A 45,940-nucleotide genomic window follows, 5' to 3' on the forward strand; every position below is an offset into this window, starting at 1 on the left:
TCTGGGAACAATACGATCCCAAGCAGAAGGGCGTGGAGCGCTACGCGATGTATGGCAAAGCCTTCGGCATGAGCTTGTGCCATGCGTGGGGCGCCAGCCCGGTCTACCTGCTGGGAAAATACTATCTGGGCGTGAGGCCGACCGGCCCGGGGTACGCCACCTACGTCGTCGAGCCCAAGCTTGGCGGCCTCAAATGGATCGAAGGCAAGGTGCCGACGCCGCAGGGCGATATCGCGGTGTTCGCCAGCGACACGCAGATCAGAGTGACGACCGTCGGCGGCCAGGGCGTACTGCGCTTCAACAGCGGCAAGACGCCGCATAGCCGGCAGGGCGCCATCCGCAGCCTTGGCAAAGGGACGTATGAGCTGACCCTGGAGGGCGGCAAGGAGTACGTGGTGAGCTACGCGCGCTAGCGCCGGCTTGGGCTTGCCGCCATGGCAGCAACACGAAATGCATAGGACCGCCCCGATCCGATGGGAGGTCAAATCCACACGCGCCTTGCGTATAGTGAATCGGCAGTAGTCGCGCCAGCGCGCCACTGCCGATACCTGAATTCCGGCCCGGTCGATGCCGACAGCGCCGCTTTTCCCGTGGTCGGACCGCCCCGGTCCGTCGCTATTTCTCGGAGCTTCACATGACTACGCATTTCATCCGCACCCGTATCGCCGCTTACGCCATGGCCTTCTCACTGGCGTTGCCGGCGCTGGCCATGGCCGCGCCGGACGTCGCCGTCGCGCCGCAGTACGACACCACCCACGTGTACGTGCAAAACGCCGACATCGACGCCTTCGTCAACAGCTTCGTCGGCACTTTCGGCGGCAAGGCTTCGCCGCGCGCGGTTTTCACCGTCACGCCGACGCCGAGCAAGACCGCGTCGCAATACGTGCAAACACCGGTGGGCATGCTGTCGGTGTTCGCCTTCCAGACGCCGATCCCTTACGGCTTCGGCACCGAACGCACGGGCTATCTGGTCACCGACATCAACGACGCCACCAAGGCGGCGGTGGAGGCGGGCGCCGACGTCACCGTCGAACCGTTCGACGACCCTATCGGCAAGGATGTGCTGATCCAGTGGGCCGGCGGCGTCAACATGCAGCTGTATTGGCACACCAAGGCGCCGTCGTACGCGCCGCTGCATTCGGTGCCGGACAACCGTGTGTATGTCTCGCGCGTCTCGGCCGACAAATTCATCGGCCAGTTCAAGCAGTTCGCACATGCAAAGGTGGCCAGCGACGAGCAGGTCGACGGCGGCGAGATCGGCCGCGCGGGCGAGCGGATTCGCCGCGTGCACCTGACCTCGAAATTCGGCAAGATGACGGTGTTCGTCAGTGACGGCAAATTGCCATTCCCATTCGGCCGGGAGACCACCGGCTATCAAGTCGACGACATGGCGGCCACCCTGAACAAGGCGGCCGCCAATGGCGTGACTGTTTTGTCGCCGCCGTACAAGACCAGCAAGGGCAATGTCAGCGCCATGCTGCAGTTCCCCGGCGGGTATATCAGCGAGATCCACGATGCCGCGCCCTAGCATGGCGTTGCGCCGCTGTGGCGGCGTGCTGGCGCTGGTCGTCGGCGGCGCCGCCGGCGCGCAGACGTTGGCGCCGGGGGCAGATGCCTCCGCGCCGGCGGCATGCGACGTCAAACGCCCGTCGGTCAGCTTCAACCGCTGGATGGAGAACTGGGACGTGCTGGCCGACCCATGCCTGCCGCGTCAGCCGCTCGACGGCTTGAAATACCTCCCGCTCGGCGCGGACGGCCTGTCCTATCTGTCGCTCGGTGGCGGCCTGCGCGAACGCTATGAGCATATAGACACGCCGCTGTTCGGCGCCGGCAGCGCGCCATCGGACGGCTACGTGATCCAGCGCGCCAATGTGCACGCGGACCTGAGGCTTGGCAGTTACGTGCAGGTGTTCGGCCAACTGGTCGACGCGCGCGCCTTTCAGAAGCAATCGATCGCGCCGCCGGACAAGGACAAGCTCGATGTCGAGCAGCTGTTCGTGGCCGTGGTGGTGCCCACCGCCGATGGTGCCATCAAGGTGCGCGCGGGACGGCAGGAAATGGCCTTCGACCTGCAGCGCTTCATCGCCGTGCGCGACGGCCCGAATATGCGTCAGGCGTTCGATGGCCTCTGGGCCAACTGGGAGCATGGTCCATGGCGGTTGATCGGTTACGTCACGCAGCCGGTGCAGAACCGCAGCGTCGACAACTTCGACGACTATTCCAACGGCCATCTCACATTGAACGGCATACGTCTGGAGCGGCAGGGACTGGGGCCGGGCGACCTGTCCGGCTACTACTCGCGCTACCGGCGCGACGGCGCCCGTTTCCTCGACGCGCAGGGCGACGAGCGCCGGGATGTTTACGACGTGCGCTACAACGGCAAGACCGGCAACGCCGACTGGGACGTGGAGGGCATGCTGCAAAACGGCCAGGTGGGCGCCAAGCGGGTGTCGTCATGGGCGATCGGCTCGATCGCCGGCTACACCTTCGCAGCGTCGCCCTGGACGCCGCGCGTGGGCGTGCAGTTCGACATGGCCTCCGGCGACAAGCACGCCGGCGATGGCAAGCTGGGCACCTTCAATCCATTGTTCGCCAACGGCTACTACTTCTCGCTGGCCGGGCTGACCGGCTACAGCAACCTGATTCACCTGAAACCGTCGGTCACGCTCAAGCCGGTGAAAGCGCTCAGCGTCACGACGGCCGTCGGCCTGCAATGGCGCCAGACCACGGGCGACGCGGTCTACGTGCAAAGCATGGCGGGCGTGCCGCGCACGGCGGGGCAGGGAAGCCGCTGGACCGGCGCCTACGCGCAGCTGCGCACAGACTGGGTCGTCAGTCCCAACGTCACGGCGTCGCTCGAAGCGGTGCATTTCCAGGCCGGCGACAGCCTACGTGCCGCCGGTGGCGGCAGCGCCAACTACCTGGGCATGGAGCTCAAGTTCGGCTGGTGAAAGTGATGACTCCGGGGATCACGTAGGGCGGATTAGGCGGAACGCCGTAATCCGCCAATGCGTGAGCCGTCGAAACGCAAGCATTGGCGGATTACGCTTCGCTAATCCGCCCTACGTGTTTTAGATGTACGCGTCGTCTGGCGTGCAATATGCCTGTCATATTTGGTGGCTATGATCTTTCGATCCGCACGTCCTTGTCGTGCACCAGAAAGTCTTCGATGTCTATCAGCCGCCGCAAATTCCTCCGCCTCGCCGCCGCCGGCGCGGGCTTGACCGCCGCCTCCACATTTCCCGACCTGATCCGCCAGGCGCTTGCGGTCCCCGCCAACAACGCCACCGGTACCCTGGCCGATGTCGAGCACGTGGTCATCTTCATGCAGGAGAACCGCTCCTTCGACCATTACTTCGGCACCTTGTCGGGCGTGCGCGGGTTTAACGATCCGCGCGCCATCGCGCTGCCCGACGGCCGGCCGGTATGGTATCAGCCCGACGGCAAGGGCGGCCACGTGCTGCCCTTCCATTTCGACGCCAACAACACCAGCGCGCTGTCGCTCGGCACCGACCATTCGTGGAAGGGATCGCAAAGCAGCTGGCAAGGCTGGGACGCGTGGGTCCAGAAAAAGACGCCGCAGGCCATGGGCTATTTCGACCGGGCCGACCTGCCGTTCTACTACGCGCTGGCCGACGCCTTCACCATCTGCGACGCCTATCACTGCTCGGTGTTCGGCGCCACCGATCCGAACCGCCTGTACTCGCTCACCGGCGGCAACCAGGGCTGGATCGACAATATGGGCAAGCTGTATAACGTCGACAAGGCGGAGCGCTTCAACGGCGATCCGGCGCTGGACGACATCTCGCCCGGCGTCATGGCCGGCGCGCCCAACTGGCGCACCTATGCCGAGGTGCTGGAGGCGAACCAGGTCAGTTGGAAGGTCTACCAGGAGTGGGACAACTACGGCGACAACTACCTGGCCTACTTCAAGAACTTCCGCGTCAACGCCGACGGCTCCCGCCTCGATGCCGATTCGCCGCTGTACCGCAAAGGCCGCGCTCTGGCGCCCGGTTCCACCGCCGCCAACGCCTCCGGCACCACCGGCGACTGGCTGGTCAACGCCTTCGCCGACGACGTGCGCAACAACCGCCTGCCGCAGGTGTCGTGGATCTGCTCTCCCAACGACTACACCGAGCATTCGCCCAACTCACCCAACGCCGGCGAAAATATCACCGCGCGCCTGCTGGCCGCGCTGGTGGCCAATCCGGAGGTCTGGTCCAAGACCGTGTTCCTGCTGATGTACGACGAAAACGACGGCTTCTTCGACCACGTGCCCTCCGACCTGGCACCGCTCAACGCCGCCATGGGCAAGACCACCCTGTCCGCCATCGGCGTCCATGAGACCTATCGCGGCGAGCCGGTGGGACTGGGCCCGCGCGTGCCGATGCTGGTGATTTCGCCATGGAGCAAAGGCGGGCGCGTATGCTCGCAGCTGTTCGACCACACCTCCAAGCTGCGCTTCCTGGAGGAGTGGCTGGTGGCGCGCGGCCAGGCACGCGACAAGGTTCGATGCGACATCATCTCGCCGTGGCGCCGCGCGGTCTGCGGCGACCTCACGTCGGCCTTCGACTTCCGCACGCCGAACAGCGGCTGGCCCGCCAGCGTGCCCAGGACGGCGGCCGACCGGCGCGTCGCCGGCAAGCCGTATCCGGTGCCGCCGGCCGAGCAAACCTTGCCCAGGCAGGAGTCCCGCGCTGCCGTCGGCGGGCCGCGCACCGCCTGCGCGCTGCCGTATGAATTGTCGGTGCAGGGGCGCTTGGCCGGTGCCGGCCAGTTCGAGCTAAGCTTCGCCAACAGCGGCCAGGCCGGCGCGGCCTTCATTGTGTATTCGAGCGTGCGCAAGGACGGCCCCTGGTATTACACGGTCGAAGCGGGCAAGCAGATCGACCACGAAATGTGGAACTGGACCGGCACCGCCTATGACCTCAGTGCGCACGGCGCCAACGGCTACCTGCGCCAGTTCACCGGCCGTTTCGCCGTCCCCGGCGGCGCGCGTCCCGAAGTGTTGACACGCTGCGACCGGAGCAGCGGCGACATCAGCCTGGTGCTGTCGAATCTGGAAGGTCGCAAGGCCTGCCGCTTCACCATCACCGACAACGCCTATGGCGCGCCGGCCGCCAGTCACCGCGTGGTGGCCGGCCAGACCTTGCTGGTGCCATGCGGGCTGGCGGGCAGCTTCGGCTGGTACGACTTCAGCGTCACCTGCGACGCCGATCCGCAATGGCTGCGCCGCGTCGCCGGCCATGTGGAAACGGGTCGGGCCAGCCGCACCGATCCGATGATCGGCTGAAAGAGGCCGTCAGTATTCCTGCTTGATAATCTCGGTGATCTGTTTGAGTTCCTGGATCACCAGCGGAACAAACGTCAGGAGATGGTGTTCCTCCATCCATTTCCTGGCGTCGGCGCTATCGGGCTCGATGCTGCCGCGCGCGCGCAGGGTTTCGGCTTGGCGGGTCGCCGCAAGCATGCGGATCTGAATGGCGATGCTGAGGTCCGAGTATTCCATGTGTGTCCTTTGTGATAGCTGGTGCTGAACCGCCATCGTAGCGAACCCTACGGAACAGATCGGCACGATTCTTGTTGGAAATCAAAACGTTGGATGAAAGTCACACGTTTGCGGAATGGCGCGGTTGCGCACAGACACAACCGCGTACAACGAAAGCAATAAACGGATAGTGCGCCGCGCGCGGCCCTCCTATGCTGACCATTCTTATCAACTCAAAAAGGGTGTCGACATGGATCGGTTATCGGGCAAGGTGGCAATCGTTACCGGTGCCAGCTCGGGCATCGGCCGGGCGGCGGCGAAGCTGTTCGCGCAGCACGGCGCGCGGGTGGTGGTGACGGGGCGCAGGCAGGCCGAACTCGACGCGCTGGTGGATGAGATCGGACACGGCGGCGGCGCGGCGGTGGCCGTGGCCGGCGATATCCGCGACGAGCGGCTGGCGCGGGATCTGGTGGAGACGGCGCTCGGCCGCTTCGGCGGACTCGATATCGCCTTCAATAATGCCGGCGTCCTGGGCGCGGCCCTGCCGCTGGCCGAGCTGTCCGCCGGAGCGTGGAGCGAGGTGCTCGACACCAACCTGACCAGCGCCTTCCTGGGCGCCAAGCACCAGATCCCGGCGATGCTGGCGCGCGGCGGCGGCTCCCTCATCTTCACCTCGACGTTCGTCGGCCACAGCGTCGGCTTTCCCGGCATGGCCGCCTACGCGGCCAGCAAGGCCGGCCTGGTCGGCCTGACGCGGGTGATCGCGGTCGAATACGGGGCGCGCGGCATCCGCGCCAACACGCTGCTGCCCGGCGGCACCGATACGCCGCTGGGGCGTTCGGTCGGCAACACGCCGGAAGCGCTCGCCTTCGTCGAAGGATTGCACGCGCTCAAGCGGTTGGCGCTGCCCGAGGAGATCGCCCAGTCGGCGCTCTATCTCGCCTCCGACGCGTCCAGCTTCACCACCGGGTCTTGCCTGGTGGCCGACGGCGGCGTTTCGATCAACCGCACCTAGGCGGCGCCCGCGGCAGGCGCCGCGTTACCGGCGCGCGACCAGCTGGGCGTGCAGCAGTTCGCGCTCGGCCGGGTCGGGCGTTTGCAGGTAACGGAATTTGCCGGCGACGATGACCGCCACCGGCAGGCCGTCGCGGAACAGCACGCGGTTGCCGGCCAGCGCAGGCACTTTGTCGCCCGGCAGCAAGGTGCCGCACAGGTTGAGCGGGTCGACCCCGGAGATGCCGACGAAGCCGCCGTCGTGCGGCCGGCGGCGCATCTCGCGCAGCAGCGGAATCGCCTCGGGCAGCGCGAACTGCTCGCCCGACAGGCCGGCGACGAATCGGCCGCCGCGAATCTCGCCGCGCGCCTCCAGCCGATGGTACACCGGCAGCAGTTCCCGCCATGGCGGCAGCCACGCGGCCTCGCGCTCGAGCAGGCGCCAAAACATCACGCCGTAGCGGCGCAGCAGCGTCATGGCGATGTGCTCCAGCGTCTGCGGATCGGTGCGCGGCCTGCGCGCCGCCGCCGGCGTGGGCTTGCGCGCCTGCGCCGTTGATTGGGGCGGCGCCGCCGCATCGTCGTCGGCGCCGCCGCCGCCGCCATCGACGGTCAACCCGGTGAAACGTTCGGTGATGGTGACACCGTCGGCGCGCCGTACCAGCGCCCAGCGGCCCGCCTCCTCCATGGTCGGGCCGGCGCCACGGCGGCGGCGCTTGTCCATGGTGGCGCGCTTGTTCGCCGGCAGCAGCATGGCGCGCAGACCGGCGTAGCTGTCGGCGTTGACCAGCCCCGTCGCCACCAGCTCGCCCAGCGTGGTTTCCAGTTCGACCGGCAGCAGCCGGGCGTCGCGCGACAGTTCGTCGAAGAACATCGCGCCCTCGCGCCGCAGCGCCTCGAGCACGCGCGCCGCGCGCGGCGACACCTCCACCTCGGCGGCGACGGCCGGCAGCGCGTGCCACAGGCCGAGCTGGCGGCGCGGCAGCAGCACCAGCGGCGTGGCGCGCACCGGGCCGCCGGCGGCGCTGGCGGGCGCGCCGACCCGCGTCCAGACCACCTTGCCGGCGCGGCACAAGTCGTCGAGCCACAGCATCGAGTAGTCCTGCATGCGCAGCGCCAGCAGCTCGCTTTCCCAGGCGCCGGCGGCCGCCTCGTAGCCCTCCAGTTGCGCCAGGATCGTGGGCAGCGCCTCGCTGCCGCGCAGCCGCGCGTCTTCGGCCAGGTGCTGCCACTCGAACAGGAAGCGCATGAAATCCTGGCGTTCGACCGGTTCGATCTCGCGCCGCAGGCTTTTGATGGTGTAGCGGTGGATACGCGCCAGCAGGTGCCGTTCGCACCACTCCTCGCCGGTGGCGCCGGGTGTGAAGCGCCCGCGCATCACATAGCCCTCGCTTTCGAGCCGGGCCAGCGCGATGGCGGCGTCGCCCTCCGACAGGCCGAGCGGGGTGGCGATGGCGGCCAGCGGTTGCGGGCCGAAGCCGCTCAGGCGCGCGCGCAGGATCTCGACCAGCGCGTCGTCGCGCGTCCACGGTTCGTCGCCGTCGTTGGCCGCGAGGCGCTCCGGTATCGCCAGCGCCGGCGTGGCCACGGCGTCCGGGTAGGCCGCCCGCAGGCACGCCAGGCGCTCCAGCGCCACCCACAGGTCGGCGCCGCCGCCTTGCAGACGAGTGGCCCGGCCGCCGGCGGCCAGCCCCGCCAGCAACGCGCGCCAGCCGTCGCCGGCCTGCGCCTCGTCCTCGGTGACGCAGGCCAGCGACATCAGCGCTTCATGCATCTCGTCGCCGTTGCGCGGGCCGGGCCAGGCTTCGGCGGCCACCGCCTCGATGGCGCCGGCGTCGAGCGCGCCCAGGTCGTCGGTGGAGGCCGGATCGGTCCAGCGGCGGTTGACGACCGCCTGCGTGCGGCGCTCCTCCAGCGGGGCGTCGTCGAGGAAGGCGTAGGGCCGGGCGTTGAGGATTTCCATCGCCAGCGGCGACGGCGCCGGCAGGTCGCGCGACAGCAGCCGCACCTCGCCCGCCTCCATGCGGCGCAGCAGGGCCAGCCAGCCCTCGCTGTCCATCGCCTCGTGCAGGCAGTCGTCGAGCGTCTGGTCGACCAGTGGATGGCTGGGCAGCTCGCGCTCGCCGACGATGTTCTCCAGGCACGCCGCCTGGTCGGGGAAGACGGCGGCCAGCAGGTCGTCGCTCTTCATGCGTTGCAGCTGCGGCGCGACCTTGCGCCCGCCCGCGTAGCGCGGCAGGGCGAGCGCGGTGGTGGCGTTCCAGCGCCACCGCACGTTGAACAGCGGCGCGTCGAGCAGCGCCTGGATCAGTACATGCTCGGCGCTGCCCGAGCGCAGGTAGCGCCACACCTCGTCGAGCGGAAAACTGTGGGTGTCCGACAGCGACAGCACGATGGCGTCCTCGGTGGCGGCGGCCTGCAGCTCGAAGTTGAAGGTGCGGCAGAAGCGCTTGCGCAGCGCCAGTCCCCAGGCGCGGTTGATGCGGCTGCCGTACGGCGTATGCAGCACCAGCTGCATGCCGCCCGAGGCGTCGAAGAAGCGCTCCATCACCAGCGTGTCGCGGGTCGGCAGCGCGCCGAGCGCGGCGCGCGCGCGGGCCAGGTAGTCGACGATCTGGCCGGCCGCGTCCTCGTTCAGGCCGAGGTGCTCGAACAGCCAGCCGGTGGCGTGGTCGATGGCGGCGGCGCCTTCCTTCTCGCCCAGCAGGCGGTCGATCTCGCCGCGCAGGCGCGCCACGCCGGCCGACAGCTCGTCGCTGCGGCCGGGCGCCTCGCCCAGCCAGAACGGGATGTTGGGGGCGGCGCCGTGGGCGTCCTCGACCCGCACCTTGCCCGCCTCCACGCGCTGGATGCGGTAGGAGGTGTTGCCGAGCTGGAAAACGTCGCCGGCCAGGCTCTCGACGGCGAAGTCCTCGTGCACGGTGCCGATGTTGTGGCCCTGCGGCTCGAGCACCACGGTGAAGTCGGCGTTGTCGGGGATGGTGCCGCCGGAGGTGACGGCGGTCAGCTTGCCGCCGCGCCGCGCGCGCACGGTGCCGCTGACGGCGTCGCGGTGCAGGTAGGCGCCGCGTACGCCCTGGCGCCCTGTATAGCCTTCCGTGAGCATGCGCAGCACGGCGTCGAAGCGCGCCCGTTCCAGCGCGGCGTACGGTGCGGCGCCGCGCACCAGGTCGAACAGTTCGTCCTCGTGCCATTCGCGCCCGGCCACTTCGGCGACGATCTGCTGCGCCAGCACGTCGAGCGGCGCGACCGGGATGCGCAGCGCGTCGAGCTCATCGCGGCGCACGCAGTCGAGCAGCGCCGCGCATTCGATCAAATCGTCGCGCGAGGTGGGGAACAGGCGGCCCTTGGGCAGGCCGCCGACGTGGTGGCCGGAGCGGCCGACCCGCTGTAAAAACGAGGCGATGCCGCGCGGGGAGCCGATCTGGCAAACCAGGTCGACGTCGCCGATGTCGATGCCCAGCTCCAGCGAGGCGGTGGCGATCAGTACGCGCAGCTCGCCGCGCTTGAGGCGCTGCTCGGCGTCGAGCCGGTATTCCTTGGCCAGGCTGCCGTGGTGCGCGGCCACGTGTTCGGCGCCGAGGCGCTCGCCCAGGTGGCGCGCCATGCGCTCGGCCATGCGGCGGGTGTTGACGAACACCAGCGTGGTGCGGTGCATGACGGTCAATTCGGCCAGCCGGTCATAGACGCGTTCCCACACCTCGTTGGGCATGACCGCCTCCAGCGGCACCGGCGGCAGCTCCAGCCCCAGGTCGCGCGCGCGCACGTGGCCGACGTCGACCACCGCGCAGTCGCGGCCCGCGCCGGCGAGGAAATGCGCCACCGCCGACAACGGCTTTTGCGTGGCCGACAGGCCGATGCGCACCGGCGGGCGTCCGCACAGGGCGTCGAGCCGTTCGAGGCTGAGCGACAGATGGCTGCCGCGCTTGCCGCCGGCGACGGCGTGGATCTCGTCGACGATCACGGTGCGCACGCCGGCCAGCATGGCGCGGCCGCTGTCGGAGCCGAGCAGCACGTACAGCGACTCCGGCGTCGAGACCAGGATGTGCGGCGGGCGGCGGCGCATGGCGTTGCGCTCGGCCTGGGTGGTGTCGCCGGTGCGCACGGCGGCGCGGATGCCGTGCGGCGGCATCCCCATAGCCTCCAGCTCGCGGTCGATGCCCTCCAGGGGCGCCAGCAGGTTGACGCGGATATCGTTCGACAACGCCTTGAGCGGCGACACGTACAGCACCCGTGTCTGGTCCGGCAGGGGCGTGTCGCCGCTCTCGCGCACCAGCGCGTCGATGGCGGCCAGGAAAGCGGTCAGGGTCTTGCCGGAACCGGTCGGCGCGGCGATCAAGGTCGGCGAGCCGCTCTGGATCAGCGGCCACGCGCGCCGCTGCGCCTCCGTGGCGGCGGTGAAGCTGGCACGGAACCACGCCGCCACCGCGGGATGGAAGTCGTGCCAGATATCAATAATTTCACGTGGTTTCATTGACGATGATGACGCAAGGAAAGGTCGGGCGGGAAGCGCCGGTCTTTCATTCTACCCGTCACGGCGGAGCGCGGTGTCGCGGTTGATTGGCGACTATTGTGTCCGAGCGAACATACAGCCCGGTGGCGCCGCAGCATGATGAGAACGTCTCCCACAACGTCTCGAATGGATAGTCATGCCGGCCCTGTTATCGATCATCGCGGCCTCCCCGTCCGCCCCTCCGCCGCCCCCCGCGCCCGGCAGCGACATGCCCGGCGCGCTGCGCCGGTTGCTGCTGCCCGAGCGCGGCGGCGCGGCCACCGCCGGGGAGCTGCTGCGGCGCATCGTGGCGGGTGGGCTGGACCGCCTGCCGCCGCCGGGGGGCGGCGCCACGGCGCAACGCTGGCGCGCGCTGGCGGAGGTGGCGGGCCACGATCTGAGCCTGCTCAAGCTCTATGAAGGCCACACCGACGCCCTCGCCATCCTGGCCGAGCTGGGGGCGCCGGCCGCGCCGGATGCGCTGTGGGGCGTCTGGTGCGCCGAACCGCCCGACGGCAGGGTCGTGGCGCATCGTTCAGAAGGGGGCGCGGTGCGCCTGTCGGGACGCAAGCTTTGGTGTTCGGGCGCCGCGACGCTGGACCACGCGCTGGTCAGTTGCTGGGACGGGGAGGGCATGCCCTGGCTGGCCGCCGTCGCCCTCGGCCAACCCGGCGTGACGGTGACGGCCGAGGGCTGGCACGCCGTCGGCATGGCCGGCAGCGCCAGCGTCGACGTGGTGTTCGACGATGCCGAGGCCCGCCTGGTGGGCGCATCCGGGTCGTATGTGCGGCGTCCGGGATTCTGGCACGGCGGCGCCGGCATCGCCGCCTGCTGGTACGGGGCGGCGCAAGCCATCGCCGATTCCCTGCACGCGGCGGCGCGCACCGCCGCGCTGCGCCGGGCGGCCGATCCGCATCGGCTGGCGCAGCTTGGCCTGGTCGACATCGCGCTGGCCGGCGCGGCGGCGGTGCTGCGCGAATCGGCCGCCGCCATCGACGCCGATCCGGATGCCGACGCCGGCGTGCTGGCGCTGCGCGCGCGCCTGGCCGTCGAGGCGGCGGCCACCCTGGTGCTGCAGCACACCACGCGCGCGCTGGGCGCCACGCCGCTGTGCCGCGATCCGCATTTCGCGCGCCTGGCGGCCGATTTGCCCGTGTTTCTGCGCCAGAGCCATGCCGAACGCGATCTGGCGGCGCTGGGACGCATGTTGTCCGAGTCGGCGGGGTCGCCATGGGCGCTATGACCGGCCCCGACGCCGCCGCGCGCCACATCGAAGGCGAAGGCACGCCCGACGCCAGCTGGCAAGCCTGGGGCGGATTACAGGATCTGCCGCCGGTGTCCGTCGCCACGCTGGTGCCGCCGGGACGCCGCGCCGTCATCGTCGCGCCGCATCCCGACGACGAAGTGCTGGCTTGCGGCGGACTACTACAACTGCTGGCGGCGCAAGGCAGCCCCACGGTGCTGGTGGCGGTCACCGATGGCGCGGCCAGCCATCCGGGTTCGACGACAATGACGCCGGAACAGTTGGCGCGCCTGCGCCCCCGCGAAACCGACGCCGCCTTGCGCGCGCTGGGCCTGGGGCCGGGGCTTGGGGCGTCGCCCGACAAACCCGCGCCGCGGATCGTGCGCGCCCGGCTTCCGGACGGCGCGGTCGCGGCATCGCTGGAACAACTGCAAACGTTGCTGAGGCAAATGCTGCGGCCCGACGACGTGGTCTTCGTCACCTGGCGCCAGGACGGCCATCCGGACCACGAGGCGTGCGGGCTGGCCGCCGCGATGGCCGCCGGCGCCTGTCGCGCGACCCTGGTCGAGATGCCCGTCTGGAGCTGGCACTGGGCCGCGCCGGGCGACGCGCGCCTGCCGTGGCGCCGGGCGCGCCGCCTGGCGCTGGGCGAGGATGTAGTGCGGCGTAAACGCGAGGCGGCCGGCTGCTTCACCAGCCAGCTGCACGACGATCCCTCCACCGGCCAGCCGGCCATCCTGCCGCCGCATGTGCTGGCGCGTTTGCTGCATCCCTACGAAATCTACTTCACATGACGACCTCACTCCCTTCCAACTTCGATCCGCTCGCGCACTTCCAGCAGCTGTACCAGCAGGACGCCGATCCGTGGAAAGTGCGCCAGCGCTGGTACGAGCAGCGCAAGCGCGACATCCTGCTGGCGTCCCTGCCGCGCCAGCGCTATCGCAGCGCATTCGAGCCGGCGTGCGGCAACGGCGAGCTGACGGCGGCGCTGGCCCACCGCGCCGAGCGCCTGCTGGCGAGCGACCTGTCGGCCGAGGCGGTGGTGCTGACCCGCCGGCGCATGCTGCGCGAGGCGCCCAGCGACGCCGCGCGCGTGACGATCCGCCAGCAGCATATCCCGCAGGATTGGCCGGTCGAGGCGGCGTTCGATCTGATCGTCATCAGCGAGATGGCCTACTACGTCGACGAACAGGCCTTGCTGCGGTTGCGCCAGTGCTGCGTCGAGGGCCTGGCCGAAGGCGGCACGCTGGTCATGTGCCACTGGCGCCGGCCGTTCGCCGACCGCCGGCTGAACACGGACAGCATGCACACCGTGTTCGACGCGACGCCAGGGCTGCATCGCCTGGTGCGCCACTGCGAGGAAGACTTCCTGCTCGACGTCTGGTCCGCGAGCGCCGATTCGGTGGCGCAGCAGGAGGGGCTGGCCTGATGATCGGCGTGATCATCCCGGCCCACAACGAGGAGCGCGAACTGGAACAGTGCCTGGCGGCGGTCCGTGTCGCCGCCGGCGATGCGGCGCTGGACGGCGAGGCGGTGCGCGTCGTCGTGGTGCTGGACAGCTGCGGCGACGGCTCGCGCGCCATCGTCGAGCGCCACGCGCTGCAAGGCGCGGACGGCGGCTGCGTCGTCGTCGGCATCGCGGTCGCGTTTCGCAACGTCGGCGCCGCCCGCGCGGCCGGCGCCGAGTGTCTGCTGGCGCTCGGCGCCCGCTGGCTGGCCTTCACCGACGCCGACACGCGCGTCTCGCCGGCGTGGCTGGCGGTGCAACTGGGCCTGGACGTCGACGTCGTCTGCGGCACCATCGCCGTCGACGATTGGTCGCCGCACCTGGACGACGCCGAGGCGTTGCGCCGGCGCTTCCACCTCGGTTACACCGACGCCGACGGCCACCGCCACATCCACGGCGCCAATCTTGGCGTGTCGGCGGCGGCCTATCTGCGCGCCGGCGGCTTCGAGGCGCTGGCGTGCGGCGAGGACGTGGCACTGGTGGCGGCGCTGGAGCGCTGCGGCGCGCGCTTTGCCTGGAGCTCGGCGCCGCGCGTGGTGACCAGCGCCCGCCGCGATCCAAAGGCCAGCGGCGGCTTCGGCGACACCTTGCTGCGCTACGCGGCCAGCGCCCGCGCCGCCCTGCCGGCGGATTTGCCCGTTTTGTTGAGTAGTTCACATAACGCGGTTTGATCGAGGCGTAGCATGAACCGCATGAGAAGATCGCGCCCCCTCACCATTCTTTGCTATTTCCTTGCCGCACTGCTGGTGCTGCTGGTGGCACTCGTCATCCTGGTGCTGACGTTCGACTGGAACCGCGCCCGTCCCTACATCAACGACAAGGTGTCGCAGACCATCGGGCGTGAGTTCGCCATCAAGGGCGACCTGGACGTGCGCTTCCGCCAGGGCGACCCGGCCGAGCAGGGATGGCGCCGCTATGTGCCGCGCCCTGAAATCAGCGCCAGCGATGTGTATGTCGTCAATCCCGCGTGGACCACCACCGGCCCGCGCCTGGCCAGCGTGGGCAATATCGTCGTCGCCATGCATACGCTGCCGCTGCTGCACAAGGAGGTGGTGATCACCAACCTGGAACTGGACAAGCTGGAGGTGGCGGCCCAGCGCCGCGCCGACGGCAGCAACACCTGGACCTTCAAGGACAACGGCCCGTCGGAGTGGGAGGTCGATATCCGGCGCCTGGCGTTCCGCGCGGGCAGCCTGCGCTATCTCGACGACGGCATCAAGCTGGACCTGCGCGCCAAGGCCACCACGATCGATACGAACGACGCCGACGCCAAAAACTACGGCATGCGCTTCGAACTGGGCGGCACGTATCGCGGCGCGCCGGTGACCGGCGGCGGCAAGACCGGCGCCGTGTTGTCGCTGCAGGACGAACACAGCAAATTCCCGGTGCAGGCCAACGCCATGCTGGGCAAGAACAAGATCGCCATCGAGGGGACCTTGACCGATCCGCGCGCGCTGGCGGGCATCGATCTGTCGCTGTCGCTGGCCGGCGCCAGCATGGCGGACCTGTATCCGCTCACCGGCGTGCTGCTGCCGGAGACGCCGGCCTACGCGACCAAGGGCCGCCTGGGCGGCAGGAACGAGGGCGGCGTCTGGAGCTGGACCTACCGCAACTTCACCGGCACCGTCGGCGCCAGCGACCTGCACGGCACTTTGAGCTACAGCCCGCGCAAGCCGCGTCCGCTGCTGACCGGCACCCTGACTTCCAACCAGCTGCGGCTGGCGGACCTGGGGCCGACCATCGGCGCCGAGAGCAACGCCGACAAGGTGGCGCGCGACAAGAAGCCGAACCAGCCGGCGGGCAAGGCGCTGCCGGTCGAACAGTTCAACACCGCCAAGTGGGACGCGCTCGACGCCGACGTCAAATTCACCGGCAAGAAGCTGGTGCGCACGCATGATATCCCGCTGGAGGACATCGAAACCCGTATCCGCATGAAGAACAAGGTGCTGACCCTGACGCCGCTGAACTTCGGCATGGCCGGCGGCAACGTCACCTCCAACATCACCTTGGACGGCGGCAAGAACCCGATCCAGGCGCAGATCAAGATGGCCGCGCGGCACCTGAAGATCCGCCAGCTGTTCCCTAAACTGCAATCGATGCAGGCCAGCGTGGGCGAGGTCAACGGCGACGCCGCGCTGGCCGGCACCGGCAACTCCGTGTCGGCGATGCTGGCGACCGCCAGCGGCGAACTGGGCGCCACCGTCAGCGAGGGCTCGGTCAGCAAGTTCGTGCTGGAGGCGGCCGGCCTGAACATCGCCAACGCCGTCTTCGTCAAACTGTTCGGCGACAAGCAGGTGCAGCTGAACTGCGTGGCCAGCGATTTCGTCGTCGAGAAGGGCCAGGCGCAAACGCGGCGCTTCGTCGTCGACACCGACGAAGCCGTCATCGACGTCACCGGCAGCATCGACCTGGCCAACGAGCGCCTGAACCTCGATGTCAAGCCGAAGACCAAGGGCGTGCGCATCATTTCGCTGCGCACGCCGCTGTACGCCCGGGGCACCTTCGCCAATCCGGACGTGGGCGTGGCCAAGGGGCCGCTGGCGCTCAAGGCCGGCGCGGCCGTGGCGCTGGGCCTCATCAATCCGCTGGCGGCGGTGGTGCCGCTGATCAATCCCGGCAATGTCGAAGCGGTCGATTGCGCCGCCGCGCTCAAGCAAGCGACCCAGGTCCGGCATGGCTCGAAACCCCAGCCCGTGAAGAAATAATCTGCATGATATTTGCGTCATCGCAAGACGCAGCGGCGAAAACTTGAGCTATAGGCGTTAAAGCCGAGGTCGTTTTACTGGTCGGGGTTGTCGCTTGGTATGATAGGGAAAACCAAGGACTTCCAATGCTGCTTTCCGCAAATAAACTTCCACCTGGACTACGCTATGTCGTGGGTGTCGGCTTGTCGGTGTTTGCGTTGATGTTGCAGATCGGCGTCTCCTTCATCGTCGGCAACCGGATTCCCTTTCTGCTGTTCGTGCCGCTGGTCGCGCTGGCGGCGGTGGTGCTGGGCAGCGGTCCGGCCGCGATCGTCCTGCTCGCCGGCTTCCTTTACGGCTGTTCGATTTTCCTCCCGCTGGGCAGCTTGTACGTGGGTTCTTACCGCGACCAGGTCGCGCTGGCGCTGTTCGTGGTGGTCGGCGTTTTTTTCATATATGTCGGGAAAAAGGTGCGCGGGGTGATCAACCGGGCGGTCGACGCCGAGCTGGCGCTGCTCAACGAGAAGCTGACCCGCGAGCGCGCCGACGACGAGCAACTGCGCCAGCTCTATGAGCAGGTGCGCAGCAGCGAGGAGCGCTACCGCAACCTGTTCGATTCGATGGACCAAGGCTTTTCCGTGATCGATGTGATCTTCAACGATGCCGGCCAGGCGGTCGATTACAAGGTGCTGGAGATGAATCCGGCGGGCATCGCGATCTACGGCCTGGGCGATGTCGTCGGCAAAACCATCAAGGAGGTGGTCCCGCATATCGGCTCTTACTGGATCGACACCTATGCGCAAGTGGCGGTGACCGGGCAACCGGTGCGCTTCGAGAATCAGGCGCAGTCGAGCGGGCGCTGGTTCGAAGGCTACGCCAGCCGGGTCGGCGACGCCGACAGCCGCAAGGTGGCGTTGCTGTTCACCGACGTCAGCGTGCGCAAGGAGAACGAGGCGCGCCTGCGCCGGCTGGCGGCCGATTTGTCCGAAGTGGACCGGCGCAAGACCGAGTTCCTGGCGGTGCTCGCGCACGAGTTGCGCAATCCGTTGGCGCCGATCCGCAGCGGCCTCGATATCCTCAAGCTGAGCGGCGCCAACCCGCAGATGGTCGAGCGCATGCGCGACATGATGGACCGGCAGGTCACGCACATGGTGCGGCTGGTCGACGACCTGCTCGATATCGCCCGCATCAACGGCGGCAAGATCGATCTGAAGAAGGAGCGCGTTTCGCTGCAGGGCATCGTCGCGTCGGCGGTGGAGGCCAACGCGCCGATGATCGAGAACGCCCGCCATCGCCTGTATGTCATCATGCCCGACGAGGACATCGAGGTGCTGGTCGACCCGACCCGCATGGTGCAGGTGCTGGGCAACCTGCTCAACAACGCGGCCAAGTACACGCCGCCCGGCGGCCGGATCGATTTGAGCGCGGTGCGGGAGGGCGGGCAGATCGTCATCTCGGTCGAGGACAACGGCGTCGGTATTCCGGAGGCGTCGCAGCCGTTCATTTTCGATATGTTCAACCAGGTCGGCAGGAATATGGATTTGTCGCACGGCGGCCTGGGGATCGGCCTGTCGCTGGTCAAGCGGCTGCTGGAGATGCATGACGGTAGTATCAGCGTCGCCAGCGGCGGCACGCATAGCGGCGGCACCACGTTCACGATTCGTTTGCCGTTGAGCGTGGCGCTGGAAGCGGAGCATCCGGCGGACGATCAACTGGCGGCGCCGCTGCGCACCGATATGTTGAGGATACTGGTGGTGGACGATAACGCCGACGCGGCGCAGACCCTGGCGAGTTTGCTGGAGTTCAAGGGGCACAGCATCCGTGTGGCCAATGACGGCATCGAGGCGCTGGAGGTGGTGGAGGATTGGATACCGGAGGTCGGGTTGATCGATATCGGCATGCCGAATTTGAACGGCTACGAGCTGGCGCAGGCGCTGCGCAAGAATTCCGCGCTCGATGGCATGGCGTTGATCGCGTTGACCGGGTGGGGCGCGGAGAACGACCGCGCCTTGTCCAAAGAGGCCGGCTTTGTCGAGCATTTGACCAAGCCGGTGGATTTCGATGCGATCGAGGCGGTCCTGGGCAGGTTGGGGCGGGCGCCGTGATTGGCCCTGGGACATGCCGCTGGCGGCGCGTGGCGGATTACGCTGCGCTAATCCGCCCTACGTGTTTCCGAGGCCATTCACGTGTCGTGGCCGTTGGGTTCATTCAATGCCACCGCACGATCCGCCGCCACGGAGACACGTAGGGCGGATTAGGCGGAACGCCGTAATCCGCCATCGGCGAGCCGCCGACAACGCCCGCTTACACCACGCTGTCCCATGGCGCCGACAGGCGCATCGCGCAATTGATCAAGCCCACCATCGAATACGTCTGCGGGAAATTGCCCCACATTTCGCCGGTGACCGGGTGCGTGTCCTCCGACAGCAGCCCCAGATGATTCCTGGCCTTCAACATGGTCTCGAAGATCTCGCGCGCCTCGTCCTTGCGGCCGATCCGCGCCAGCGCGTCGATGCGCCAGAAGGTGCAGATGTTGAACGCCGTCTCCGGCTTGCCGAAATCGTCCGGCGCCTCGTAGCGGCGCATGTACGGACCGTCGCACAGCGACTTCTCCAGCGCCTCCACGGTCTTGACGAAGCGCGGGTCCTTCGGATCGATGAAGTTCACCTCGGCCATCAGCAGCACGCTGGCGTCCAGATCCTCGCCGCCCAGGCTCTCGCAGAACGCCTGGCGCTTCTCGCTCCACGAGTCGCGCAGCAGCGGTTCGCGGATCTGATCGGCGCGCGCCTGCCAGTGCGCGGCGCGCTCCGGCAACTCCAGCACATTGGCGATCTTGGCCAGCCGGTCGCATGCCGCCCAACTCATCAGCATCGACGAGGTGTGTACCCGGGCGCGCGTGCGCAATTCCCACATGCCGGCGTCCGGCTGGTCGTGGACCCGGAAGGCTTGCTCGCCGACCGCCTCCAGATGCGCGAACTCGGCCACGCCGGCGCGGTTCAGCAAACGGTGGTCGAGGAAGGCCTGCGCCGCCCCCAGCACCACGTTGCCGTACACATCGTGCTGGAAGTGTTCCTGCGCCTGGTTGCCGACCCGCACCGGCTGGTGCCCGCGATAGCCCGGTAAATGATCCACCGTCGACTCGGGCAGGAATTCCTCCAGCCCGATGCCGTACAGCGGCTGGATATGCCCGCCCTTGGAGCTGGCGACGATGTTGCTCAGCCAGCGCAGATACTCCTCCATCGTGCCGACCTCGGAAATGCTGTTGAGCGCGCGCACCACGAAGAAGGCATCGCGCAGCCAGCAGAAGCGGTAGTCCCAGTTGCGCGCGCTGCCGGGCGCTTCCGGAATGCTGGTGGTCATGGCGGCGATGATGGCGCCGGTGTCCTCGTACAGCGACATTTTCAAGGTGATGGCCGCGCGGATCACCACGTCCTGCCACTCGTACGGCAGCGCCAGGCGGCGGCTCCAGTTGCGCCAGTAGTTGATGGTTTCCTTCTCGAAACGGCGGCACACGTCCTCGATGCCGTCGTTCAGGGTTTCGTCCGGCCCCAGCATGAAGTTCAGCGAGCTGTTGGCCAGGAACCAGGTCTCCGACAGCAGGTGGCTGAGCGAGGCGTCGGTGTTCAGGCGCAAGGTCTGGTCCGAGCCGACATAGCGGATGTGGTGGCTGCCGCGCGTGATCTCGGGCGCCTCGCGGCCCCAGTCGAAGCGCGGACGCAGCCGCACGCGGATGCGCACCGCGCTGTTGAGGATGCGGATGCGGCGGATCAGCATCAGCGGCCGGAACATGCGGTCGCGGCTGGTGAAGCGCGGCGCGAAGTCGGTGATCTCGATGCCGTGGTTGTCGGCGTCCATCAGGCGGGTGCGCAGCACGGCGGTGTTGGGATCGTAGAACTGCTCGGTCTTGACGCAATTTTCCAGCTCGATGCTCCAGACGCTGCCGTTCTCGGAATTGTCCAGCAGGGCGTTGAACACCGGGTCGCCGTCGAAGCGCGGCAGGCAGCACCAGACGATGTTGCCGCTGCGGTCGACCAGCGCGTTGTACGAGCAGTTGCCGATGACGCCGCAGTTCAGCGACGCCTCTGGTGTCACCGGTTTGCCGGGCGCGGCCTCGTTGGGGTTGGTGTGTGCGGCGGAATTGGTATCGGTTGCTGTGCTGGTCATTGTTTGTCTCCATGAGGCAGGGTGGTGGCCGCTTGCACCAGCTGCGCGCGCAATTCCTGCGGCGAGGCGAGGCGGCGCAGCGCGGCGCTCGGACCGGGGCCGATCTTCACGCCCATGCCGCCCGTTTGCTGGGCGTAGGCGATGCCGGCTTCGTCGGTGGTGTCGTCGCCGGCAAACACCGGCTTGTGACCCTTGAAGGGCGCTTCCTGCATGAACGCGGCCAGGGCGCTGCCCTTGGTGCTCGATCCGGGCTTGAGCTCCAGCACCATTTTTCCATGTAACAGTACCATGCCGGGGCTGGCGTCGAGCGCTTCTTGCATGACCTGCTCGCACAGTTCCTTCAGCCCCGGCGCCAGGCGGTAGTGCAGGGCCAGCGCGCCGCGTTTTTCCTCCAGCAACAGGTCGGGATATTGCGCCACCAGCGGTTGCAGGCGCGAGCGGGCATGGTCGAGCGGCAGCACCGTGATGTAGTGCAGCTCGCCGTCGGCCGCGCGCCGTTCGGCGCCGTGCACGCCGGCCGCCGGCAGCTTGAGCGGCGCCAGCATGGCGTCGATCTGCTCGATCGGGCGGCCGCTGACGATGGCCAGGCGTCCGCCCAGCTTGTCACGCAAAGTGGCCAGCGCTTCCACCAGGCCCGGCACGACCACCACCGTGTCCGGTGTTTCTGCCAGGTCGACCAGGGTGCCGTCGAAGTCCAGGAACAGGCTGCAATCGGGCCAGTCGGTCAGCAGGAAAGCTTGGTTGTCGGCGGACGCGCCGGTGTTCGTCGTGTCCGCCGGGTTGGTTTCGAGTGTCATCATCTTTGTCTTTATACCTGCTAGGTTAACTGACCCGGCGCAGGTTGCCGCGGCTGTGGGAACGGATCTTCTGCATCACTTTTTCACGCTTGCGCAGACGGGCGGCGTCGAGCAACATGTGGCCGGCCCAACGGTAGACGTTGAAGCGGCGCACGCGGTCGCGCATGCTGCGCATCCGTTCGCGCTGCTCGACCGGCGGCATCGTCAGGCCGCGGTACAGCGCCTCGGCGCCCTGCTCGATGTGGTACGGGTTGATGATCAAGGCCTCGTGCAGTTCGCGGGCGGCGCCGGTGAACTGGCTCAGCACCAGCGCGCCGCGCTCGTCGTCGCGCGCGGCGATGAATTCCTTGGCCACCAGGTTCATGCCGTCGTGCAGGCTGGTCACCATGCAGACCTCGCTGGCGCGGAAGTAGCGTTGCAGTTCCGATTGCTCGTGGTGCTCTATCTTCAGGATGATCGGCAGGTAGCCGTCGCTGCCGAAGCGGTCGTTGACCCGCGCGGCCAGCTTGCGCACGCGCTGTTCGAAGTTCATGTACTCCTCCAGGTCCGAACGGCTGGGCGCGGCGATCTGCACGAAGCTGAACTTGCCGACCATGCCCGGATGGCGCTCCAGCATGCTCTCGACCGCCTGGAAGCGCTCCAGGATGCCCTTGGTGTAGTCGAGGCGGTCGACGCCGAAGGCCAGCAGGTGGTCTTCCGGCACGCCCAGGATCTGGCGGATCTCGGTGCGGCACTGTTCCACTGGCTGCGTGTCCGGATAGTCGGGCCAGGCGATCGAGATCGGATAGTCCTCGACCTGGGTCAGCTCGTTGCCGTACGAAATGGTCGACGCCTCCGGCTCGATACGGGTTTCCAGGTAACGGTCGACGGTGTCGAGGAAGTTCTTGCGGTGGAACGGCGTGTGGAAGCCCAGGATCGTGCTGCCCAACATGCCTTCCAGAATTTCCTCGCGCCACGGGCAAATACCGAACGATTCCGAGTTAGGCCATGGGATATGCCAGAACGTGATAATGGTCGCTTTCGGCAGCGCCTCGCGCACCATGCGCGGCAGCAGGGCGAAGTGGTAATCCTGCACCAGCACCACCGGGTTGTCGGTGCGCGCTTCCTTGATGACGGCATCGGCGAAGCGGCGGTTGACCTTGACATACTCGTCCCAGTCGGACGAGCGGAACACGGGGCGCACGTGGGCGATATGGCACAGCGGCCACAGGCCTTCGTTGGCGAAGCCGTAGTAGTAGCCTTTTTCCTCTTCTTCCGTCAGCCACACGCGGCGCAAGGTGTAGCTCGGATTTTTCGGCGGCACCGGCACGTGGTCGTTGCGGTCGACCGTCTCGCGGTCGGCGCTGCCGGCGCCATGGGCGATCCAGGTACCGGAGCAGGCGCGCATCACCGCCTCGACGGCGGTCACCAGGCCGCTGGCCGGACGGCGCACGCGGATCGTGCCATCCTTGTTTTTCTCGTGGATGTAGGGCTCGCGGTTGGACACCACCAGCACCTGGTCGCCGGCCAGATCCTGTTGCAGCAGGGCCTTGAGTTTTTCCGGCGCCCATTCGGCGCTATTGTTGCTGCTGCTGCTCTGGCGTTCCTCGTGGTATTCCTCCAGCAGGCTGCGCAGCTCGCCGATCAGCGGCTCCATCTCCGGTGGCGGCGGTGGCGGCGTCGCGCCGGGCGCGGTCGATTTGTCGTCGCGCGGCAGCAGCTGGCCGCGCAGCACGTCGTTCAGGCTGGCCAGCCAGCCGCGCCAGCTGAGGTGCGACACCAGCAGGGTCAGGAAGGCGATCGCCACGCCCAGCAGTGCGAAGAAAATCAGCACGTACTTGGTGGTTTCGGCGCTGCGGCGCTCGATGAAGCTCATGTCGTGCACCAGGATCAGACGGCCCAGGCCGGTGCCGTTGTCTTCGATCGCGGTGTCGGCCACGTGTACCGGGCCGCGTGGCAATTGCACCAGCGATTTTTGCTTGCTGCCGTCGGTCGGCTTTTCCCAGCAGCCCAACGATTGCGGGTAGGTGGAGGTTTTGTACAGCAGCTTGCCCGAAGGATCGCAGAAGCCCAGCGCGAACAGGCGCTCGTCTTCGATGGCGCCGTCGAACAGCTTCTTGATGTGCGCCTTGTCGTTGAGCAGCACATCCTCGCGCAGCGGCACCTGCAAGGTGGCGGCAAGAAGTTGCGAGCGGTTATCCAGATCGCGCACCGACCAGCGCAGGGTCAGGTTGTCCATCAGCGGGACGACGATGTAGGCGAACAGTCCCAGCAGGATCGCCAGGGGGAGCATGAAACGTAATGATAGTTTTACAGAGCGTGAAAGCATTGGAGGAGTCCTCAGGTGTGATTGCAGGATAGAAAAACAACCGCTGCATCAATTTTTCGGGATGCGTGGCAATCGACCTCAGCTCCTCTATTGTTTCATTCATAGCGGAAAAACCTTTGTTCGCTAGCGCACGCATGCGGGCAAATGGCGCGCCGCAACATTGCAGAGTCCCCTAGAATCAGGCCCATGGAACTAGACTATTTCTCCGATATGCAAGAGGGTCCGTGGCGTGCCGCCGCAGTGGTGGGCGTCAGCGCCGTGATTTTTGTTGCCGTGGCTCTACTGTTGCATCGGGCGGGCATTATGCTGCTGCGCCGCATAGCGCGCAACCGCCCTTACACCACCAACGCCATCAAGTACGGCTACCGTCCGAGCCAGCTGTGCATGGCGTTGTTCGCGCTGCGCCTGGTGTTGACGGGCGCGCCGGAAAACATGCCGTTGCTGCTGCCGATCTCGCGGATCAACAGCGTGCTGCTGATCATTTGTCTGACCTGGCTGGCGATCGCCTGCGTCAATTCCATCAAGCGCACCATCACCGACGTCAATCCGGTCGACGCCGCCGACAACCTGCGCGCGCGCCGGTTGCTGACGCAGACGGCCGTGCTCACCCGCAGCGCCAACTTCATCATCGGGCTGGTGGGGCTGGGGTTTGTCTTGCTGACATTGCCGGGTGCGCGGCAGTTCGGCGCCAGTCTGCTGGCCTCGGCCGGCGTGGCGGGCCTGGTGGCCGGTATCGCGGCGCGGCCGGTGCTGGGCAACTTTATCGCGGGCCTGCAGATCGCCTTCTCGCAGCCGATCCGCCTGGACGACGTGCTGATCGTCAAAGGCGAATGGGGCAGGGTCGAGCGCATCACCGGCACCTATGTCGTGGTGCGGATCTGGGACGAGCGGCGCTTGATCGTGCCGCTGCAATGGTTTATTGAAAATCCGTTCGAGAACTGGACGCATACCTCGTCGTCGATACTCGGCACGGTGTTTTTGTGGCTGGACTTCAGCGTGCCGGTGCCGGCGATACGGGCCGAGTTCGAGCGCATCACGCACGCGTCGTCGCGCTGGGACAAGCGGGTGTGCGTGCTGCACGTGACGGACGCCGACGACCGCGGCATGCAGCTGCGGCTGCTGATCAGCGCGCAGGATTCCGGCACCGCCTTCGACCTGCGTTGCGAAATCCGCGAAGCGATCATCGCCTTCGTGGCGGCCAACTATCCCGATTCGCTGCCGCGCCTGCGTCCGGTGCTCGACGCGCCCGGTCCGCAAGAGGAAAGCCTGGGCAAGCGCGCCACGCACGTCGCCGACAGCCCGGCGCCGTAATCAGGATACGACCCTCTAAAAATCTTCTACATCACGTAGGGCGGATTAGCGAAGCGTAATCGGCCATGCAGGCTCCGTCGGCGGCGCAGGCATGGCCGATTACGGCGTTCCGCCTAATCCGCCCTACGTAAATTCGAGCGAAGCGTAATCCGCCATGCAAGCGCCGCTAGCGCCTAATTCGGTACCGTCGCCGACTGCGGATAATCCCGCTCCCGGTACATCAACCTGCACTGCGCCGCCCGTAACCCCCTGCGCGCTTCGACACCGGCCGGCGCGATATCCAGATACGCCGCCGCCTCCCACGATTTTTGCCCCACCGCCGGCCAGCGCGGCAATCCCGCGCCATTCGGATCGCCGTTGCGGATGAAGTTGGCCCAGTACCGCTGAACCGGTGGCCACTCACCCGGCAGCGCCTTGGCCGGCGTCGCGCGATAGACGTAATCCATTTCCGACGTGTGCTCCGGCGGCTTGCCCGAGCCCGGCGCGCCCAGCCCAAACTCATACCGCCACACGCGCGCCGGATCGGCCATGTGTTGCGACATCCAGCTGGCCGGGCAACGGAACCACATATCGGTGATCAATTGCGTCGGCACGCTGCCCAGCACGGCGTCGTCACGGTACAGCGCGCTTCCCGCCTGCGCCTGTTTCCCAAACGCCGCCGCGAGCAACGCCGGCACCGTCTCCGGTTTGCGATCCGAGCCCAGCTCCTGGCTGTTGCTGCCGATGATGACGCGAATATCCTTGCCCGCGCCCTTGGCGTACGCCTCGGCGTAGGGCAGCGGCGCCACGTGGCCGTCGATGATTTGCTGTTCCCAGATAAAACTCGGATCGACGCCGTCCGGTGTCGGCAGATTGGCGGCGGCCGCGTCGACGGTCGCCGCCGGCAGTTGTCTCAGCCTGGCCAGGCCTTCGGCGCCGCGCGGCAGTTTCAGGCGGTCCAGCAGCACGTTGCCGATCGCCTCGTTTTGCTGCGTGGTGCGGGGGGCGCCGGGCGCCGGCGCCTGCAGGATCGCTTTGTTGAATAGCCCTTGCGACAGCGGCGACATGGTCAGCAGCAGCGCATCGAACGCTCCGGCCGAGTTGCCGGTGATGGTGACATTGCCGGCGTCGCCGCCGAAGGTGGCGATATTCGCCTGTATCCATTTCAGCGCGGCGAGCTGGTCGAGCAGCGCGTAGTTGCCCGATGCGCGGTGGGGGCTTTCTTCGCGCAGCGCGTCGAGGCCGAGGAAGCCCCATGCGCCCAGCCGGTATTGCACCTTGACCAGGACGATGCCCTCGAGGTGCAGCGCGTCCTCGGCCATGTCGCCGGCGCCGGCGTAGGCGTTGGAGCCGCCGTGCAGGTAGACCAGCACCGGCAGCCGAGCCTTGCTTTTCGTGGCGGTGGCGGCCGCCGGCGTGCGGATCGACACCGTCAGGCAATCCTCGCGCATCGTGGCCAGGAAGCCCTTGTTCCAGCCGGTATCGCCCTGGGCGCAGGCCGGCGCGATTTTGGTGGCGTCGAGCACGCCGGACCAGGCGGCGCGCGGCGCGGGCGGCTTCCAGCGCAGCTCGCCGGTCGGCGCGGCGGCGTAAGGGATGCCGTAATAGATGCTGCTGCCGTCGGCCATGGGCTGGCCGGCGACTTTGCCGCCGGCTACTTCCACTTGCCGCGCGTTGGCGGACGCGCAGCCGATTGCCGTGATCAGCACGGCGCTTAATAATGTTTTCATGGCGGGAGTCTGCCGTGGATGCATCGGTGATGCAATTCTGATAATCACCAAGCGGGGCAACGATATTGATTGCGATGACCGAGGCAACGTGGTTAAGGTTTGGCTGCGGCGGGAGGTATGGCCGGTGGCTGGGCGTAAATGACGATGGGGGCGGGGCTCTTCATTGAATTGCTCATCATGAAAAACAATCCGCCAAAACCGACGAAAAGTCCGGTGGCGGTGGCGATCATCCAGCGAAGAATATCAGCGCTGGACTTTTGCATATCGGCGCGGATATCGGCGATGTCCGCTTTGGTTGCGGTTTGCTCCAGGCGCAATTCGATCTTCGCGAGCCGTTGCCTCGTTTCGGTGGCAAATTCTTCGAGTTTGATCAGGCGCGCTTCCATACCCCATCATAGTCAGGGGCGCTAGCCCGGTCAAATATCCCACCGGTATCTGACGCTACTTGGATTTCGGTTTGCGGGCGATGATTTCGTTGATCAGCTTGCGTTCCTTGTCGGTCGCCTTGCGCAGCAAGGTCTCGTGCTTTTCGCCCAGCGCGATCGACTCGGTGATTTCAGGGGTGATCGCCGATGACTTGGCGATGCGTTGCGTAATCCACGCCGTGAGCAGGCACATCACCAAGGTGCAGGCGATGTAAAAAGCGATCCACAAGCCCGTTTGTCCACGGCTGCGGTTGATCGCCTGGACGACCTGTTCGGCCTCCTTGGTCACCGCCGCCATCTTGCCCATCATGTCGGCCACCGCGATGCTGGCCGATTCGGCCGCCACCCGTCCCGCCTCCTTGGCGGTGGCGTCGACGATGGCGGCGGCCTTGGCCTCGATCCTGGCCGCCTCGGCGATGCGCGCGTCGATCTGGTTCAGGCTGATATTCGCCATGCGCACCAGTTTGTCGCAGCCGGCGATCTGCTTGGAGAAATTCAGCAGGTCGTTGTGAAAGCGGTCGGCGTTGAAAAAATCGCCTTGGGGGTGCGATGTCTGGTCGTTGTCGTTCATCGGGTATCCGCGTTATCCAATAAAAAAGGGCATGATCAAATCATGCCCCATGATACCGGTAGAGCGGAAGAGTTAGCTACCGACCGTCAACGTCAGCGTGGTGGCGCTGTACACCGGCGTGACGTTGGGGAAGCCTTCCACCGCGATACTGGTGAAGCGGCCCTTGAGGCTGCCCGCGCTCAGCACGATGATGCTCTCGCCCGCCTTCGGCTTGTAGCTGCCCGGGAATTTAACGCGCAAGGTGCCGCCGGCGATGGTGGCGGTGCCGGCCACCGTCATAGTGCCCTTGGCGCCGCCCAGCGCGTTCAGCTCCAGCGTGGTGGCGCCGGCCAGCTGCGTGTACGCGCGCGCCAGTTTCAGCTGGGAAGCGGTGTTGGCGACCAGGGTGCCGCCGCTGACGTAGACGTCGCCGTTGCCGAACGCCGTCGACGACACGCCTTCGAGCGCGCCGGCGGTCAGTTCGGTGCCGCCGGTCCAGGTGTTGTTACCGGCCAGTTTCAGCGCGCCGCTGCCCTGCTTGACCAGCTTGCCGCTGCCGCCGATGTCGTTGCGCCAGCGGTCGGCCGCGTTGAAGCCGCCCTTGGACGCGTCCATCACCAGCACGACGTTGCCGGCGAAGGCGCCGTAGCCGTCGGCCGCCGCGAACAGGTTGAGTCGGCCCCAGCCTTCAGGATCGTCCATCACCGGATAGCCGGAGGCCACGGCCGTGGTTTTCAGCACCACGCGGCGCTGGGCGTCGCTCAGGTAGGGCAAGCGGGTTTCCAGCAGCACTTCGGCGCCCTTCGGCACCGAGGCCGGCGCGTTGGTCGGCGCGATCGGCGCGAAGCCGTAGGTCATGCGGCGCAGGTAATTGGCCTTGTTGGTGGCGTAGTCCGAGAAGCGGTCGCTGCCCGATTGGGCGAACGCGGTGAAGGTCGTCGGCGTGGTCGAGGTCGCGGCCATCAAGGCGCTGTGCGCCTGCGCGTAGCCGGCCGTCTTCTTGGCGGCATTGGCCGGGTCGACCATGGCGGCGGCGACCACCGCCTGGGCGTGGATACGGCCGCTCAGCACGTCGAGCGGCGAATGCATGCCGGCCAGGATGCGCGACTCGCCCAGTTCCAGCCCGCGGCTGATGATTTCCTGATAGCGCTCCGGCACCGCGTAGGCCATCGCCAGCGCGTTGCGCACCGATTCGGCCGAGTGGCCGCTGGTGAAGCCGCCGTCGGTGGTCGGGGTCGAGCTCTTGGCCGGGACCAGTGCCGGCAGCACCTGCACCGCGCTGCTCCAGCGGTAGGGGCGGGCATATTTATAGAAGCGTTTGGCCGGCTCGGTCGAACCGTTGGCGCCGACCATGTTGACCAGATCGACGACGGCGCCGAAGGTCGGATTGGCGCTGCCGCCGACGCCGTTGTTGTTGCCGCCATCGTTGTACAGCACGGTGGTGGCGTCGGCCGCGATCGAGGTGATGGTGGTGGTCTGCTGGGCGGCGGTGCGCCAGGCGTTGGTCAGCGGGCCCATGCCGTCGCTGACGCTATAGCCCTTGTTGCGGCGGTCGTCCAGATACGCGGCCAGCGCCTGTTCCGGCGTGCGGTTGGCGGTGGCCTTGACGACGTAGTCGATATTGGCGTTGTGGACGGCCTGGTTCAGGATGGTGCCGCCGTTGGTGCCGTCGTTCGGCACGCCGGTCCAGGCGGACGCCGTCACGGCCGGGAAGTTGCCCACGGCCGGCGCGGTCACGCCGGCGTCGACGATTTCGGTCAGCGGTTTCCAGATCTGCAGCATGCCTGCGAGCACGCGCACGCCGGCGTTGGTGTCCAGGGTCGCGTAGCGGGCGTCGCCGCGCTGGTTGGTGGCGGCGGTATCGACGAAGGCGGCGACGGTCGGCACCGGGGCCACGTCGGCCGCGCCCTGGTCGGCCGGCGCCGCCGGAACGGCCACGACCTGATCGTCATTGCTGGAACCGCCGCAGGCGCTCAGGGCGACGGCGATGCTGATGGCGAGGATAAGGGGGCGCGACGGAACGAGAAGCATGTGAGGGTCCAATGGTCGATGTAAAAAGGCCATAGAGTAATGACGTCATATGACATGGCGATTACCACCACCGCCTGGAACCGCTTCCAAGCAAAATAAACCCCGGGGTCAGGTCCGACATTCGGACAAAGGACGAAAATTGGGAACTTTTGAGCGGGGCGAAAGTTCCCAAATGTCCGAATGTCGGACCTGACCCCCGGGGTTGTGTTATCACTTTTGGGGAGTATTGTTGGGAGGATATATCTGTCTATAGTGTGGCTTTATCCTTTATCTGTTAAGGAGCCGCACATGGTTAAGTTGGAAATCAATGGCAAGAGCCGGGAATTCGATGTCGCGGGCGATATGCCGCTTTTGTGGGTGCTGCGCGACGAGGCGCATATGATGGGCACCAAATTCGGCTGCGGCATGGCGCTGTGCGGCGCCTGCACCGTGCACGTCGACGGCGAGGCCACGCGCTCGTGCGTGCTGCCCGTGTCGGCGGTCGCGGGCAAGAAGATCACCACCATCGAGGGCGTGTCCGCCACGCCGGCCGGCAAGGCCGCGCAGCAGGCGTGGATCGCCGCCGAGGTGGTCCAGTGCGGCTACTGTCAATCGGGCCAGATCATGTCCGCCGCCGCGCTGCTGGCCAGGAACAAGCAGCCGACCGACGCCGATATCGACGATGCCATGTCCGGGAATATCTGCCGCTGTGGCACCTATACCCGCATCCGCGCGGCGATCAAGGATGCCGCCAAGTCGCCACTGCTGAAGGGGGCCTGAGATGAACGCTCCCTTCAACCCCGGGTCCATCGGACAATCGCGCCGCGGCTTCCTGAAAATCGCTGCGGCCGCAGGCGGTGGCCTGATGGTCGGCTTCTGGTCGCTGCCGGGTGAGGCGTTCGCCGCCACCTCCGCCGCCAAGGCATCCGTTGCGCCGGCCGACCTGAACGCCTTCATCGCCATCGGCGCCGACGATACCATCACCCTCACCATGCCCAAGGTGGAGATGGGGCAGGGTACTTATACTTCCATTCCGATGCTGATCGCCGAGGAGCTGGAAGTCGATATGGACAAGATCGCACTGCGCCACGCGCCGCCCGATGCGAAAGTCTATGGCGCGCCGTTCGGCGACCAGTTCACCGGCGGTTCGACCTCCATCCGCCTGATGTGGGAGCCGATGCGCCAGACCGGCGCGGCCGCGCGTATGGTGCTGATCCAGGCCGCAGCCGACCAGTGGAAGGTGGCGCCGGACAGCTGCCATGCCGAACACGGTGAAGTGGTGCACGCGGCCAGCGGCCGCCGCATCAAGTATGGCCAGTTGGCGCAAGCGGCCGCCAGGCTGCCGGTGCCGGAGAAGATCGCGCTGAAAGATCCGAAAGACTTCAAATTGATCGGCAAACCGCTCAAGCGCCTCGACGCCAAGGGCAAGACCGACGGCACCGCGTTGTTCGGCATCGATACCGTGGTGCCGGGCATGAAGGTGGCCGTGGTGGCGGCCAGCCCGGTCGTCGGCGGCAAGCTCAAATCCGTCAAGGACGCCAAGGCGCGCAAGCTGCGCGGCGTGCGTGGCGTCATCAAGCTTGAGAACGCGGTGGCCGTGGTGGCCGATAATTATTGGTACGCCAAGCAGGGACTGGCGGCGCTGGAAATCACCTGGGGCGATGGCCGGTACGCGAAGCTGTCGACCGACGATGTCCGCGCCATCATGCTCGACGCGCTGAAAAAGCCCGGCAAGGTGGCGCGCAACGACGGCGACGCGCTCAAGGCCATCGCCGCCGACGCCAATCACGTCGAGGCGGTCTACATCAATCCGATGCTGGCCCACGCGACCATGGAACCGATGAACTGCACCGTCCATTACGACGCCAAGGCCGGCAGCGCCGAGATCTGGGTCGGCACGCAGGTGCCCGCCCGCGCGCGCGACGACGCCGCCAAGGTGCTGGGACTGGCGCCGGAAAAGGTCACGCTGCACAACCACTTGGTCGGCGGCGGTTTCGGACGCCGCCTGTACACCGATTACGTGGTGCAGGCGGCCGCGCTGGCCAAACAGGTCAAGGGGCCGCTGAAGGTGGTGTGGAGCCGCGAGGAGGATATCCAGCACGATCTGGTGCGCGGCCTGTACGCGCATTCGGTGTCGGCCTCGCTCGACGCCAAGGGCATGCCGGTGGCGTTCTCGCACAAGATCGCGGGGCCGTCGAATCTGGCCACGTTCGCGCCGTCCTTCCTGCAAAATGGCCTGGACACCGACAACGTCGAGGGTTCGGACACCTTCTCCTACGATATTCCGAACATGCGCGTCGAGTACACCCGCGAGGACGGACCTGTGCCGAGCGGCTTCTGGCGCGGCGTCGGCCCGACCCGCAACATGGCGGTGCTGGAGGGCTTCATCGACGAGCTGGCGGAAAGGACCGGCCGGGACCCGCTGGCCTACCGTCTGGCGATGCTGGACAAGCAGCCGCGCGCGGCCCACGTACTGAAAGTGGCCGCGCAGCGCGCCGGCTGGGGCGGAAAGCTGCCGGCACGGTCCGGCCGGGGCATCGCGCTGATGCGGGCTTGGGGCACCTATCTGGCGCAGGTGGTCGACGTCAGCGTCAACGACGACGGCGAGGTGGCGGTCAAGCGCGTGGTTTGCGTGGTCGATTGCGGCCACGTCGTCAATCCGGACACAGTGGTGGCGCAGATCCAGAGCGGCATCAACTACGGCCTGACGGCGGGGCTGTTCGGCGCCATCACTTTCAAGGACGGGCGCGTCGAGCAGAGTAACTTCCACGATTACCGCATCCTGCGCCTGAGCGAGGCTCCGGTGATCGAGGTGGAGATCGTCCGGAGCACGGAGGCGCCGGGTGGCATCGGCGAGCCGGGAACGGCGGGCGTGGGCGCGGCGCTGGCCAACGCGGTGTTCGCGGCCACCGGCAAGCGGGTACGCGAGATGCCGTTGCGTCCGGAGCAGCTAAAAAAGGCTTGATGGACCACGGCCGGCGGCGGGCTGCTACAATAGTCCGGTGAAAAAGCTATTGCTCATCCTGCTGCTGACCATACTGCCGATCCAGTACGCCTGGTCGATGGCGGCCGTCTATTGCCAGCACGAGCCGGCCAAGGTGAGCCACTTCGGCCACCACGGCCATGAGCACCAGGCCCAGTCCGACGAAGATCCGGATCACGGCAAACCTGTCAAAGTCCATAGCGACTGCGAAGTCTGCCACCACGCGGTGCAGGCTTCCGTGCTGGAGGACAGCGGCGTGGCCGCCCAGCCGCTGACGCAATCGCATGCGGAGCCGCCGCTCGCGAATTATCATTCTTATATCTCCGATGGGCCCCAGCGACCCAATTGGCTGCTCGTCGTCTAGCGCGACGAGACTCCCCTCCCAATATTTCTGTCGGAAGACGGTGACGTCTCGTCGAATTCTTTTCCATTTATTCGGAGAATTCGATGTTCAAGTATGTTTTGTCGCTATATATAGCGGCATGGCCGGCGTTCGCGCTGGCCGGTGCACCCATGTCCGCGTCCGAACCGACCGGGCCACTGACCCTGGAGGCGGCGCTGGCGCTGGCCGCCGACGCCAACGCCGACCTGTCGGCCGCGCGCCACGAGCTGCTGGCCGTGGACGGCGCGGTCCAACAGGCCGGTTTGCTGCCCAATCCCTCGCTGTCGGTCGAACGGGTCGATACCCGTCGTGACACGCGTGAAACCACCTTTTTACTAAGCCAACCGCTGGAGCTGGGCGGCAAACGGCAGGCGCGCATGCAGGCCGCCCAGCGCGAACGCGATAGCGCGTCGGCGCAGCTGGGCGCGCGCAAGTCCGACATCCGCGCCGACGTCATCGACGGCTGGTTCGCCGTGCTGGCCGCGCAGGAGCAATTGCGGCTGGCGCAGGAGGCGTCCGAACTGGCGCAGCGCGCGGCCGCCGCCACCGGACGGCGCGTCGTCGCCGGCAAGGTGTCGCCGGTGGAGGAGACGCGCGCGCGGGTCGCCGCGTCGACCGTACAACTGGATCTGCTGCGCGCGCGCAGCACCCTGGCGATCGCGCGCAAGCGGCTGGCGGCGATGTGGGGCAATCCGGCGCCGCGCTTCGAGAAGGCCGACGGCGATCTCGATATGCTGCCGTCGCTGCCGGATCAGGCCTTGCTGCATCACCGGCTGGCGCAGGCGCCGGGGATGGCGCTGGCGCGCACGGAGCTGGACAAGCGCCAGGCGCTGGCCAAGGTCGAGCTGACCCGCCGCGTGCCCGACGTTACGCTCAACGTCGGCAGCAAGCGCTCGGAGGAACTGGGACGCTCGCAGGCGGTGTTCGGCATCTCGGTGCCGCTGCCTTTCTTCGACCGCAATCAGGGCAATGTGCTGGAGACGGCGCGCCGCGTCGACAAGGCGCGCGACGAGTTGAGCTCCACCGCGCTGCGGCTGGACGCCGAACTGGCGCAGGCGCGCGAGGATTTCGACGTCGCCCGCCAACAGGCGCTGGCGCTGCGCAGCGAAATCGTGCCCGGCGCGCAAAGCGCCTACGAGGCGGCCAGCACCGGCTTCGATTACGGCAAGTTCGGCTTCCTCGACGTGCTCGACGCCCAGCGCACGCTGCTGCAGGCGAAATCCCAATACCTGAACGCCCTGGCGGAGGCGCATCGCGCCAAGTCCGCCATCGGCCGCATCCTCGGAGAGGAACAATAAGATGAACAATATGACCAAGAAACAGAAAACCACGATCGCCGTCATGGCGGTCGTCGGCGTATTGCTGGCGGCATGGATGCTGATGCCCAAGCACGCCGAAGAAAGCCATGAAAACCACGATGACCATGGTTCGGAAGCGGTGGCGCCCCGTAAAGACGAGCACGCAGGCGGGGACAAGCCCGAAAAAATCGCGCTCGACGACGCCCAGATCAAGGCGGCCGGCATCGCCGTCGCCGCCGCCGCGCCGGCCAACATCAGCATCGCCATCACCTTGCCCGGCGAAATCCGCTTCAACGAGGACCGCACCGCGCACGTGGTGCCCAAGCTGTCCGGCGTGGTCACTGCCGTGATGGCGGACCTGGGCCAGGTCGTCAAACAGGGGCAGGTGCTGGCGGTGGTCGCCAGCAGCGGCTTGTCCGAGCAGCGCAGCGAGCTGTTGTCGGCGCAGCGCCGGCTGGCGCTGGCCGCCACCACGCTCGATCGCGAACGCCGGCTGTGGCAGGACAAGATCTCCGCCGAGCAGGATTATCTGCAGGCCAGGCAGGCGATGAGCGAAGCGGAGATCGCGGTGCAGAACGCGCGCCAGAAACTGAGCGCCTTCGGCACCGGCGCCGCCTCCGGCTCGGACTTGAACCGGCTGGAATTGCGCGCGCCGTTCGATGGCATCGTCATGGAAAAACACCTGGCGCTCGGTGAAGCGGTCAAGGAGGACGCCAACGTCTTCACCATCTCCGACCTGTCGACCGTGTGGGCGGAAATCGCCGTGCCGCCGAAGGACCTTAACCTGGTGCGTGTGGGCGAGACGGTGACCGTCAAGGCTTCCGCGTTCGATGCCCAGGCCACCGGCAAGATCACCTACGTCGGCTCGCTGCTCGGCGAGCAGACCCGCACCGCCAAGGCCCGCGTGGCGCTGGCCAATCCCGATCGCGCCTGGCGTCCGGGCCTGTTCGTCAACGTCGACGTACTCTCCGGCCAGACCGGCGCCGCCGCCGTCACCGTCGGCACCGAGGCGATCCAGACCTTGGAGGACAAGCCGGTGGTGTTCGTCAAGGTGGCCGGCGGCTTTAGGCCGCAGCCCGTGGTGACGGGCCGCAGCGATGGCAGGGTCACCGAGATCCTGCAAGGCCTGACGGCGGGCATGCAGTACGCCGCCGCCGGCAGTTTCGTCCTCAAGGCGGAACTGGGCAAGGGCAGCGCCGAGCACGCGCACTGAGGCGGGGGACGACATTATGTTCGAACGCATCATACGATTTGCCATCGTCCAGCGCTGGCTGGTCATGCTGGCGGTGGCGGGGATGGCCGGTTTCGGCATCTACAGCTATCAAAAGCTGCCCATCGACGCGGTACCCGACATCACCAATGTGCAGGTGCAGATCAACACGGCCGCGCCGGGCTACTCGCCGCTCGAGACCGAGCAGCGCGTGACGTTCCCGATCGAGACCGTCATGTCCGGCCTGCCGAACCTGGAGCAGACACGCTCGCTGTCGCGCTACGGGCTGTCGCAGATCACCGTCATCTTCAAGGACGGCACCGACATCTTCTTCGCGCGCCAGATGGTCAACGAACGCATACAGGAGGCGAGGGCGCAGCTGCCGGCCGGTATCGCGCCGGCCATGGGGCCGATCTCCACCGGCCTGGGTGAGATTTATCTTTGGACGGTGGAGGCCAAGCCGGGCGCGAAGAAGGCCGACGGCACGCCCTACACGCCGACCGACTTGCGCGAGATCCAGGACTGGATCATCAAGCCGCAGCTGCGCAACGTCGCCGGCGTCACCGAGATCAATTCGATCGGCGGCTACGCCAAGGAATACCAGGTGGCGCCCAATCCGCAGCGGCTGGCGTCCTACGGCCTGACCTTGCAGGACGTAGTGACGGCGCTGGACCGCAACAACGCCAACGCCAGCGCCGGCTACATCGAAAAGCGCGGCGAACAGCTGCTGGTGCGCGCGCCGGGCCAGGTGCAGTCGCTGGAGGATATCCGCAACATCATCCTCAGTAACGTCGACAGCGTGCCGGTGCGGGTACGCGACGTGGCCGAGGTGCAGATCGGCCGCGAACTGCGCACCGGCGCCGCCACCGACAACGGCCGCGAGGTGGTGCTGGGCACAGTCTTCATGCTGATCGGCCAGAATAGCCGCGCCGTCTCGCAGGCGGTCGACAGGAAGATGGTCGACATCAACCGCAGCCTGCCGGCCGGCGTGCAGGCCATCACCGTCTACGACCGCACTGTTTTGGTCGACAAGGCCATCGCCACGGTGAAGAAAAACCTGCTCGAAGGGGCGGTGCTGGTGATCGCGGTGCTGTTCCTGTTCCTCGGGAATATCCGCGCGGCGCTGATCACGGCGATGGTGATACCGCTGTCGATGCTGTTCACCTTCACCGGCATGGTCACCTACAAGGTTAGCGCCAACCTGCTGAGCCTCGGCGCGCTGGACTTCGGCATCATCGTCGACGGCGCGGTGGTCATCGTCGAGAACTGCGTGCGCAGGCTGGCGCACAAGCAGAAACAACTTGGCCGCACGCTAACCCGCGCCGAGCGCTTCGACGAAGTCCACGCGGCGGCCAGGGAGTCGCGCCGCCCGCTGCTGTTCGGCCAATTGATCATCATGGTGGTCTACCTGCCGATCTTCGCGCTGACCGGCGTCGAAGGCCGCATGTTCCATCCGATGGCGTTGACGGTGGTCATCGCGCTGCTCGGCGCGATGCTGTTGTCGATCACCTTCATCCCGGCCGCCGTGGCGCTGTTCATCGGCGACAACGTGGTCGAGAAGGAGCACCGCAAAATCACCGCGTGGTACAGCGGAATCCTGGAACGCGTACTGGCCAACACCCCGGTCGTGCTGGCGTTCGCCGGGATTTCGGTGGTGCTGTCGCTGCTGCTGGCGACGCGCCTGGGCAGCGAGTTCGTGCCGAACCTGAACGAGGGCGACTTCGCCATCCAGGCCTTGCGCATTCCCGGCACCAGTCTGACGCAATCGGTGGAGATGCAAAAGCAGATCGAGCTGACCTTGAAGCAGAAATTCCCCGAGATCGAACGGATATTCGCGCGCACCGGCACGGCGGAAATCGCCTCCGATCCGATGCCGCCGAATATCTCGGACGGCTACATCATGCTCAAGCCGGAAGCCGACTGGCCCAAGCCGCGCAAGTCGCGCGACGAGCTGCTGGCGGCGATCCGGGAGACGGTGGAAAAGCTGCCCGGGAACGCGTTCGAGTTCTCCCAACCTATCCAGCTGCGCTTCAACGAGCTGATATCGGGCGTGCGCAGCGACGTCGCCGTCAAGCTGTTCGGCGACGACACGGCGGTGCTCAACGACACCGCCGCCAAGATCGCCGCCGCGCTGGGCAAGGTGAAAGGCGCGACCGAGGTCAAGATCGAACAGACCACCGGTCTGCCGATGCTGACGGTGGAGATCGACCGCAGCAAGACCGCGCGCTACGGCCTCAATGTGGGCGAGGTGCAGGAGACCATCGCCACCGCCATCGGCGGCAAGGAAGCCGGCACCATGTTCGAGGGAGACCGCCGCTTCGATATCGTGGTGCGGCTGCCGGACGCGCTGCGCGACGACCTCGATGTGATGCGGCGGCTGCCGGTGCCGCTGCCGCGCGGCGTTGGCGGCGGCGGTGGGGCCAACTTCATCCCGCTGGGCGAGGTGGCCAGCTTCAGCGTCGCGCCGGGGCCGAACCAGATCAGCCGCGAGGACGGCAAGCGCCGCGTCGTCATCAGCGCCAATGTGCGCGGGCGCGATATCGGCTCCTTCGTCGCCGAGGCGGAGCAGGCCTTGCAAAGCCAGGTCAAGGTGCCGGCCGGGTACTGGACCGCGTGGGGTGGGCAGTTCGAGCAGCTGCAGTCGGCCACGCGCCGCCTGCAGATCGTCGTGCCGGTGGCGCTGCTGCTGGTGATGGTGCTGCTGCTGGCGATGTTCGGCAACCTGCGCGACGGGCTGCTGGTGTTCAGCGGGATTCCGTTCGCGCTGACCGGCGGCATCGCGGCGCTGGCGCTGCGCGGCATACCGCTGTCGATATCGGCGGCGGTGGGCTTCATCGCGCTGTCCGGGGTGGCGGTGCTCAACGGCCTGGTGCTGATCTCGTACATCCGCTCCCTGCGCGAGCAGGGGCGCACGGTGGAGGAGGCGATACGCGAGGGCGCGCTGGGCCGATTGCGGCCGGTGTTGATGACGGCGTTGGTGGCGTCGCTGGGCTTCATTCCGATGGCGATCGCCACCGGCACCGGCGCCGAGGTCCAGCGTCCGTTGGCGACGGTGGTCATCGGCGGGATCTTGTCGTCGACCGCGCTGACGTTGCTGGTGTTGCCGCTGCTTTACCGGTTGGCGCACCGCGACCGCAAAACGCCAGCGCCGACGCCGGGTTAGACGCTGCCGGCGCGCTCGACGACCAGGATGCGCGCCTGTCCCACCGGACGGGCGCAATGGGCGTCGCCCCCGGCGGCGTGGAAGATGTCGCCGGCGCGCAGGCGCACCACCCGTTCGCGGCCGTCCTCGCGGTAGTGCATCGCCACCTCGCCATCGAGCACGGCGAACACCTCGTCGCCGTCGTTGACGTGCCATTGGTACGGCTGGTCGGTCCAGTGCAGCCGCACGGTGGCGTCCTTCATCGCGGCGATCAGTTGCGCGTCCCAGGCGCGCTCGCCGGTGTAGTCGCTTGCGCGGATGATTTTCACGGTCAGCTCCAGTCGTAGTCCATTTGCCGCGCGGTGGCCAGCGCCAATTCGCGTCCCGCCAGCCGTTCGACCAGATGCAGCGACAGGTCGATGCCGGTGGTGACGCCGCCGGAGGCGACGATGGCGCCATTGCCGGTCCAGCGGCGCTTGCCTTGCACCCGCAATTCGGGGAACGCCGCGCCGGCCGCCGCGTTGTCCGCTGTCAGTTGCTGGCCGTCGAGCAGCCCGCCCTGCGTTAGCAGAAAGGCACCGGTGCGGACCGAGGCCACCAGTTCGCAGTCGCGCGCCGTGTCGGCGATCCAGGCGATGACGTCCGGCCTGGCCAGTTCGGCGTCGATTCCGCCGCCGGGTACGATCAGCACGTCGATGTCGCCGCCGCCGAAATCCGCTTCCGGAAAAACCGTCAGGCCGGCGCGCGCGCGCAGCAGCGTGGAGGTGCGGCCGATGGTGCGGACCCGGAACGGTGGCGGCGCCTCCGGTGTCGTCTTCTGGCTGACACGCGTGGCGCAGGTGAACACGTCATATGGTCCGGCGAAGTCGGGGACCTCGACGTCGTCGTAAACATAGATGCCGATGGTGCGGGTCATGGGTGCCTCCTGAAGCGAAAGCCGCGATCATCCCACTTCCGCGCTTGACACAAATGACATCGATGGTGGAATATCTGCCAATATGGATGCCACCACCTTACTCCCCGCCATCGACGTCTGGATACTGGTGCTGCCCCACTTCGCGCTGCTCGACGCCACCGGCCCCGCACAGGTGTTTTCCAGCGCCAATGACGAGGCGCGGGACGCCGGCCGCCCCGCGCCCTACCGTATACATATGGTGTCGCCGGACGGCGGCCTGGTCACCGCCGCCGCCGGGGTCACGGTGCTGACCGGGCCGCTACCCACCACCGGCCTGGGCGGATCGACGTTGATGGTGGCCGGCGGGCGCGGCGTGGAGGACGGGTCGAATCCGGCGCTGACCCCCGACCTGGTGCGCTGGGTGGCGCAGGCCGGCGGCGGCGCCGACGCCGTCGCGCGGTGCTGCTCGATCTGCACCGGCGCCTTCCTGCTGGCGCGCACCGGACTGCTGGACGGGCGCCGCGCCGTCACCCACTGGCAGGACGCAGCACAGCTGCAGGCCCGGTTCCCGGCCATTACCGTGCAGGACGACGCCATCTATATCAAGGACGGGACGCTATATAGCTCGGCCGGCATCGCCGCCGGCATCGATCTGGCGCTCAGCCTGGTCGGCGAGGACCAGGGCCGCGGCTTCGCGCTGGGCGTGGCCAAGCGGCTGGTGGTCTTTTTCAAGCGCCCCGGCGGCCAGCGCCAGTTCAGCTCCGAATTGCTGGCCCAGGCCGATCCGCAAGGCTTGCACGGCCAGTTGACGGCGTGGCTACGCCCGCGTCTGAAGCAGCCGATCGACGTCGACCAGATGGCGGCGGCGTTCGCGTTGTCGGTGCGCTCGCTGCATCGCAAGCTGCAACAGGAGGCGGGCGTGTCGCCGGCACAACTGTTGCTGCGGCTGCGCATGGAATGCGCCTGCGCGCTGCTCGAGCAGCCCGGCATGACCGTCAAGCGCGCCGCCGTCCAGAGCGGCTTTAGCAGCGAGTACAATCTGCGCCGCGCCTTCGTCGCGCAGCTGGGCGTGGTGCCGAGCGAATACCAGGCGCGCTTCGGCTAAACCGGATCAACTGCGGCCAATTTGGGCCAAAATTCAAACAAAGGGACGACATGCGGGGATTTGAAACGTGGGTGGCGCGAGTCCTGCTGCTGAACAGCGCGCTGACCCTGGGCGTGAGTCTGGGTCTGCTCGGCGCGCCGCAGGAGGCGGACGCGTTGCCGGTGTTGTTCGGTGTCGGGTTGTTCGGTTTTCTGGCTGCCGTGCTGTCGCTCAAGCGGTGGAAGATCGGCCTGTGGGGCGGCATGCTCTACTACGCGGTGCAGCTGGTCAGCTATTTCCCGCACCACGGCGACTGGCAATACAGCGTCAAGGCCGGCGTCAGCATCGGCTTGGTCATGCAGTTTTCAAACGCCACGCTGGTCCTTAACATGGTCGCGCTGGCATTGCTGGCCGCCACCCTGGTCGTGCTCGCCTGGCGCATGCGCGCCGCCCCCACCCGCTGAACCCGGCGTCATTCCCCTTCCTTCCAGGCACCCCGTCCGCCGTGTTCGTCGGCGCGGCGGCCGCCGCGCGGCATCCGCCATTGTTTTGACTCTTGGTTATTTGGGCGTCATGCCCCCGTCACGAAACCACAGTAACATCTTTAACAAAATTTCCTTCATGAATTAATGTCGTACGCTATTTTGTTGCGCGATGCCAACGCGTAATATATCTTTTCAGCAAGTCAACATGATTGAAAGAACATGATTGGTGCCGTCGGAATATTGCTTTGCGGCAGGTTGCGAGCAAGCTACATTCGCCGAAATAAATTCTTCTTGGAAATTAAGTCGGCTATACTTACTCTTAATACGCTCGGTTCAGGTGCCCCCCAAGCCCTGTTCAGGGTCTAAAAAAGTCAATGATTTCAAGTGCTTGGGGCGCTTTTAATACATGACCGAGAACGTCGAGATTTTTTATTCCCCGTAGCAACAAGTTTGTTTAGTGAAAGATTCGCTCCGGTCGCCTTGTACTCGAGTGGAGCAGAATCGCCGTCCGCCCAGTTCGCCTAACGGTGTCGCGGATGATGCACGAAACAATTTGTGACGAAATTTAAGTTGAAATGCGGCAAATCGCCACCGTTTGCTAAAGTTGACACTTTTGTTGACGTTAAGAATGTGTGTGCGGGATTTTTTGCGCCCGTAGCAATGAATTGGCAGCAAATACATAGTTATAAAACGGCAAATGTGCCACTGACGGAAGCTAGGACACGACGGGTAGGGCCGTCGATCCCGCTTTTTCGGACAGATCGAATTAGCGCCCTTTAGGAGAAATGCAATGAGCGTCGTAACCAGTTTCACCACGGAACAGATCGCCAGTCTGACTACCCAGCAGATCACCACGATCACAACAGCGGACTTTGCTGCGCTCAATTCCGATCAAATCGGTGCGCTGACCACGCTGCACGCTTCCGTCCTGAGTTCCACCCAACTGGGCGCGATCGCCACCAGTACCCTGACCTCGCTCGGCACCGAAGACATCGCCGCGTTGACCACCGGCGCGCTGGGCGGCTTGACCACCGCGCAGATGAAAGCGCTGGCCACCGACCAGGTCGTCGCGCTGACCACCAACCAGGCCGGCGCGCTCTCGACGCAGCAAGTCGCCGCGTTGTCGACCGACGGCATCGTCGCCTTGGAAACGTCCGATTTCGCCGCGCTGAAAACCGCTTCCGTCGCCAGCTTGAGCAGCGTCCAGATCAAGGCGCTGACCACCGACCAGATCGTCGCGCTGACCACCGCCGGCGCCAACGCGCTGACCTCCGCGCAAGTGTCGAACCTGACCACTGACGCCATCGCCGCGCTGCAAACGGCCGATATCGCCGCCCTGAAGACCGCCGTGATCGCCTCGCTTTCCTCGGTTCAGGTCGGCGCGCTGACCACCGACCAGGTCAAGGCTTTGAGCACCGCCACCTTGGTGGCCCTGAGCACCTCCAACATCGCCAACGGCCTGACGACTGACCAGATCGTCGCCATGACGTCGGCCCAGTTCGCCAGCCTGACCACCGCCCAGATCGGCGCGTTGTCGACCAATAGCATCGCCGCCATCGAGACCGCCGACATCGTCGGCCTGAGCACCGCCGGCATCGCCGCGCTGAAATCGTCGCAGATCGCCGCGCTGGTCACCGACCAGGTCGCGACCTTGTCGACCAACCAGATCATCGCCCTGACCACCGCCGGCGTCGCCGGCCTGACCACCGACCAGATCGTCGCGCTGACCACCACGCAAGCCGCCGCGCTGAGCACCCAGCAAGTCCTCGCGCTGAGCACCAACTCGATCGCCGCCCTCGAAACGGCCGATTTCGCCGCGCTGAAGACGGCCGCCATCGCCGGCCTGTCGACCAACCAGATCCGCGCCCTGACGACCGACCAGATCGTCGCGCTGACCACCGCCGAAGCCGGCGCCCTGAGCAGCGCCCAAGTGGCCGCCCTGAGCACCGATTCGGTCGCCGCCATGCAGACCGCCGACCTGGCCGCGCTGAAAACCTCCTCGTTCGCAGGCCTGAACTCGAGCCAAGTGGCAGCGCTGACGACCGACCAGGTCAAAGGCCTGTCGAGCGCCCAGTTCGCCGCGATGAGCACCGCCAACATCGCCAACGGCCTGACCACCGACCAGATCGTCGCCATGACGTCGGCCCAGTTCTCCGGCCTGAGCACCGCCCAGATCGGCGCGCTGTCGACCAACAGCATCGCCGCCATCGAGACCGCCGACATCGTCGGCCTGAGCACCGCCGGCATCGCCTCGCTGAAATCGTCGCAGATCGCCGCACTGGTCACCGACCAGATCGCCACGCTGTCGAGCAACCAGATCGTCGCCCTGACCACCGCCGGCGTCGCCGGCCTGACCACCGACCAGGTGGTTGCGCTGACCACCGCGCAAGCAGCCGCGCTGAGCACCCAGCAAGTCCTCGCGCTGAGCACCAACGCCATCGCCGCGCTGGAAACGGCCGACTTCGCCGCACTGAAAACGGCCGCCATCGCCGGCCTGTCGACCAACCAGATCCGCGCCTTGACGACCGACCAGATTGTCGCGCTGACGACCGCCGAAGCCGGCGCCCTGAGCAGCGCCCAAGTGGCCGCCCTGAGCACCGATTCGGTCGCCGCCCTGCAGACCGCCGACCTGGCCGCGCTGAAAACGGCCTCGTTCGCCGGCCTGAACTCGGCACAAGTCGCCGCACTGACGACCGATCAGGTCAAAGGCTTGGCAACCGCCCAGTTCGCAGCCCTGAGCACCGCCAACATCGCCAACGGCCTGACCACCGACCAGATCGTCGCCATGACGTCGAGCCAGTTCGCCAGCCTGAGCACTGCCCAGATCGGCGCGTTGTCGACCAACAGCATCGCCGCCATCGAGACCGCCGACATCGTCGGCCTGAGCACCGCCGGCATCGCCGCGCTGAAATCGTCGCAGATCGCCGCGCTGGTCACCGACCAGATCGCCACGCTGTCGAGCAACCAGATCATCGCCCTGACCACCGCCGGCGTCGCCGGCCTGACCACCGACCAGGTCGTTGCGCTGACCACCGCGCAAGCGGCCGCGCTGAGCACCCAGCAAGTCCTCGCGCTGAGCACCAACGCCATCGCCGCGCTGGAAACGGCCGACTTCGCCGCACTGAAAACGGCCGCCATCGCCGGCCTGTCGACCAACCAGATCCGCGCCCTGACGACCGACCAGGTTGTCGCGCTGACCACCGCCGAAGCCGGTGCCCTGAGCAGCGCCCAAGTGGCCGCCCTGAGCACCGATTCGGTCGCCGCCCTGCAAACCGCCGACCTGGCCGCCCTGAAAACCGCGTCGTTCGCCGGCCTGAACTCGGCACAAGTCGCCGCACTGACGACCGACCAGGTCAAAGGCTTGGCAACCGCCCAGTTCGCAGCCCTGAGCACCGCCAACATCGCCAACGGCCTGACCACCGACCAGGTCGTCGCCATGACGTCGAGCCAGTTCGCCAGCCTGAGCACCGCCCAGATCGGCGCGTTGTCGACCAACAGCATCGCCGCCATCGAGACCGCCGACATCGTCGGCCTGAGCACCGCCGGCATCGCCTCGCTGAAATCGTCGCAGATCGCCGCCTTGGCAACCGACCAGGTCGCTACCTTGTCGACCAACCAGGTCGTGGCCTTGACCACCGCCGGCGTCGCCGGCCTGACCACCGACCAGGTGGTCGCGCTGAACACCGCCCAGGCCGCCGCGCTGAGCACGCAGCAAGTTGCCGCCTTCAGCACCAACGCCATCGCCGCGCTGGAAACGGCCGACTTCGCCGCGCTGAAAACGGCCGCCATCGCCGGCCTGTCGACCAACCAGATCCGCGCCCTGACGACCGACCAGATCGTCGCCTTGACGACCACCGAAGCTGGTGCCCTCAGCAGCGCCCAAGTGGCCGCCCTGAGCACCGACGCCGTGGCCGCCCTGCAGACCGCCGACCTGGCCGCCCTGAAAACGGCCTCGTTCGCCGGCCTGACCTCGAGCCAGGTCGCCGCGCTGACCACCGACCAGGTCAAAGGCCTGGCAACCGCCCAGTTCGCGGCCCTGAGCACCGCCAACATCGCCAACGGCCTGACCACCGACCAGATCGTCGCCATGACGTCGAGCCAGTTCGCCAGCCTGAGCACCGCCCAGATCGGCGCGCTGTCGACCAACAGCATCGCCGCCATCGAGACCGCCGACATCGTCGGCCTGAGCACCGCCGGCATCGCCTCGCTGAAATCGTCGCAGATCGCCGCGCTGGTCACCGACCAGATCGCCACGCTGTCGAGCAACCAGATCGTCGCGCTGACCACCGCCGGCGTCGCCGGCCTGACCACCGACCAGGTGGTTGCGCTGACCACGGCGCAAGCAGCCGCGCTGAGCACCCAGCAAGTCCTCGCGCTGAGCACCAACGCCATCGCCGCGCTGGAAACGGCCGACTTCGCCGCACTGAAGACGGCCGCCATCGCCGGCCTGTCGACCAACCAGATCCGCGCCCTGACCACCGACCAGGTTGTCGCGCTGACGACCGCCGAAGCCGGCGCCTTGAGCAGCGCCCAAGTGGCCGCCCTGAGCACCGATTCGGTCGCCGCCCTGCAAACCGCTGACCTGGCCGCCCTGAAAACGGCCTCGTTCGTCGGCCTGACCTCGAGCCAGGTCGCCGCGCTGACCACCGACCAGGTGCGTGGTCTGGCAACCGCCCAGTTCGCAGCCCTGAGCACCGCCAACATCGCCAACGGCCTGACCACCGACCAGATCGTCGCCATGACGTCGAGCCAGTTCGCCAGCCTGAGCACCGCCCAGATC

General features: G+C 67.0%; 32 protein-coding genes (1 of these 32 running past the window's edge). 21 read left to right on the top strand and 11 right to left on the bottom strand.

Features of this window, described 5'->3' with window-relative positions; all coding sequences use genetic code 11:
- From AC07P1_RS08420 to AC07P1_RS08435, 4 genes are all read left to right on the top strand, one after another.
- On the top strand, window positions 1-413 hold the 3' portion of the coding sequence (locus AC07P1_RS08420; RefSeq protein ID WP_494695333.1) for an alpha-L-rhamnosidase-related protein. 1,720 nt of this gene lie to the left of the window's left edge; 413 of the gene's 2,133 nt are visible here — the last part of the coding sequence; its start codon lies beyond the left edge, outside the window; the stop codon is at window positions 411-413.
- Between the two features lie 221 nt (window positions 414-634).
- A complete protein-coding gene (locus AC07P1_RS08425; protein ID WP_494695334.1) occupies window positions 635-1,528 on the top strand; it encodes a VOC family protein in 894 nt (297 codons plus the stop codon).
- Window positions 1,515-2,951, top strand: coding sequence for an alginate export family protein (locus AC07P1_RS08430; RefSeq protein WP_494695335.1), 1,437 nt, complete (start codon window positions 1,515-1,517; stop codon window positions 2,949-2,951). Before AC07P1_RS08425 ends, AC07P1_RS08430 begins: the two co-directional genes overlap by 14 nt.
- Window positions 2,952-3,169: 218 nt before the next feature.
- Window positions 3,170-5,293 (top strand): phosphocholine-specific phospholipase C, encoded by a 2,124-nt coding sequence (locus tag AC07P1_RS08435; RefSeq protein ID WP_494695336.1) that lies wholly within the window; start codon window positions 3,170-3,172, stop codon window positions 5,291-5,293.
- 9 nt (window positions 5,294-5,302) lie between these two features.
- Here the strand turns inward: AC07P1_RS08435 and AC07P1_RS08440 are convergent, their stop codons facing one another.
- Complete coding sequence (locus AC07P1_RS08440) at window positions 5,303-5,509, bottom strand: hypothetical protein (protein WP_494695337.1); 207 nt, start codon at window positions 5,507-5,509, stop codon at window positions 5,303-5,305.
- Between the two features lie 229 nt (window positions 5,510-5,738).
- Here AC07P1_RS08440 and AC07P1_RS08445 point away from each other — a divergent pair, with 229 nt between their 5' ends.
- On the top strand, window positions 5,739-6,503 hold the full coding sequence (locus AC07P1_RS08445) for an SDR family oxidoreductase (RefSeq protein ID WP_494695338.1): 765 nt from the start codon (window positions 5,739-5,741) through the stop codon (window positions 6,501-6,503).
- Between the two features lie 24 nt (window positions 6,504-6,527).
- On the opposite strand, the gene AC07P1_RS08450 is transcribed toward AC07P1_RS08445, so the two are convergent.
- Window positions 6,528-10,955, bottom strand: a complete 4,428-nt coding sequence (locus AC07P1_RS08450; RefSeq protein ID WP_494695339.1) for an Lhr family helicase — start codon at window positions 10,953-10,955, stop codon at window positions 6,528-6,530.
- A 247-nt stretch (window positions 10,956-11,202) separates the two neighbouring features.
- Here AC07P1_RS08450 and AC07P1_RS08455 point away from each other — a divergent pair, with 247 nt between their 5' ends.
- From AC07P1_RS08455 to AC07P1_RS08480, 6 genes are all read left to right on the top strand, one after another.
- Window positions 11,203-12,216, top strand: a complete 1,014-nt coding sequence (locus AC07P1_RS08455) for an acyl-CoA dehydrogenase family protein (RefSeq protein WP_494695377.1) — start codon at window positions 11,203-11,205, stop codon at window positions 12,214-12,216.
- A complete protein-coding gene (locus AC07P1_RS08460) occupies window positions 12,204-13,010 on the top strand; it encodes a PIG-L deacetylase family protein (protein ID WP_494695340.1) in 807 nt (268 codons plus the stop codon). The genes AC07P1_RS08455 and AC07P1_RS08460 overlap by 13 nt, the downstream gene beginning before the upstream one ends.
- Entirely contained in the window at window positions 13,007-13,645 is a 639-nt protein-coding gene (locus AC07P1_RS08465; protein WP_494695341.1) for a class I SAM-dependent methyltransferase, read from the top strand. Before AC07P1_RS08460 ends, AC07P1_RS08465 begins: the two co-directional genes overlap by 4 nt.
- The gene (locus AC07P1_RS08470; protein WP_494695342.1) at window positions 13,645-14,394 is read left to right on the top strand and encodes a glycosyltransferase family 2 protein; all 750 of its coding nucleotides are present in this window, start codon (window positions 13,645-13,647) and stop codon (window positions 14,392-14,394) included. The genes AC07P1_RS08465 and AC07P1_RS08470 overlap by 1 nt, the downstream gene beginning before the upstream one ends.
- Before the next feature lie 12 nt (window positions 14,395-14,406).
- Complete coding sequence (locus AC07P1_RS08475) at window positions 14,407-16,428, top strand: AsmA family protein (RefSeq protein WP_494695343.1); 2,022 nt, start codon at window positions 14,407-14,409, stop codon at window positions 16,426-16,428.
- Between the two features lie 125 nt (window positions 16,429-16,553).
- The gene (locus tag AC07P1_RS08480) at window positions 16,554-18,512 is read left to right on the top strand and encodes a hybrid sensor histidine kinase/response regulator (RefSeq protein ID WP_494695344.1); all 1,959 of its coding nucleotides are present in this window, start codon (window positions 16,554-16,556) and stop codon (window positions 18,510-18,512) included.
- 199 nt (window positions 18,513-18,711) lie between these two features.
- Here AC07P1_RS08480 and AC07P1_RS08485 read toward each other — a convergent pair whose 3' ends face one another.
- Genes AC07P1_RS08485 through AC07P1_RS08495 form a run of 3 tightly spaced genes read right to left on the bottom strand, consistent with a single transcriptional unit; the run spans window position 18,712 to window position 23,676 of the window.
- Window positions 18,712-20,571 carry a glycoside hydrolase family 15 protein gene (locus tag AC07P1_RS08485; RefSeq protein ID WP_494695345.1) on the bottom strand — a complete coding sequence of 620 codons (1,860 nt, stop codon included), beginning with the start codon at window positions 20,569-20,571 and terminating at the stop codon, window positions 18,712-18,714.
- Entirely contained in the window at window positions 20,568-21,371 is an 804-nt protein-coding gene (gene otsB, locus AC07P1_RS08490; RefSeq protein ID WP_494695346.1) for a trehalose-phosphatase, read from the bottom strand. Before otsB ends, AC07P1_RS08485 begins: the two co-directional genes overlap by 4 nt.
- A gap of 22 nt (window positions 21,372-21,393) precedes the next feature.
- Window positions 21,394-23,676 carry an alpha,alpha-trehalose-phosphate synthase (UDP-forming) gene (locus AC07P1_RS08495; RefSeq protein ID WP_494695347.1) on the bottom strand — a complete coding sequence of 761 codons (2,283 nt, stop codon included), beginning with the start codon at window positions 23,674-23,676 and terminating at the stop codon, window positions 21,394-21,396.
- 186 nt (window positions 23,677-23,862) lie between these two features.
- Here AC07P1_RS08495 and AC07P1_RS08500 point away from each other — a divergent pair, with 186 nt between their 5' ends.
- Window positions 23,863-24,987: a mechanosensitive ion channel family protein gene (locus tag AC07P1_RS08500; RefSeq protein ID WP_494695348.1), complete on the top strand. Its 1,125-nt coding sequence runs from the start codon at window positions 23,863-23,865 to the stop codon at window positions 24,985-24,987.
- 173 nt (window positions 24,988-25,160) lie between these two features.
- On the opposite strand, the gene AC07P1_RS08505 is transcribed toward AC07P1_RS08500, so the two are convergent.
- The 4 genes from AC07P1_RS08505 to AC07P1_RS08520 form a co-directional block, all read right to left on the bottom strand.
- A complete protein-coding gene (locus AC07P1_RS08505) occupies window positions 25,161-26,696 on the bottom strand; it encodes a carboxylesterase/lipase family protein (RefSeq protein ID WP_494695349.1) in 1,536 nt (511 codons plus the stop codon).
- Window positions 26,697-26,788: 92 nt separating this feature from the next.
- Window positions 26,789-27,082, bottom strand: a complete 294-nt coding sequence (locus tag AC07P1_RS08510) for a hypothetical protein (protein WP_494695350.1) — start codon at window positions 27,080-27,082, stop codon at window positions 26,789-26,791.
- A gap of 55 nt (window positions 27,083-27,137) precedes the next feature.
- The gene (locus tag AC07P1_RS08515) at window positions 27,138-27,692 is read right to left on the bottom strand and encodes a hypothetical protein (RefSeq protein WP_494695351.1); all 555 of its coding nucleotides are present in this window, start codon (window positions 27,690-27,692) and stop codon (window positions 27,138-27,140) included.
- Window positions 27,693-27,764: 72 nt separating this feature from the next.
- On the bottom strand, window positions 27,765-29,702 hold the full coding sequence (locus AC07P1_RS08520; protein ID WP_494695352.1) for a phosphatase PAP2 family protein: 1,938 nt from the start codon (window positions 29,700-29,702) through the stop codon (window positions 27,765-27,767).
- Between the two features lie 288 nt (window positions 29,703-29,990).
- On the opposite strand from AC07P1_RS08520, the gene AC07P1_RS08525 reads away from it, so the two are divergent.
- The 6 genes from AC07P1_RS08525 (at window position 29,991) to AC07P1_RS08550 (ending at window position 38,717) form a co-directional block, all read left to right on the top strand.
- The gene (locus AC07P1_RS08525; RefSeq protein WP_494695353.1) at window positions 29,991-30,461 is read left to right on the top strand and encodes a (2Fe-2S)-binding protein; all 471 of its coding nucleotides are present in this window, start codon (window positions 29,991-29,993) and stop codon (window positions 30,459-30,461) included.
- Window position 30,462: 1 nt separating this feature from the next.
- Entirely contained in the window at window positions 30,463-32,646 is a 2,184-nt protein-coding gene (locus AC07P1_RS08530) for a xanthine dehydrogenase family protein molybdopterin-binding subunit (RefSeq protein ID WP_494695354.1), read from the top strand.
- 37 nt (window positions 32,647-32,683) lie between these two features.
- Entirely contained in the window at window positions 32,684-33,028 is a 345-nt protein-coding gene (locus tag AC07P1_RS08535; RefSeq protein WP_494695355.1) for a hypothetical protein, read from the top strand.
- Between the two features lie 83 nt (window positions 33,029-33,111).
- Entirely contained in the window at window positions 33,112-34,344 is a 1,233-nt protein-coding gene (locus AC07P1_RS08540; protein WP_494695356.1) for a TolC family protein, read from the top strand.
- A gap of 10 nt (window positions 34,345-34,354) precedes the next feature.
- Entirely contained in the window at window positions 34,355-35,557 is a 1,203-nt protein-coding gene (locus AC07P1_RS08545; RefSeq protein WP_494695378.1) for an efflux RND transporter periplasmic adaptor subunit, read from the top strand.
- A 16-nt stretch (window positions 35,558-35,573) separates the two neighbouring features.
- Window positions 35,574-38,717 (top strand): efflux RND transporter permease subunit, encoded by a 3,144-nt coding sequence (locus AC07P1_RS08550; RefSeq protein WP_494695357.1) that lies wholly within the window; start codon window positions 35,574-35,576, stop codon window positions 38,715-38,717.
- On the opposite strand, the gene AC07P1_RS08555 is transcribed toward AC07P1_RS08550, so the two are convergent.
- Complete coding sequence (locus tag AC07P1_RS08555; protein ID WP_494695358.1) at window positions 38,714-39,025, bottom strand: cupin domain-containing protein; 312 nt, start codon at window positions 39,023-39,025, stop codon at window positions 38,714-38,716. The genes AC07P1_RS08550 and AC07P1_RS08555 overlap by 4 nt on opposite strands.
- A gap of 2 nt (window positions 39,026-39,027) precedes the next feature.
- Entirely contained in the window at window positions 39,028-39,612 is a 585-nt protein-coding gene (locus tag AC07P1_RS08560; RefSeq protein WP_494695359.1) for a DJ-1/PfpI family protein, read from the bottom strand.
- A gap of 82 nt (window positions 39,613-39,694) precedes the next feature.
- Between AC07P1_RS08560 and AC07P1_RS08565 the strand changes: the two genes are divergently transcribed.
- The 3 genes from AC07P1_RS08565 to AC07P1_RS08575 all read left to right on the top strand — a co-directional run.
- Window positions 39,695-40,696 (top strand): GlxA family transcriptional regulator, encoded by a 1,002-nt coding sequence (locus tag AC07P1_RS08565; RefSeq protein WP_494695360.1) that lies wholly within the window; start codon window positions 39,695-39,697, stop codon window positions 40,694-40,696.
- Window positions 40,697-40,746: 50 nt separating this feature from the next.
- Window positions 40,747-41,139, top strand: a complete 393-nt coding sequence (locus tag AC07P1_RS08570; protein WP_494695361.1) for a hypothetical protein — start codon at window positions 40,747-40,749, stop codon at window positions 41,137-41,139.
- A gap of 811 nt (window positions 41,140-41,950) precedes the next feature.
- On the top strand, window positions 41,951-45,940 hold a 3,990-nt coding region (locus AC07P1_RS08575; protein WP_494695362.1), incomplete at its 3' end, for a beta strand repeat-containing protein.

Source organism: Duganella sp. GW821-FHT07F09 (assembly GCF_059418705.1).

Excerpts from the sequence above, each read along its gene's own strand:
- AC07P1_RS08520 (WP_494695352.1), bottom strand. The coding sequence starts at position 29,702 with ATGCTTCTCGTTCCGTCGCGCCCCCTTATCCTCGCCATCAGCATCGCC.
- AC07P1_RS08445 (WP_494695338.1), top strand. The coding sequence starts at position 5,739 with ATGGATCGGTTATCGGGCAAGGTGGCAATCGTTACCGGTGCCAGCTCG.
- AC07P1_RS08430 (WP_494695335.1), top strand. The coding sequence starts at position 1,515 with ATGCCGCGCCCTAGCATGGCGTTGCGCCGCTGTGGCGGCGTGCTGGCG.
- AC07P1_RS08560 (WP_494695359.1), bottom strand. The coding sequence starts at position 39,612 with ATGACCCGCACCATCGGCATCTATGTTTACGACGACGTCGAGGTCCCC.
- AC07P1_RS08455 (WP_494695377.1), top strand. The coding sequence starts at position 11,203 with ATGCCCGGCGCGCTGCGCCGGTTGCTGCTGCCCGAGCGCGGCGGCGCG.
- AC07P1_RS08425 (WP_494695334.1), top strand. The coding sequence starts at position 635 with ATGACTACGCATTTCATCCGCACCCGTATCGCCGCTTACGCCATGGCC.
- AC07P1_RS08500 (WP_494695348.1), top strand. The coding sequence starts at position 23,863 with ATGGAACTAGACTATTTCTCCGATATGCAAGAGGGTCCGTGGCGTGCC.
- AC07P1_RS08480 (WP_494695344.1), top strand. The coding sequence starts at position 16,554 with ATGCTGCTTTCCGCAAATAAACTTCCACCTGGACTACGCTATGTCGTG.
- AC07P1_RS08565 (WP_494695360.1), top strand. The coding sequence starts at position 39,695 with ATGGATGCCACCACCTTACTCCCCGCCATCGACGTCTGGATACTGGTG.
- AC07P1_RS08540 (WP_494695356.1), top strand. The coding sequence starts at position 33,112 with ATGTTCAAGTATGTTTTGTCGCTATATATAGCGGCATGGCCGGCGTTC.
- otsB (WP_494695346.1), bottom strand. The coding sequence starts at position 21,371 with ATGATGACACTCGAAACCAACCCGGCGGACACGACGAACACCGGCGCG.
- AC07P1_RS08495 (WP_494695347.1), bottom strand. The coding sequence starts at position 23,676 with ATGCTTTCACGCTCTGTAAAACTATCATTACGTTTCATGCTCCCCCTG.
- AC07P1_RS08475 (WP_494695343.1), top strand. The coding sequence starts at position 14,407 with ATGAACCGCATGAGAAGATCGCGCCCCCTCACCATTCTTTGCTATTTC.
- AC07P1_RS08505 (WP_494695349.1), bottom strand. The coding sequence starts at position 26,696 with ATGAAAACATTATTAAGCGCCGTGCTGATCACGGCAATCGGCTGCGCG.
- AC07P1_RS08525 (WP_494695353.1), top strand. The coding sequence starts at position 29,991 with ATGGTTAAGTTGGAAATCAATGGCAAGAGCCGGGAATTCGATGTCGCG.
- AC07P1_RS08470 (WP_494695342.1), top strand. The coding sequence starts at position 13,645 with ATGATCGGCGTGATCATCCCGGCCCACAACGAGGAGCGCGAACTGGAA.
- AC07P1_RS08545 (WP_494695378.1), top strand. The coding sequence starts at position 34,355 with ATGACCAAGAAACAGAAAACCACGATCGCCGTCATGGCGGTCGTCGGC.
- AC07P1_RS08450 (WP_494695339.1), bottom strand. The coding sequence starts at position 10,955 with ATGAAACCACGTGAAATTATTGATATCTGGCACGACTTCCATCCCGCG.
- AC07P1_RS08510 (WP_494695350.1), bottom strand. The coding sequence starts at position 27,082 with ATGGAAGCGCGCCTGATCAAACTCGAAGAATTTGCCACCGAAACGAGG.
- AC07P1_RS08550 (WP_494695357.1), top strand. The coding sequence starts at position 35,574 with ATGTTCGAACGCATCATACGATTTGCCATCGTCCAGCGCTGGCTGGTC.
- AC07P1_RS08485 (WP_494695345.1), bottom strand. The coding sequence starts at position 20,571 with ATGACCAGCACAGCAACCGATACCAATTCCGCCGCACACACCAACCCC.
- AC07P1_RS08465 (WP_494695341.1), top strand. The coding sequence starts at position 13,007 with ATGACGACCTCACTCCCTTCCAACTTCGATCCGCTCGCGCACTTCCAG.
- AC07P1_RS08570 (WP_494695361.1), top strand. The coding sequence starts at position 40,747 with ATGCGGGGATTTGAAACGTGGGTGGCGCGAGTCCTGCTGCTGAACAGC.
- AC07P1_RS08440 (WP_494695337.1), bottom strand. The coding sequence starts at position 5,509 with ATGGAATACTCGGACCTCAGCATCGCCATTCAGATCCGCATGCTTGCG.
- AC07P1_RS08515 (WP_494695351.1), bottom strand. The coding sequence starts at position 27,692 with ATGAACGACAACGACCAGACATCGCACCCCCAAGGCGATTTTTTCAAC.
- AC07P1_RS08460 (WP_494695340.1), top strand. The coding sequence starts at position 12,204 with ATGGGCGCTATGACCGGCCCCGACGCCGCCGCGCGCCACATCGAAGGC.
- AC07P1_RS08530 (WP_494695354.1), top strand. The coding sequence starts at position 30,463 with ATGAACGCTCCCTTCAACCCCGGGTCCATCGGACAATCGCGCCGCGGC.
- AC07P1_RS08435 (WP_494695336.1), top strand. The coding sequence starts at position 3,170 with ATGTCTATCAGCCGCCGCAAATTCCTCCGCCTCGCCGCCGCCGGCGCG.